The sequence below is a fragment of the Pseudomonas sp. MEJ086 genome, from assembly GCF_030209025.1.
GTDB classification, from domain to species: Bacteria; Pseudomonadota; Gammaproteobacteria; order Pseudomonadales; family Pseudomonadaceae; genus Aquipseudomonas; species Aquipseudomonas fulva_A.
Map to the genome: position 1 here is coordinate 112870 of NZ_JARVSV010000020.1, position 57315 is coordinate 170184.

General features: G+C 62.5%; 53 protein-coding genes and 2 pseudogenes (2 of these 55 cut by a window edge). 36 read left to right on the forward strand and 19 right to left on the reverse strand.

The window, feature by feature from the left end; genetic code table 11:
* Window positions 1-827: the 5' portion of a two-component system sensor histidine kinase NtrB gene (locus QRN22_RS13115; protein ID WP_042556849.1), read on the reverse strand. The gene continues 334 nt to the left of window position 1, outside the view; only the first 827 of its 1161 coding nucleotides appear in the window; it begins with the start codon at window positions 825-827; its stop codon lies off the left edge, out of view.
* A 152-nt stretch (window positions 828-979) separates the two neighbouring features.
* On the opposite strand from QRN22_RS13115, the gene QRN22_RS13120 reads away from it, so the two are divergent.
* From QRN22_RS13120 to QRN22_RS13130, 3 genes are all read left to right on the forward strand, one after another.
* Window positions 980-2620, forward strand: coding sequence for a VRR-NUC domain-containing protein (locus tag QRN22_RS13120; RefSeq protein WP_042556850.1), 1641 nt, complete (start codon window positions 980-982; stop codon window positions 2618-2620).
* Complete coding sequence (locus QRN22_RS13125) at window positions 2617-4986, forward strand: ATP-dependent DNA helicase (protein WP_042556851.1); 2370 nt, start codon at window positions 2617-2619, stop codon at window positions 4984-4986. The genes QRN22_RS13120 and QRN22_RS13125 overlap by 4 nt, the downstream gene beginning before the upstream one ends.
* 162 nt (window positions 4987-5148) lie before the next feature.
* Window positions 5149-5667: a hypothetical protein gene (locus QRN22_RS13130; protein WP_052493884.1), complete on the forward strand. Its 519-nt coding sequence runs from the start codon at window positions 5149-5151 to the stop codon at window positions 5665-5667.
* On the opposite strand, the gene QRN22_RS13135 is transcribed toward QRN22_RS13130, so the two are convergent.
* Window positions 5668-6798 (reverse strand): M14 family metallopeptidase, encoded by a 1131-nt coding sequence (locus tag QRN22_RS13135; RefSeq protein ID WP_042556852.1) that lies wholly within the window; start codon window positions 6796-6798, stop codon window positions 5668-5670.
* Window positions 6799-6937: 139 nt separating this feature from the next.
* Between QRN22_RS13135 and QRN22_RS13140 the strand changes: the two genes are divergently transcribed.
* Window positions 6938-7336 (forward strand): hypothetical protein, encoded by a 399-nt coding sequence (locus tag QRN22_RS13140; RefSeq protein WP_052493885.1) that lies wholly within the window; start codon window positions 6938-6940, stop codon window positions 7334-7336.
* 545 nt (window positions 7337-7881) lie between these two features.
* On the opposite strand, the gene ahpF is transcribed toward QRN22_RS13140, so the two are convergent.
* Window positions 7882-9435, reverse strand: coding sequence for an alkyl hydroperoxide reductase subunit F (gene ahpF / locus QRN22_RS13145; protein WP_042552239.1), 1554 nt, complete (start codon window positions 9433-9435; stop codon window positions 7882-7884).
* Window positions 9436-9680: 245 nt separating this feature from the next.
* Window positions 9681-10244: an alkyl hydroperoxide reductase subunit C gene (gene ahpC, locus QRN22_RS13150; RefSeq protein WP_042552238.1), complete on the reverse strand. Its 564-nt coding sequence runs from the start codon at window positions 10242-10244 to the stop codon at window positions 9681-9683.
* A 181-nt stretch (window positions 10245-10425) separates the two neighbouring features.
* Here ahpC and QRN22_RS13155 point away from each other — a divergent pair, with 181 nt between their 5' ends.
* Together QRN22_RS13155 and QRN22_RS13160 are read left to right on the forward strand one after the other, a co-directional pair.
* Window positions 10426-11226: a substrate-binding periplasmic protein gene (locus QRN22_RS13155; protein ID WP_231570109.1), complete on the forward strand. Its 801-nt coding sequence runs from the start codon at window positions 10426-10428 to the stop codon at window positions 11224-11226.
* A gap of 89 nt (window positions 11227-11315) precedes the next feature.
* Window positions 11316-12512 (forward strand): MFS transporter, encoded by a 1197-nt coding sequence (locus QRN22_RS13160; RefSeq protein WP_042552237.1) that lies wholly within the window; start codon window positions 11316-11318, stop codon window positions 12510-12512.
* Here QRN22_RS13160 and QRN22_RS13165 read toward each other — a convergent pair.
* The 3 genes from QRN22_RS13165 to QRN22_RS13175 form a co-directional block, all read right to left on the reverse strand.
* Window positions 12509-13807 (reverse strand): FAD-dependent oxidoreductase, encoded by a 1299-nt coding sequence (locus QRN22_RS13165; RefSeq protein WP_042552236.1) that lies wholly within the window; start codon window positions 13805-13807, stop codon window positions 12509-12511. The two genes, QRN22_RS13160 and QRN22_RS13165, sit on opposite strands and share 4 nt — an antisense overlap.
* Window positions 13808-13841: 34 nt before the next feature.
* Window positions 13842-14270, reverse strand: a complete 429-nt coding sequence (locus tag QRN22_RS13170; protein WP_042552235.1) for a 3-isopropylmalate dehydratase — start codon at window positions 14268-14270, stop codon at window positions 13842-13844.
* Between the two features lie 106 nt (window positions 14271-14376).
* Complete coding sequence (locus QRN22_RS13175; RefSeq protein ID WP_042552234.1) at window positions 14377-15177, reverse strand: AraC family transcriptional regulator; 801 nt, start codon at window positions 15175-15177, stop codon at window positions 14377-14379.
* Between the two features lie 99 nt (window positions 15178-15276).
* On the opposite strand from QRN22_RS13175, the gene QRN22_RS13180 reads away from it, so the two are divergent.
* On the forward strand, window positions 15277-16206 hold the full coding sequence (locus QRN22_RS13180) for a DMT family transporter (RefSeq protein WP_042552233.1): 930 nt from the start codon (window positions 15277-15279) through the stop codon (window positions 16204-16206).
* Between the two features lie 206 nt (window positions 16207-16412).
* Here the strand turns inward: QRN22_RS13180 and QRN22_RS13185 are convergent, their stop codons facing one another.
* Together QRN22_RS13185 and QRN22_RS13190 are read right to left on the reverse strand one after the other, a co-directional pair.
* The gene (locus tag QRN22_RS13185) at window positions 16413-16853 is read right to left on the reverse strand and encodes an HIT family protein (protein WP_042552232.1); all 441 of its coding nucleotides are present in this window, start codon (window positions 16851-16853) and stop codon (window positions 16413-16415) included.
* Window positions 16854-16926: 73 nt separating this feature from the next.
* Window positions 16927-18210 carry an MFS transporter gene (locus QRN22_RS13190; protein WP_042552231.1) on the reverse strand — a complete coding sequence of 428 codons (1284 nt, stop codon included), beginning with the start codon at window positions 18208-18210 and terminating at the stop codon, window positions 16927-16929.
* A 245-nt stretch (window positions 18211-18455) separates the two neighbouring features.
* Between QRN22_RS13190 and QRN22_RS13195 the strand changes: the two genes are divergently transcribed.
* The 11 genes and pseudogenes from QRN22_RS13195 (at window position 18456) to QRN22_RS26625 (ending at window position 29549) form a co-directional block, all read left to right on the forward strand.
* Entirely contained in the window at window positions 18456-19253 is a 798-nt protein-coding gene (locus QRN22_RS13195; protein ID WP_042552230.1) for an undecaprenyl-diphosphate phosphatase, read from the forward strand.
* A 188-nt stretch (window positions 19254-19441) separates the two neighbouring features.
* Window positions 19442-20449 (forward strand): AraC family transcriptional regulator, encoded by a 1008-nt coding sequence (locus QRN22_RS13200; protein WP_042552229.1) that lies wholly within the window; start codon window positions 19442-19444, stop codon window positions 20447-20449.
* 128 nt (window positions 20450-20577) lie between these two features.
* Complete coding sequence (locus QRN22_RS13205; RefSeq protein ID WP_042552228.1) at window positions 20578-21606, forward strand: histone deacetylase family protein; 1029 nt, start codon at window positions 20578-20580, stop codon at window positions 21604-21606.
* A gap of 40 nt (window positions 21607-21646) precedes the next feature.
* Entirely contained in the window at window positions 21647-22747 is a 1101-nt protein-coding gene (locus tag QRN22_RS13210) for a polyamine ABC transporter substrate-binding protein (RefSeq protein WP_042552227.1), read from the forward strand.
* Between the two features lie 381 nt (window positions 22748-23128).
* Window positions 23129-24034, forward strand: a complete 906-nt coding sequence (locus QRN22_RS13215) for a metal ABC transporter substrate-binding protein (protein WP_042552226.1) — start codon at window positions 23129-23131, stop codon at window positions 24032-24034.
* Complete coding sequence (locus QRN22_RS13220; protein ID WP_042552225.1) at window positions 24034-24918, forward strand: manganese/iron ABC transporter ATP-binding protein; 885 nt, start codon at window positions 24034-24036, stop codon at window positions 24916-24918. Before QRN22_RS13215 ends, QRN22_RS13220 begins: the two co-directional genes overlap by 1 nt.
* A complete protein-coding gene (locus QRN22_RS13225; RefSeq protein ID WP_197076949.1) occupies window positions 24918-25772 on the forward strand; it encodes a metal ABC transporter permease in 855 nt (284 codons plus the stop codon). Before QRN22_RS13220 ends, QRN22_RS13225 begins: the two co-directional genes overlap by 1 nt.
* Before the next feature lie 2 nt (window positions 25773-25774).
* The gene (locus QRN22_RS13230; protein WP_179537703.1) at window positions 25775-26605 is read left to right on the forward strand and encodes a metal ABC transporter permease; all 831 of its coding nucleotides are present in this window, start codon (window positions 25775-25777) and stop codon (window positions 26603-26605) included.
* Window positions 26606-26641: 36 nt separating this feature from the next.
* On the forward strand, window positions 26642-27409 hold the full coding sequence (locus QRN22_RS13235; RefSeq protein ID WP_156152646.1) for a hypothetical protein: 768 nt from the start codon (window positions 26642-26644) through the stop codon (window positions 27407-27409).
* Window positions 27297-28691: pseudogene (locus tag QRN22_RS26620) on the forward strand (cache domain-containing protein); the annotation flags it as partial. The gene QRN22_RS13235 and the pseudogene QRN22_RS26620, both read left to right, overlap by 113 nt.
* 90 nt (window positions 28692-28781) lie before the next feature.
* Window positions 28782-29549, forward strand: a complete 768-nt coding sequence (locus QRN22_RS26625) for a methyl-accepting chemotaxis protein (RefSeq protein WP_373565138.1) — start codon at window positions 28782-28784, stop codon at window positions 29547-29549.
* 72 nt (window positions 29550-29621) lie between these two features.
* Here the strand turns inward: QRN22_RS26625 and QRN22_RS13245 are convergent, their stop codons facing one another.
* Entirely contained in the window at window positions 29622-30020 is a 399-nt protein-coding gene (locus QRN22_RS13245; protein WP_042552221.1) for a DUF1090 domain-containing protein, read from the reverse strand.
* Between the two features lie 272 nt (window positions 30021-30292).
* On the opposite strand from QRN22_RS13245, the gene QRN22_RS13250 reads away from it, so the two are divergent.
* Window positions 30293-31399, forward strand: a complete 1107-nt coding sequence (locus QRN22_RS13250; protein WP_042552220.1) for a Gfo/Idh/MocA family protein — start codon at window positions 30293-30295, stop codon at window positions 31397-31399.
* A gap of 67 nt (window positions 31400-31466) precedes the next feature.
* Here the strand turns inward: QRN22_RS13250 and fabV are convergent, their stop codons facing one another.
* Window positions 31467-32675, reverse strand: coding sequence for an enoyl-ACP reductase FabV (gene fabV, locus QRN22_RS13255; protein WP_042552219.1), 1209 nt, complete (start codon window positions 32673-32675; stop codon window positions 31467-31469).
* A 287-nt stretch (window positions 32676-32962) separates the two neighbouring features.
* Between fabV and QRN22_RS13260 the strand changes: the two genes are divergently transcribed.
* The 4 genes from QRN22_RS13260 (at window position 32963) to QRN22_RS13275 (ending at window position 35920) form a co-directional block, all read left to right on the forward strand.
* Entirely contained in the window at window positions 32963-34408 is a 1446-nt protein-coding gene (locus tag QRN22_RS13260) for a SulP family inorganic anion transporter (protein WP_042552218.1), read from the forward strand.
* An 88-nt stretch (window positions 34409-34496) separates the two neighbouring features.
* Window positions 34497-34823: a hypothetical protein gene (locus QRN22_RS13265; RefSeq protein ID WP_042552217.1), complete on the forward strand. Its 327-nt coding sequence runs from the start codon at window positions 34497-34499 to the stop codon at window positions 34821-34823.
* 128 nt (window positions 34824-34951) lie between these two features.
* Window positions 34952-35206: a hypothetical protein gene (locus QRN22_RS13270; RefSeq protein WP_042552216.1), complete on the forward strand. Its 255-nt coding sequence runs from the start codon at window positions 34952-34954 to the stop codon at window positions 35204-35206.
* Window positions 35207-35263: 57 nt separating this feature from the next.
* On the forward strand, window positions 35264-35920 hold the full coding sequence (locus QRN22_RS13275) for a hypothetical protein (RefSeq protein ID WP_082045706.1): 657 nt from the start codon (window positions 35264-35266) through the stop codon (window positions 35918-35920).
* 519 nt (window positions 35921-36439) lie between these two features.
* Here the strand turns inward: QRN22_RS13275 and QRN22_RS13280 are convergent.
* Complete coding sequence (locus QRN22_RS13280) at window positions 36440-36820, reverse strand: winged helix-turn-helix transcriptional regulator (RefSeq protein WP_042552215.1); 381 nt, start codon at window positions 36818-36820, stop codon at window positions 36440-36442.
* An 85-nt stretch (window positions 36821-36905) separates the two neighbouring features.
* Between QRN22_RS13280 and QRN22_RS13285 the strand changes: the two genes are divergently transcribed.
* The 5 genes from QRN22_RS13285 to QRN22_RS13305 all read left to right on the forward strand — a co-directional run bounded on the left by QRN22_RS13285 (window position 36906) and on the right by QRN22_RS13305 (window position 40906).
* Window positions 36906-37967: an SDR family oxidoreductase gene (locus QRN22_RS13285; protein WP_042552214.1), complete on the forward strand. Its 1062-nt coding sequence runs from the start codon at window positions 36906-36908 to the stop codon at window positions 37965-37967.
* A 130-nt stretch (window positions 37968-38097) separates the two neighbouring features.
* Window positions 38098-38226: a hypothetical protein gene (locus tag QRN22_RS13290; RefSeq protein WP_269432925.1), complete on the forward strand. Its 129-nt coding sequence runs from the start codon at window positions 38098-38100 to the stop codon at window positions 38224-38226.
* Window positions 38227-38356: 130 nt separating this feature from the next.
* Window positions 38357-38485 (forward strand): hypothetical protein, encoded by a 129-nt coding sequence (locus QRN22_RS13295; RefSeq protein ID WP_269432924.1) that lies wholly within the window; start codon window positions 38357-38359, stop codon window positions 38483-38485.
* A gap of 212 nt (window positions 38486-38697) precedes the next feature.
* Window positions 38698-39156 (forward strand): GNAT family N-acetyltransferase, encoded by a 459-nt coding sequence (locus tag QRN22_RS13300; protein WP_042552213.1) that lies wholly within the window; start codon window positions 38698-38700, stop codon window positions 39154-39156.
* A gap of 283 nt (window positions 39157-39439) precedes the next feature.
* Window positions 39440-40906 carry an alanine/glycine:cation symporter family protein gene (locus QRN22_RS13305; RefSeq protein ID WP_042552212.1) on the forward strand — a complete coding sequence of 489 codons (1467 nt, stop codon included), beginning with the start codon at window positions 39440-39442 and terminating at the stop codon, window positions 40904-40906.
* A gap of 99 nt (window positions 40907-41005) precedes the next feature.
* Here the strand turns inward: QRN22_RS13305 and QRN22_RS13310 are convergent, their stop codons facing one another.
* Together QRN22_RS13310 and QRN22_RS13315 are read right to left on the reverse strand one after the other, a co-directional pair.
* A complete protein-coding gene (locus QRN22_RS13310) occupies window positions 41006-41632 on the reverse strand; it encodes a LysE family translocator (RefSeq protein ID WP_042552211.1) in 627 nt (208 codons plus the stop codon).
* A 94-nt stretch (window positions 41633-41726) separates the two neighbouring features.
* Window positions 41727-43535 (reverse strand): sensor domain-containing phosphodiesterase, encoded by a 1809-nt coding sequence (locus tag QRN22_RS13315; RefSeq protein ID WP_042552210.1) that lies wholly within the window; start codon window positions 43533-43535, stop codon window positions 41727-41729.
* A gap of 263 nt (window positions 43536-43798) precedes the next feature.
* Between QRN22_RS13315 and QRN22_RS13320 the strand changes: the two genes are divergently transcribed.
* The 6 genes and pseudogenes from QRN22_RS13320 (at window position 43799) to QRN22_RS13345 (ending at window position 49806) form a co-directional block, all read left to right on the forward strand.
* On the forward strand, window positions 43799-44584 hold the full coding sequence (locus QRN22_RS13320) for a substrate-binding periplasmic protein (protein ID WP_042552209.1): 786 nt from the start codon (window positions 43799-43801) through the stop codon (window positions 44582-44584).
* A 187-nt stretch (window positions 44585-44771) separates the two neighbouring features.
* Entirely contained in the window at window positions 44772-47315 is a 2544-nt protein-coding gene (locus QRN22_RS13325) for a PAS domain-containing protein (protein WP_042552208.1), read from the forward strand.
* 534 nt (window positions 47316-47849) lie between these two features.
* Window positions 47850-48011, forward strand: a pseudogene (locus QRN22_RS13330) (con-10 family general stress protein); the annotation flags it as partial.
* A 209-nt stretch (window positions 48012-48220) separates the two neighbouring features.
* Window positions 48221-48442 carry a hypothetical protein gene (locus QRN22_RS13335; protein WP_042552206.1) on the forward strand — a complete coding sequence of 74 codons (222 nt, stop codon included), beginning with the start codon at window positions 48221-48223 and terminating at the stop codon, window positions 48440-48442.
* 281 nt (window positions 48443-48723) lie between these two features.
* Window positions 48724-49125 (forward strand): DoxX family protein, encoded by a 402-nt coding sequence (locus QRN22_RS13340; protein WP_042552205.1) that lies wholly within the window; start codon window positions 48724-48726, stop codon window positions 49123-49125.
* A 294-nt stretch (window positions 49126-49419) separates the two neighbouring features.
* Entirely contained in the window at window positions 49420-49806 is a 387-nt protein-coding gene (locus tag QRN22_RS13345; protein WP_042552204.1) for an NUDIX hydrolase, read from the forward strand.
* A gap of 30 nt (window positions 49807-49836) precedes the next feature.
* On the opposite strand, the gene QRN22_RS13350 is transcribed toward QRN22_RS13345, so the two are convergent.
* From QRN22_RS13350 to QRN22_RS13370, 5 genes are all read right to left on the reverse strand, one after another.
* Window positions 49837-50763, reverse strand: coding sequence for a DMT family transporter (locus QRN22_RS13350; RefSeq protein ID WP_042552203.1), 927 nt, complete (start codon window positions 50761-50763; stop codon window positions 49837-49839).
* A gap of 6 nt (window positions 50764-50769) precedes the next feature.
* The gene (locus tag QRN22_RS13355) at window positions 50770-51585 is read right to left on the reverse strand and encodes an alpha/beta fold hydrolase (protein ID WP_042552202.1); all 816 of its coding nucleotides are present in this window, start codon (window positions 51583-51585) and stop codon (window positions 50770-50772) included.
* Between the two features lie 92 nt (window positions 51586-51677).
* Window positions 51678-52565, reverse strand: a complete 888-nt coding sequence (locus QRN22_RS13360) for a LysR family transcriptional regulator (RefSeq protein WP_042552201.1) — start codon at window positions 52563-52565, stop codon at window positions 51678-51680.
* 75 nt (window positions 52566-52640) lie between these two features.
* Window positions 52641-55103: a PAS domain-containing hybrid sensor histidine kinase/response regulator gene (locus tag QRN22_RS13365; RefSeq protein WP_156152645.1), complete on the reverse strand. Its 2463-nt coding sequence runs from the start codon at window positions 55101-55103 to the stop codon at window positions 52641-52643.
* Window positions 55104-55232: 129 nt separating this feature from the next.
* Complete coding sequence (locus tag QRN22_RS13370; RefSeq protein WP_042552200.1) at window positions 55233-56123, reverse strand: LysR family transcriptional regulator; 891 nt, start codon at window positions 56121-56123, stop codon at window positions 55233-55235.
* Window positions 56124-56231: 108 nt separating this feature from the next.
* Here QRN22_RS13370 and QRN22_RS13375 point away from each other — a divergent pair, with 108 nt between their 5' ends.
* Together QRN22_RS13375 and QRN22_RS13380 are read left to right on the forward strand one after the other, a co-directional pair.
* Window positions 56232-57152, forward strand: a complete 921-nt coding sequence (locus QRN22_RS13375; protein WP_042552199.1) for an NAD(P)-dependent oxidoreductase — start codon at window positions 56232-56234, stop codon at window positions 57150-57152.
* Between the two features lie 24 nt (window positions 57153-57176).
* On the forward strand, window positions 57177-57315 hold the beginning of the coding sequence (locus tag QRN22_RS13380) for a 2-keto-4-pentenoate hydratase (protein WP_042552198.1). 647 nt of this gene lie beyond the right edge of the window; only the first 139 of its 786 coding nucleotides appear in the window; the start codon lies at window positions 57177-57179; the stop codon falls past the right edge of the window.

Below are 57315 nucleotides of genomic sequence, written 5' to 3' on the forward strand. Positions count from 1 at the left end.
GCATTGAGAATCAGATTGAGCAGCGCCATCTCCAACTGGCTGGGGTCCAGCTCGACCTGATGTAATCCTGGCGCGAACTGCATTTCCAGGCTCATCGTCTTCGGCAATGCCTGACTGACGAAGGTGTGTGCCGTGTCGAGTAACTCATCGAGATCGACGAGACGGCTGGGCATCTGCTCGCAACGGGCGAAGGTCAACAGGTTGCGGGTCATCTGCGCGCCACGCTCGCCTGCATCCTGAATGCTCGCCAGCAGGCTGGCCAGTCGTTCCGGACTAGCGGCACGGCTAGCCAGCTTGGCAGCACTGAGAATGATGGTCAGCAGATTGTTGAAATCGTGCGCCATACCGCCACTCAGCTGGCCCAGAGCCTCCAGCTTCTGCGCCTGGAAGAGCTGTGCGCGCAGACCGTCGTAGCGCAAATCCGCCTCGTGGCGCTCAGTGATGTCTCGGGTAATCTTGGCCAGCCCGATGATTTCACCGCGCTCATCGCGAATCGCATCGATGGCCACCAGGGCCCAGAAGCGCGTGCCGTCCTTGCGAACTCGCCAGCCTTCATCCTGGGAGCGCCCATCCTGAAGTGCCCTTTCCATGAGCAGCCTGGGCTTGCCCGCCTGCCGGTCCTCTTCGGTATAGAACAGGGACAGATGCTGGCCGACGGCCTCTGCGGCATCGTAGCCCTTGATGCGAGCAGCACCAGCATTCCAGGAGACGATGCGGCCATGCGTATCGAGCATGAAGATCGCGTAATCGACCACTGCCTGAACCAGCATCTCGTAGTGACGCTCGGTCAAGGTGCTTGCGGAGAGAGGGGCTAACTGGCTGTTCATGATGCAGCGTTCACAGCGGCGATGGACGTGCAGTGTAGTCCGCCAGCGGTGGCAAGGGACAGCATGTTGTGCGACCCCGTTCATCTCCTGCGGATTGTCAAACGAGAAGCGGCCTGATATCTGTATATAAAACCAGTATCCAGCTTTAGCTCATGTCAGCGTCGAACGATCCACGTTTCTATTATCTGCACAACTTCCACAAGGCGCTGACCTGGATTGGTGAACGCCATGCCGACCTGCTGAGCGCGAACGAACGTGAGTTCCTGCTCGGCTTCGGTGCGCTCGACGAATCGGCACAGGCCCTGCTGGTGCGCATGATCATGCGCAAAGGCGTGCATTTTCGTGCCAGCAAGCTGAACTATCAGGAGATTGGCTGCTGCCGCCAGGCCGCCACACCGCTGATCGCCAATGGCTGGATAATCGATAATGCCGCGCTGCAGCTGGACCAATTGCTGGCGTTGCTGCGCAAGGACGAAATCGTTATCTGTTTCGCCGGCAACCTCAGTGATCGACGTGCCCGCAAAGAGCACCTGCTGGAACAGCTCAGTGAGCACTTCGATGAGGCACGGGCTTTCGATGCCTGGTGCCCGACTCTCGACGATGCCCTTTACAGCCTGACCATCGATGACCTGAGCGAGCGCCTGCGGTTGATGTTCTTCGGCAACCTGCGTCAGGAATGGTCGGAGTTCGTGCTCGCCGATCTGGGTATATTTCGCTACGAAAGCGTCGATTTTCCGCCCGACTCGCGAGCACTGCGCTGTCGCGAGGATGTCGACGACTACCTCCACCTGCAGCGCTGCCGGGAGGCGTTCGAAGCCGGTGACGCCACGGCGGACCTGCTCGAACGTGTAGACACCCGCCGCTACGACAACCCTTATATCGCCGAGCGGCGTGCCAAGTTGCTGTTTCGCATCGGTCAGCATCTGGAACGTTGTGCCGAGTTCGAACTGGCGTTGCAGGTATACGCCAGCAGCCGTTACGGCGCCGCGCGGCAGCGACAGATTCGCGTACTGGAACGCACCCTGCGTTACAGCGAAGCCTTCGAACTGGCAGGCCAGGCCATCGCAGCGCCCAACAGCGATGGCGAACTGCAACTAGCCGAGCGAGCCCTGGTGCGCCTGACCCGGCAATTGGGCATGCCTGCGCAGAAACGCGCCAAGGCGCCAGCACCGCCACGCCTGGATCTGCAACTGCCCAGGCTGCCGTCGCTGGCGGTGGAGCAGCTCGTGCAACTGCACCTGCAGCGCAGCGAGGCCCCCGTGCATTACGTCGAGAACACGCTGATCTGCAGCCTGTTCGGCCTGCTCTGCTGGCCCGCGGTATTCGCCGCCGTACCTGGCGCCTTCTTCCATCCGTTCCAGCACGGCCCGGCCGACCTGCTCACCGCCGACTTCTACCCACGCCGGCGAGAACTGTTCGCCGCGTGCCTGGAGCAACTCGACGATGACCGTTACCGCCACAGCATTCGTCGCACCTACCGCGACAAGTTCGGCATTCAGTCACCTTTCGTGCACTGGGGCGTGCTCAGCGAAGCATTGCTGGACCAGGCCCTCGACTGCCTGCCGGCAGCCCATTTGCGCGCCTGGTTTCGGCGCCTGCTCGGCGATATCCAGGCCAATCGCGCCGGTATGCCCGACCTGATCCAGTTCTGGCCCGAGGAAAAACGCTACCGCATGATCGAGGTGAAAGGCCCGGGTGATCGGCTTCAGGACAACCAGCGCCGCTGGCTGGCGTTCTGTGCCGAGCACGGCATGCCGGTGGACGTCTGCTACGTGCAGTGGGCCGACGCATGAGCTACCGCGTGGCGGTGCGCGCGCTCTGCGAGTTCACCGCCAAATGTGGCGACCTCGACCTGCGTTTCACGCCCTCACCCACTGCCCAGGAGGGCGTGGCCGGCCACGCCACGGTAGTCAGCCGACGTGGCGAGCACTACGAAGCGGAAGTCCCGCTGGCAGGTGAATTCCGCTCCCTGCAGGTACGCGGCCGGGCCGACGGGTTCGATCCGCACAGCAACCTGCTCGAAGAAATAAAGACCCACCGTGGCGACATCAGCCGCATTCCCGACAATCACCGCCAACTGCACTGGGCGCAGGCGCGGGTATACGGCTGGCTGCTCTGCCAGAGCCGTGATTTGGCGAAAATCGATCTCGCGGTGGTGTACTTCAACGTCCTCACGCAGAAGGAAAGCGTGTTCCGCGAAACCCGCACGGCTGACGAGCTGCAGGCGTTCTTCGCGCAACTGTGCAGCCGCTTCATCACCTGGGCCGAGCAGGAACAGGCTCATCGCCAGCTACGCGACAGCGCGCTGGCCGAACTGCGCTTCCCCCATGCCGAGTTTCGCCTGGGCCAGCGGCAACTGGCCGAAGCCGTTTACCGGGCGGCCCGCGATGGCCATTGCCTGATGGCCCAGGCCACTACCGGAATCGGCAAGACGCTCGGCACGCTGTTCCCGCAGCTGAAGGCATTCGCGGAAAACGGCCTGGACCGGCTGTTCTTTCTCACCGCGAAAACGCCGGGTCGCCAGCTGGCACTGCACGCGCTACACATCCTGCGCGGCGAGACCCTGCCACTACGCGTACTCGAACATGTCGCCAGGGACAAGGCCTGCGAGCACCCCGACAAAGCCTGTCACGGCGAATCCTGCCCGCTGGCCCGTGGTTTCTACGACCGCCTGCCCGCCGCGCGCCAGGCCGCGGTCGAGTGCACCTGGCTGGATCAGGCCGCAGTGCGCGACATCGCCCTCCAGCATCAGGTCTGCCCCTATTACCTGAGCCAGGAGCTGACCCGCTGGGCCGACGTGGTGGTATGCGACTACAACTATTATTTCGACCTCAGTGCCCTGCTCTACAGCCTGACCCTGATCAACGAGTGGCGCGTGACGCTACTGGTCGACGAAGCCCACAACCTGATCGAACGGGCCCGGCGTATGTACAGCGCCGAGCTCGATCAGGGGCGCTTCGAAGCCATGCGCAGCAACGCGCCCAAGGGCCTGAGTGCCGTACTGACACGCATCAGCCGCCACTGGAAGCAGTTGCACAAGGAACTGTCCGAGGACTACCAGACCTATCCGCAACCACCGGACCTGCTGCTTCTTTCCCTGCAGAAGGCGGTCAGCGCGCTTACCGATCACCTGACCGACCAACCCACCGGCAATGATGGCGAACTGCTGCAGTTCTACCTCGACGCCATGGCCTTCTGCCGCCTGGCGGAAGCCTTCGGCCCCCACTCGCTGTTCGACATCAGTCGCAAGGCGGATCCTCGCGGGCGCAGCCATTCGGTGCTGTGCCTGCGCAATATCGTGCCGGCGCCCTTTCTCGCCCCGCGCTTCGAGAACAGCCACAGCACCACGCTGTTTTCCGCCACCCTGAGCCCGGCCGGCTACTACGCGGATCTGCTCGGCCTCCCGGAAGCGACACCCTGGCTGGATGTCGAGTCGCCGTTCCAGGCCGCGCAGTTGCAGGTCCAGGCGGTGAGCAACCTGTCGACCCGCTATCAGCACCGCGAGCGGTCATTGGCACCCATCGTCGCCCTGATGGCGCGGCAGTTCGCCGAACGCCCAGGCAATTATCTGGCCTTCTTCAGCAGCTATGCCTACCTGCAGCAAGTACTGGAACTGTTCGACCACGAGCACCCGCAGATCACCCGCTGGGTACAGGCCCGGCAGATGGACGAAACCGAACGCCAGCAGTTTCTCGAGCGCTTCCGGCCGGGTGGCCAGGGGATCGGCTTCGCGGTGCTGGGCGGGGTTTTCGGCGAAGGCATCGACCTGCCCGGGGACCGTTTGATCGGCGCCTTCATCGCCACTCTGGGGCTGCCGCAGATCAACCCGATCAACGAACAGATCAAGCAGCGCATGGCCGAGATGTTCGGCAGTGGCTACGACTACACCTACCTGTTTCCCGGCCTGCAGAAAGTGGTACAGGCCGCTGGCCGGGTCATCCGCACCCCACAGGACAGTGGTGTTGTGCATTTGATGGACGACCGCTTCACCCTGCCCGAAGTACGTGCCCTGCTACCAGGCTGGTGGCAGGTGCAACGCAGCCGTGTACCTCAGGTCCTGGGTGCGCAGGTCAGCCGTCAGTTGCAGGGGCGCAGCGCTCCCGCAGCACTGCCAGCGCCGCCGCCACCACAGCAAGGCCTGTTCGACCTGCCGAGCTGAGCGCCTCGCCATGGGCGGCAGCGGCTTGCCGTGAGCGGCAAGGGAATGCCCAGGGCACCCCGACGTGAAAAATAATTCCTTTGACAATCAATCGACTGGCAGTAACCGAGCGGCTGGCACAGGCCTTGCTGAAGTGATGATTCACAGCCAAGGAGGTCCGCCATGAGCAGCATCGGTTCGCTCACCCATTACGGAACGACAAGCCCCCTGCAGCGCAGCCGTGTCGACGCGCTGGATTTCAAACAAAGCCGTGAGGCTGCATCGCTCGCCAAGCACGAGAAGGCGCAGGAAGCCAGTGCGCCGCCCAGGGGATTCAAGGGCGATCAGACGGACTCCAGCCAGCAGGCCTACGACGAAGCCTTCGCGCGGATGATGGTCAATCTGTACAGCTCGGCTCAGGACTCGCAACAGGTGTCCGACAGCACAGGTGGCGACAGCTCGACCGGGAAACCGACCGCCGACAGTGCCCTCGCCCAGTTCATGGCCTACATGGACATGTCGCCTGCCGAGAAGATGCGCGACAAGATCCTCAAGGAAATCGGCATGAGCGAGGAAGAGCTCGAGAACCTGCCACCTGAGCAACGTGCTGCGGCCGAGAAGGAAATCGCCGAAAAGATGCAGACCCTGCAGGAGTTGCAGGCCGCGCAGGATGAGCAAGGCACCCTGCACGAGCATGCCTGATCAGCGCAGCCGATCGACCATCTCCGCCACCACGTCGAGCATCTCACCGGCCAGTTTCATCGAACGCTCGCCGTTCCAGCCCGTCAGCGGATCCGGCGTATCGTCGTGATCCTTGAAGGGCATCTCCAGGGTGAACGACAGGCAGTCGAACTCCTGGCCGACCGAGTTGCAGGCCAGTGCCGTATTGGCCTGGCCCGGTGCGCTGCGCGGGTATCCGAAGCGCGTCTGGAACTCGGCACCGCGCTCGACCAGACGGCTGCGGAACTCACTCTCCAGCGCTTCCAGTCGCGCGGAGAACCCGGGATTGCCTTCGCAGCCGGCAGTGAACACATGGGGGATTTCTTCGTCTCCGTGGATATCGAGAAACAGATCCACGCCCACCTCACGCATGGCCTGCTGCACGAAGAACACCTCCGGGCTGCGCTCGAGGCTGGCCGACTGCCAGGCACGATTGAGGTCCTGCCCCGCAGCGTTGGTGCGTAGATGGCCACGGAAGGCACCGTCCGGGTTCATGTTCGGCACCAGATAGAGATCGGCCTGCTGCAGAAGAGCATCCAGAATGACGTCGCTGCTGTCCTGCAGACGGCGGACGATGCCCTCCATGAACCACTCGGCCATGTGCTCGCCCGGATGCTGCTGGGCGATGATCCACACCTTGCGGCTCGCTTGCGGGTGGCGATGCACGCGCAGCAGCTCGATATCCCGCCCCTCGATGCTGCGCCCGCAGCCATGCAGCTCGACACCCGGCAAGGCCAGCGCCTGAGCGATCAGGTCACTGTGCCGCTCACGGCTGTAGGGCTCGAAGTAGGCGAACCAGATGTGTTCATGCTCGGGCTCCAGGCCGAAATGCAGAGCGCCATCCTCGAAGCGGCTAGGTACCCGGAACCAGGTGCGCTGATCGTAGGAGGCTACCGCGTTGTAGCCCGTCCAGGCATGGCTATAGGCCGACTGCCCGGCGTTGGTGATGCTGAAATCATGGCGCGCGCCTGGTGTCAGGCCCTCGACCTGGAAATGAAACCACTGGAAATGGTGGCTGTTGAGATCCGGGCGCATGGTCAGCAGCACCTTGTGCGGGTCGCTGGCGTCCTGCACGAGGATGTTGCCGCTGTCGAAATCCGAGCTGATCTTCATGGTTGTTCTCAATGCTGCTTCACGGTCGTACCAGCATCGCAGTTTCCACGCTCGGGGGAAATCGCACGTGGGTGATTGCAGGCCACCGTGGTGCGGCTCACACTGCACACCTCGATTCTTTCTGCTATTCGGAGCCAGCGTGTCCCTAATCGATGATCAACACCGCCAGCGCGTGCTGGATGCCGCCGAGTCACAGGACTGCACGGTCTATCGCCCGGATGAGGACGATAGCGACACTGAAGAACAGGACATGGGCGATGCCAAGGTCCTGTTCACCGGCCCGTTCGAGCCGCCTCAGGAATGGGACGCTGCCGAGCGTGACGACTATTTCGATGGCAGCGACCCGGCGCTGTTCTTCACCGCGCTGGTGGCCTGCGAAGCCAAGCCGGGCTCGAAGGCCTTCTTCATTCCACAGGCCGGCGATTACCTGGCAATCATGTCCGCTGGCGGCAAGGTGGACATGTACTTCGTCTGCGAGCGGCTCGACGACGAGCAGGGCCCCAGCTTCGTGCTGATTCGCGATGAAGAGACCGACTGAGCGATTCGATCCGGCGGCAGCACTGCATCGCTCGGCCGAATCGCCCGCAAGCGGGCTCCTACGGATAAGCCTCCTACCCTTGTCATGCCTGCCAGCGCCCCGTAGGGGCCGGCTTGCCGGCGATACTCGGTGAGTAGCTCACCTATTGCCCACAAGCGGTTTGCTGCACTACCGGGGTGCTCGCAAGACAGGGGCCTCGTTGACATGAAACCGCCTACGGATGCGGCACCCGCCACAGTCATGCCTGCCAGCGCCCCGTAGGAGCCGGCTTGCCGGCGATACTCGGTGAGTAGCTCACCTATTGCCCACAAGCGGTTTGCTGCACTACCGGGGTGCTCGCAAGACCGGGGCCTCGTTGACATGAAACCGCCTACGGATGCGGCACCCGCCACAGTCATGCCTGCCAGCGCCCCGTAGGAGCCGGCTTGCCGGCGATCGCTTCGGCAGAGGGCTGCCATTCTTGGTTGATTGCCAAGATCCCCGGAAAGCAGAAATGAAAAAGGCGGGCCATCAGGGCCCGCCTTTTGTACGTCTGACTCAGCGCATCAGCTACGGATCAGGTGATCGAAAGCGCTCAGCGAAGCTTTCGCGCCCTCGCCCACGGCGATGACGATCTGCTTGTACGGCACGGTGGTCACGTCACCTGCGGCGAAGATGCCGGGCAGCGAGGTTTCGCCGCGAGCGTCGACGATGATTTCGCCACGGTCCGACAGCTCCACCGAGCCCTTCAGCCACTCGGAGTTAGGCAGCAGACCGATCTGCACGAAGATGCCTTCCAGTGCTACCGAGACGAACTCGTCGGAGTTGCGATCCTTGTAGACCAGGCCGGTGACCTTCTGACCATCGCCTTTCACTTCGCTGGTCAGGGCGCTGGTGATCACCTTGACGTTGGGCAGGCTGTACAGTTTCTTCTGCAGTACGGCGTCAGCACGCAGCTTGCTGTCATATTCCAGCAGCGTGACTTCGGAGACGATACCAGCCAGGTCGATGGCCGCTTCCACACCGGAGTTGCCACCGCCGACCACCGCCACGCGCTTGCCCTTGAACAGCGGGCCATCGCAATGCGGGCAGTAAGCCACGCCCTTGTTGCGGTACTCCTTCTCGCCCGGCACGTTCATCTCTCTCCAGCGCGCGCCGGTGGACAGAATCACGGTCTTGGCTTTCAGGCTCGCACCGCTCTCGAACTTCACTTCGTGCAGACCGCCGGCGCTGGAGGCCGGAATCAGCGCGCTGGCACGCTGCAGGTTCATGATGTCGACTTCATACTGCTTGACGTGCTCTTCCAGGGCGCGGGCCAGTTTCGGGCCTTCGGTTTCCTGTACCGAGATGAAGTTCTCGATGGCCATGGTGTCGAGCACCTGACCGCCGAAGCGCTCGGCAGCAACGCCGGTGCGGATGCCTTTACGAGCGGCGTAGATGGCTGCCGCGGCACCGGCCGGACCACCACCGATGACCAGCACGTCGAAGGCTTCCTTGCCGTTCAGCTTGGCAGCGTCACGGGCGGAGGCGCCGGTATCGATCTTGGCGAGGATCTGCTCGGCATCCATACGGCCCTGGCCGAAGAGTTCGCCGTTCAGGTAGATGCTCGGTACCGACATGATCTGACGGGACTCGACCTCGTCCTGGAACAGCGCGCCGTCGATGGCGACGTGGCGGATGTTCGGGTTGAGCACGGCCATCAGGTTCAGCGCCTGGACCACGTCCGGGCAGTTCTGGCAGGACAGCGAGAAGTAGGTCTCGAAGTTGAATTCACCTTCGAGGCTGGCGATCTGCTCGATCACGTCGGCAGCCAGCTTCGACGGGTGGCCACCGACTTGCAGCAGGGCCAGCACCAGCGAAGTGAATTCGTGGCCCATCGGCAGGCCGGCGAAACGCAGGCTGATATTGCCATTCGGGCGATTCAGGGCGAACGACGGCACGCGGGCGTCGGTGCCATCGGTCTTCAGGGTGATCTTGTCGGTCAGGCTGACGATGTCGTCGAGCAAGCCTTTGAGCTCCTGAGATTTGTCGCTGTCATCGAGGGACGCGACGATCTCGAACGGCAGGCTGACCTTTTCCAGGTAGGCCTTCAACTGGGTTTTAAGCGTGGCGTCCAACATAAACGAGTCCTCAATGACAAAATTCGGGCAATAAAACGCCCGGACGGGTTACGCCCGGGCGTTCGGGCGCGCTTCCAAAATCAGTTGTTGATTTGATCAGCGCGTAAACGGATTGGGAAACGTAGCGAGCGGTGTTGAGGCAAGGCGAGATCAGGCTCGGGCGAGCAGTTTACGAGCTGTAAATGACGAGCCCGAGCCTGATTTCAACGCAGCATCAGCGACGCGCAGTGGTTTCCCGGCCGTTTTTAGATCTTGCCGACCAGGTCCAGGGAAGGAGCCAGAGTCTGAGCACCTTCTTTCCACTTGGCGGGGCAGACTTCGCCCGGGTGAGCAGCGGTGTACTGGGCGGCTTGCAGCTTGCGCAGGGTCTCGGCCACGTCACGAGCGATCTCGTTGGAGTGGATTTCGACGGTCTTGATCTGGCCTTCCGGGTTGATCACGAAGGTACCGCGCAGTGCCAGACCTTCTTCAGCGATGTGTACGCCGAACGCGTTGGTCAGCTGGTGAGTCGGGTCACCGATCAGCGGGAAGCGAGCCTTGCCAACGGCAGGCGAAGTTTCGTGCCATACCTTGTGCGAGAAGTGGGTGTCGGTGGTGACGATGTACACCTCGGCACCAGCCTTCTGGAAGGCTTCGTAGTTGTTGGCGGCGTCTTCGATTTCGGTCGGGCAGTTGAAGGTGAAGGCTGCCGGCATGAAGATCAGTACCGACCACTTGCCCTTCAGGCTCTCTTCGGTGACTTCGATGAATTTGCCGTTGTGAAATGCATTGACCTTGAACGGCTGGACTTGAGTGTTAATCAAAGACATCAGTGACTCCTTGGAGGGTTGAAAAATTTACAGGAGGGATAGTAGCCCCATATGGACCAAAGAGCCCATTGATTGAAACCATCAATCCAATAAGCTCAGTCAATCGACCCATATAAAAAGCCTTTTAAAACAATAATCTGAAGTTTTCGTCTACCGCAACCGATGATGGAGTCTCAACAGCATGCACCAGCAGCGCACCGGCTCCAGACGGCCTACGCTTTCCGACAACGCCCAATCCTCTCTGGTTCGTGCCATGTGCCCTCGTCTGTGTGCTGCAGTGCTTGCCCTGCTCAGCCTCTGCTGCAGCGCGCAGGAGCGCCCGCTACGCTTCTCGATCACCGAAAGCGGTGTCATGCCTCTGGTCGAGATCCGCAACGGCGAAGCAGTCGGCGGAATCCTCTACGATCTGCCCATGCGGCTGGCGGAAAAAGTCGGCCGCCGTGCCGAGCTGCTGGTATTGCCGCGCCTGCGTGTGCAACGCGCGCTGTTGCACAACGAAATAGACGTGCGCTGCTACGTGAACCCTGCGTGGCTGAGCGAAACCTATCCGCAGTACGTGTGGAGCATTCCCTTCATGGTGCAGCGTGATCTGCTGGTAGGTCGTACCCCCGAGACGGTCACCCCGGAAAAACTGCCCAAACAGTCCATCGGTACGGTGCTGGGGTTCTATTACCCGACCCTGCATCCACTGTTCATGAGCGGCCAACTGCTGCGCGACGACGGCCGCACACAAGGTCTGGTGCTGACCAAGCTCGCAGCCGGACGTTACGATTATGCGATCAGCAACGAACTGGCCCTGCATTGGTACAACCGCCATGTCGACCAGGCCGAGAAGCTCCACCAGGTGCACGAGTTGGCCAGTGACCTGGCCGCTTGCCTGGTCCGCGATGCCCCCGACGTACCCACCATGCAATTGCTGCGCGCCATGGTGCAGATGAAAGAGGACGGCGAGTTCGATGCCATCCTGCAGCGCTACCGCTGAAAGAGGTCGCGGAACAAAGCGGTTCTCTCGACGGCCCATTGCGTGAATAATGCCCCGCCTGATTCGCCGCACGTTATCGAGGTAAACACATGAGTGGCCCAGCCCACGACGCCACGCGCCTGAGCGCGGGGGCGATCCTGCTGATCGAACTGGCCCTGGCGCTTGGCGGTTTTGCCATCGGCACCAGTGAGTTCTCGATCATGGGCTTGATGCCCAATGTCGCCGAGGACCTGGGCGTCAGCGAGCCGCAGGTCGGTCACGTGATCAGCAGCTACGCGCTCGGCGTGGTGGTCGGTGCGCCGATCCTGGCGCTGCTCGGCGCACGCCTGCTGCGCAAGACGCTGCTGCTGTTGCTGATGGGCGTCTTCGCAGTCGGCAACCTCGCCAGTGCCCTGGCGCCCGACTACGCTTCGCTGCTGGTCTTTCGCTTCTTCGCCGGCCTGCCCCACGGTGCGTATTTCGGCGTCGCCATGTTGGTCGCCGCGTCCATGGCACCACCGCACAAGCGCGCCAAGGCGGTAAGCCGGGTGCTGATGGGCCTGAGCGTGGCCATTCTGGTCGGCAACCCACTGGCCACCTGGCTGGGCCAGAGCGTCAGCTGGCGCTATGCGTTCGCACTGGTCAGCGTGATCGCCCTGCTGACCGTGGCGATGGTCGCGATCTTCCTGCCGGTGGACCGCAACGAGGTGCGCAGCAGCCCGATCAACGAGCTGCGCGCCTTCAATCGCGCGCCCATCTGGCTGGCGCTGGGCATCGGTTCGATCGGCTTCGCCGGAATGTTCTGCGTGTTCAGCTACATGGCGCCGACGCTGCTGGAAGTCACCCAGGTCAACCCGGGAATGATTCCGGTCGCCATGGCGATATTCGGTGTCGGCTGCATCCTCGGCAACATGGCGGGCGGCTGGCTGTTCGACCGCCTGCAATTCAAGTCGGTGGCCTGGATTCTGCTGTGGAGTGCGCTGGTGCTGTTGCTTCTGCCCGCGGCTACCCATTCGATCTGGACGATACTGCCGGCGATCCTCGCCCTGGGCACCATCGCCGCCCTGTCACCGGCCCTGCAGACCCACCTGATGGACGTCGCCACCGGCGCCCAGACCCTGGCCGCCGCCTCCAACCACGCGGCATTCAACATCGCCAACGCACTGGGCCCGTGGCTCGGCGGCCTGGCGATCAGCGCCGGTTTCGGCTGGACATCGACGGGTTACATCGGCGCGATGACCGCGGTGGGCGGCCTGCTGATTTTCGTCTGGGCGTGGAAGGTACAACAGGCGCGGGGCGCCGCCTAACCGGAAGATGTCGGGGCGACTGGCTGCGCCGCTGACGTGCGCCAGGCGTACAACTCGGCGCCGCCCTTGCCGGACAACAACCATCCGGTACGCGCCCCGACCAGCGTGGAAACGGCATGCTGGCGCCCCATCGGCAGGTGCCGCGCCATGAACAGCGCAGTATCGCGCACGACCGCCAGCCAGGCACTGTCCGACTGGAACAAGGGCGTCAGCAAGCGGCTGGCCTGGCGGTAATAACGAAGATGAGCGCGGCGCAGATCCGCGTAGGCGGCGAAGCGCTCGGGAAAATTCGCCGCCTGCTTCCGGTCCACTGGCCCCAGTGCGCTGGCCAGCGCAACGGCATCGACCAGCGCCATGTTCGCCCCCTGCCCCAGTTGCGGGCTCATGGCGTGGGCACAGTCACCGATTGCCAGCACCCGACCGTCATGCCACCGGGACATGCGCACATCGGCATAGGTGGCGAACATCAAGCGCTGCGCCGAGTCGATCGATTGCAGAAAGGCTTCGGCCGGTTCACCGGCGAGCTGGCGTACCGAATCCTTCCAGGCAGGCAGGCCGGACTGCTGCCACGTACCATGGGTCGCGACAGGCAGACTCCAGAACAGGCTGCTCAGGCGCGTATTGCGGTCGGTGTGGGTAGCGCCGGTCGGCATGATGCCGAACATCTGCGAACAGCCTCGGTACCACTGGCGCAAATCGGTTGAATCGGCGCCATCCGGCGTCGGCACGATGCTCCATAGCGCACCCCAGGGATAGGGCTTGACCCACTGACGGACCTGCATCTGCGCCCGCAACTGCGAGCGGGTACCGTCGGCCAGAATCAACGCCGCGTGGTCGCCGAGTGCGACCTCACCGCCCTGATCATCGGCAGCGATCAGGCTCACATGAGTGGGCGACTGCTGGAAACGGCTGATCGAAACACCCGTGCAGATATTCACGCCAGCCGCGCGCGCCGCGTTGACCAGCGCAGTCATCAGTACACCACGATGGATGCCGAGGCCGAAGGAATCGGCTTGCCAGTGCTGATAGCGGGTGTCGAGAATCACTCTTCCCGCACAGGCGGAGGTGCCGTACAGGCGGCTTACCGGCGCGCCGAGCGCTGCGCATTCATCGAACAGGCCGAGGCTGCGCAAAGCGGCCAACCCGGAAGGCTGCAGGAGAATGCCCGTACCGACCGGCTGCAGGTCGGCGACACGCTCGAAAACGCTGACAGCCCAGCCCTGACGGGCCAGCAGAATGGCACTGGCCAGCCCCGCGGTACCAGCCCCGACGATGGCAACGGGTAAATCTTTCACGGGCACGTCCTGTGCGGGGTTGTTGAGGCGGATTCTACCTCGGCTCGCTGAGCTGGATGTCGAAGCCGCCACGATTCTGGCTGATGATTCGCAAATCTTCGCTGCCGCCCGCTTCGACCTTCACCGCTACCTCACGATTGAGGCGACCCTTGCCACACAAGGTTTCGTCCTGCTTGTCGGCGGTGATGCCGAGAATACGGTTGCCTGCCGGTACCTGGAAACGTGCTTCCTCGCCCACCGCGATGCGCGCGGCGATCTTGCGGTCGACCAGCACGGCGACATAGCAGCCACCGCCCATCAGCCCCAGGTCACGGGTAACCACGACCTCCCCTCCACCGTTGACCGGCGTCTGGTACGCCAGCAGACGCTCGGCCGGCACGGCCGTGACCTTATCGGGATCGGCCTGGTACGAAGAGCAACCAACCAGAGCCAGCAGCGGCAGTACGGCGAAGATCGAACGCATGGGTTCCCTCCATGGGAATCTCGGTTAAGTGTCGAGTATGACCAGCACACTGCCATGACAGTGCCATAAATCCCGACACGACTCACCGGGATATTTGCGCCACCGTCTATTGCTGTCGCGGCAGGTTGCCCTTGCGGTATTCATCGGGCGACACGCCCATCAGCCGGCGGAACATGCCGATGAACGCCGACGCACTGCTGTAACCCAGATCCAGCGCGATACTTTCCACGGTACGTCCGCGCTCCAACTGCGCCAGCGCCGCGACCACGCGCAGGCGCTGCCGCCATTGCGCGAAGGACATGCCCAGGTCGCGCTGGCAGCGGCGCATCAGGGTGCGCTCCGTGGTATTGGCCTGACTGGCCAATTGCGCCAGCGAGCGAGTGTCCGCTGGGTTGGCCGTCAGCTGCCGCAACACCGGCTCCAGCAGCGCATCGCTGGAACTGGGCAAGTAGCTGCCGACCTTGGGAGCCCGGGCCAACTTGTCGAGCAGCAACTGCAACTGCCGCTCGTTCTCGGCCTGCCGCGCGGCGTCGGGAGGCGATTCGCGCAGGTCGTCGAGCAAGGCACGCACCAGGGGAGTCAGGCTCAGCGCGCAGGGTTCGGCGGGCAGCTCAGCACAATGTTCCGGGGCGACATACATCGAGCAGTGGCAGGCCTCGTGCCGATTGAAGCCGATGTGCTCCAGGTCCGGCGGCAGCCAGATGCCATATTGCGGCGGCGCCAGATAGTGACGCCCGGCGACTTCGATTTCCATGACACCGCTGAAGGCGTAGACGAACTCACCCCAGGCGTGGCGATGACGCGGATAGGTCGCATGCGCCGGCACGCTGGCGGTTCGGAAGAACAGCGGGGCCGGCAAGGCGTCGCTGAACGGGGGGATCTGCAGTCGCGGGGCGTCGATCTTCATCGCTCTGGCGGGTAACCGCTATGCGCTGTCGGGTTTGAACTATATCAGTAGAAATCGCCAGCACCATAATGGTGACCTACTCCACTGGCAGGCTCCGTTATGGACACGCGCAAGAACATCGACGGGCTGGCCGGGGCAATGATGGTCGTGCTGTGCATGATCTGGGGGCTGCAGCAGGTCGTGCTGAAGGCAGCGGCCGATGACGTCGCGCCCATGCTGATGCTCGCTCTGCGCTCGGGGGTGGCCGCCGTGCTGGTGGCATTGCTGATGCTCTGGCGCCGCGACGGCCTGTCGTTGCGCGAAGGCAACTGGCAGCCCGGCCTGATGGTGGGGTGTCTGTTCGCCCTGGAATTCATGCTGGTCGGTGAAGGGCTGCGCCATACCAGTGCCTCGCACATGGTGATCTTTCTCTACACGGCACCTATCTTCGCCGCGCTGGGGCTGCACTGGCGGCTGCCTGCCGAACGCCTGAAACCCCTGCAGTGGCTGGGCATCGGTGTGGCCTTCGTCGGCATCGTGGTGTCTTTCGCAGGGGGCTCGCCGGATCTCGAGACGCGGGATGTCAGCAAGCAGATGTTCGGCGATATCCTCGGCCTGCTTGGCGCCGTGGCCTGGGGCGCGACCACCGTGGTGGTGCGCTGCTCGCGCCTGTCCAGCGCACCGGTCACGCAGACGCTGCTCTATCAGTTGCTCGGTGGCTTCCTGCTGCTGATGCTGGCCTGCGCGCTGACCGGCCAACTGCACTTCAACCCCACGCCGGTGGCTCTGGGCGGCCTGGCGTTCCAGGCGCTGCTGGTGTCGTTCGCAAGCTTTCTGGCCTGGTTCTGGCTGCTGCGCAACTACCTCGCCTCGCGCCTCGGCGTGCTGTCGTTCATGACGCCGATGTTCGGCATCGTGTTCGGCGTATGGCTGCTCGACGAACCGCTGGAAATCAACTTCGTCGCCGGCGCCCTGCTGGTGCTGTGCGGCATCCTGATGGTCAGCGGTTACGAATGGTTGAGCCAGTGGCTGAAGCGACGGCGTTCATAGGAAGGCGTCGAGCAACGCGATGCCCATCGACGCTCGCCACATCGCCCGGTCCATCTACGGTTGGCGGAGCATTGGTGGGCTGAAGCCCACCCTACGGGCTGGCGGGGCGTTGAGCGAAGCGCCGCCCTCCCGCCGAATCGGAGAAGTGGTGGGCTGAAGCCCACCCTACAACGCGCGCACCATCCGCAGGGTGGGCGCCGCGGCGATCAAGCGCTCTGGAAGCGCTTCACCAGCCTGGCTTGCAGTTTCTCCAGCTCGGCCGGATCGGCCTTGCCGCTGCCATGGTTCTGCAAGCCCTGCTCGCTGAAGCGCGGAATCACGTGTACGTGGATGTGATAGACCGTCTGCCCTGCCGGCGCGCCGTTGAACTGGGTGACCTGCACGCCATCGGGCTCGAGCTCATCGACCAGCACCCGGGCGACCTTCTGCACGGCCAGGGTCAGCCTGGTCAGGTTGTCGGCGTCGATCTCGAGGATATTGCGAGCCTCGGCCCGCTTGGGGATCACCAGCGTGTGCCCGAAGGACTGCGGAAACAGGTCGAGGAACACCAGCACATCGTCGTTTTCGTACAGCTTGTAGCAGGGCATCTCGCCGCGAATGATCTTGGCGAAGATGTTCTGCGAATCGTAATCGCCGTAAAGGCTCATGGGCTTCTCCATCGCGTTGTGAACGTGCACGCACCATACCGGCTCGGCCGGCTGGTGCGAAACAATCGAATGCTCAGCGGCCCTTGCGCAGCAGCCCTAACCCGACCACCACGCCGACACCGCACAGGGCGATCAGGTAATAGGCCGGGCCGAGCGGGCTCCACTTCACCAGCAACGAAACGGCCACCGGAGTCAGGCCACCGAATACCGCATAGGACATGTTGTAGGAGAACGACAGGCCGCTGAAGCGCACTGGCGCCGGGAAAGCATGCACCATCACGAACGGCACCGCGCCGATGGTGCCGACGAACAGGCCGACCAACGCATACAGCGGGAACAGCCAGTGCGGGTTGGCGTGCAGGCCGCTGTAGAACAGCCATACGCTGACCGCCAGCGCACTGCAGCCAACTACCAGCACCCGGCCGGCACCGATGCGGTCGCACAGGGCGCCGCTGATGATGCAACCGATGCTGAGCATGACGATGGCCAGGCTGTTGGCCTTCAGCGAAGTGACCGCATCGAAGCCGTAGAGGGTCTGCAGAAAGGTCGGCGTCATCAGGATCGCCACCACGATGCCGGCCGACAGCAGCCAGGTCAGCAGCGCGGAAATCACCACGCTGCCGCGATGGTCGCGCACCACGGTTTTCAGCGGCAGTTCCTCGGCCAGGGCCTTGCGTTGCTGCATCTCGGTGAACACCGGCGTCTCGTGCAACCACTGGCGCAGGTACATGGCGAACAGACCGAACACACCGCCGATCAGGAACGGCACGCGCCAGGCCCAGTCGAGCACTTCCTCGGCGGTGAAGACGCTGTTGATCAGCGTGGCCATCAGCGAGCCGAGCAGGATGCCGGTGGTCAGGCCGCAGGTCAGCGTACCGCAGGCATAACCGATGTGGCGCGCCGGCACGTGCTCGGACACGAACACCCAGGCACCGGGCACTTCACCGCCAATCGCCGCGCCCTGGATCATGCGCATGAGCAGCAACAGCAGGGGCGCGAAGATACCGATCTGTGCGTAGGTCGGCAGCAGACCCATGATCAGCGTAGGCACCGCCATCATCAGGATGCTCAGGGTGAACATGCGCTTGCGTCCGATCAGGTCGCCGAAATGCGCCATGATGATGCCGCCCAGGGGGCGTGCCAGATAGCCAGCGGCGAAGATGCCGAAAGTCTGCAGCATGCGCAGCCAGTCGGGCATGTCCGGCGGGAAGAACAGCTTGCCGACCACGGTGGCGAAGAATACGTAGATGATGAAGTCGTAGAACTCCAGCGCGCCGCCCAGGGCAGACAGGGACAGGGTCTTGTAATCGCTACGGGTCAGGGGCCGGCCAGGTGCCGGCGATGCTGCGCGGTGCATGGGGAGCAATCTCGTGGGGGTCTTCGGGAGGCCTCGACCGGGAGCATCCGAGCGAGGGGGCACACACGATAGCAAATCCGCGGCGTCACGGCAGTGCCACAGGCTGGCCAGCACTGGTCCGGAGACGACCGGCATGGCTAGAATGCAGGCGAATCTCAAGGAATCGAGCTGCAGCGCGGAGAAAAACAGGTCTCACCGGGTCATACCCGCAGTCCGCGTTCGCTCACTCCCTCATAAGGAAACCCATGGACTGGCTCCACCTGCTCATCCTGTCGCTCATCCAGGGCATTACCGAATTCATTCCCGTCTCCTCCTCCGCGCACCTGATTCTGCCCTCGCAGTTGCTGGGCTGGCCCGATCAGGGCCAGGCCTTCGACGTTGCCGTGCACGTCGGCACCCTGATGGCCGTGGTGCTCGCTTTTCGCCAGCAGATCGCGGCAATCGTCAGCGGCTGGCTGGGTCACGTTCTGTACCGCCGCGCCAGCCCGGAAAGCCGCATGGGCTGGATGATCATCCTGGCGACCATCCCGGCCGCACTGGCCGGGCTGATCTTCGAATCGGTGATCGAGCAATACACCCGTTCGATGCTGGTGATCGGCACCACCACCATCGTCTTCGGCCTGGTGCTCTGGTGGGCCGACGTGAAAGGCAGCCGTGATGCCGACATGAGCCGCATGACGTGGCGCCACGCCCTGCTGATCGGCCTGGCACAGATGCTCGCGCTGATTCCTGGCACCTCGCGCTCGGGCATCACCATGACCGCCGCACTGATGCTCGGCTTCGACCGCAAGAGCGCCGCTGGCTTCTCCTTCCTGTTGTCGATCCCGCTGATTCTCGCCGCCGGCAGTTTGAAGACCCTGCACTTGATCGAAGAAGGCAACGGCGCGCACTGGGGCGACATGGCCTGGGGCATCGGCCTGTCGTTCGTGTCGGCGTTTCTGTGCATCAAGCTGTTCCTCGCCGCTCTGGATCGCATCGGCATGCTGCCGTTCGTGATCTACCGCCTGATCCTCGGCACCTTCCTGCTGTTCGTGGCGCTGTAGCCCGGTCGAGCGCAGCGACACCGCCCTGGGTATCGCTGCGCTCCACACCAGGCTACGGGCTGCCTCGGCGTTACCTTCTCCTACATCTGTCGAGCGCAGTTTCCGGTGAAACGCCTGAACAGGCTCAGGAGCGCGCAAGGCACGCTTATTGCCTGATCTTAGGGTCTGCCCCGAGAAGGCGAGTCCCCATGCTGCACGCCCATCTGACCACCCTGCATGCCGTCGTCCTGGCCCTCGATACCCTTTGCCAGAATGGCGATTGCAACGCTCACGAACTCCTGGCTGGCAGCGGCATCGACGCGGCGGATCTGCAGCGTCCGGAGATGCGCATCAGCATCGCCCAGGAACGCCAGGTGTTTCGCAATGCCACCGCCCGGCGTCAGGATCTCGGCCTGCTGCTCGGCAGGCGCATGCATGTATCGTCCTATGGCCTGCTGGGTTTCAGCCTGCTCTCGGCATCGACGCTGGGCGATGCGCTGGAGGTCGCCTTCAGCTTTCCCGCCTTGCTCGGCACCCTCTTCGACCTGCGTCTGCGCCGCGATGGCTCGCAGGCCTGGATCGAGGCCAGCCACTATCGCGACACGGCGGAACTGGAGACCTTCAACACCGAGTTCTGTCTGGCCTCGCTGAAGTTGATCTGCGAGGACCTGCTCGGTCGCACCCTGCCCCTCGACGCGGCCCGTTTCAGCCATCGAGCGCCGCGCTACCAGCGTCAGTACAGCCGCGACTTCGCTTGTGCAGTGCGCTTCAATGCCACCGACAACGCCATCGTTTTCGATAGCCAGTGGCTGGATCGACGCCTGCCCCTGGCAGACCCGGTGACTCACCGCGACACCCTGGAACGCTGCCGCCACCTGAACCGCGAGTTCATCTCCCACCTGGCGCTGATTTCCCGCGTACGCCAGTTGCTCGCCAGCCAGTTGCCGACGGCGCCTGGCCTGGATGGCCTGGCGCGCCAGCTGCGTTGCTCGTCGCGCACCCTGCGCAGGCAGTTGCAAGAAGTCGGCACCAGCTATCAGACCCTGCTCGATGAGCTGCGCTTCGAGCAGGCACGCCACCTGCTGGACCAGGAGCGGCTGCCCATCGCACGGATCGCCGAGGCACTCGGCTACAGCGAAACCGCCAGTTTCCGCCACGCCTTCCAGCGCTGGAGCGGCGTATCGCCAAGCCGCTATCGGCGCCCGGTCAGCGCCTAGACCTGCACCGATACGGATCGCTGCTGCGCCATTTCGTGGCCACATCTATCCCCTTTTGGCCATTGCGCTCATTTCGCCAGCGCCAGACTCGGGCCAAGAATGCAGCTGTCCAAGTCGGAGACTCAGCCATGCGTACGATCTACAGCGATGACCATCACCTGCATCATGGCCGCTGCGAAATCATCGACGGGGAGCTCAAGCCCTGCTTCGAAATGCCGTCGCGAGCCGACCATGTGCTCGCCCGCGTGCGCCAGCAGCAACTGGGTGAAGTCATCACCCCCAGCGATTTCGGCCGAGCACCGATCGAACGCATTCATCACCGCGACTACCTGAGCTTTTTCGAAGGCGCCTGGGCACGCTGGGCCGCCATGGGGCGTGACGGTGACCTGATGCCCTTCACCTGGCCGGCCCGCACCCTGCGCAGCGTGGTGCCGGACAACCTGCATGGTCAGCTCGGTTATTACAGTTTCGACGGCGGCGCACCGATCACCGCCGGCACCTGGCAGGCCGCCTGGAGTGCCGCCCAGGTCGCCCTTACCGGGCAGAAGCTGATCAGCGATGGCGCCACTGGCGCCTTCGCCCTCTGTCGCCCACCGGGCCACCACGCGGCCGCTGACCTGATGGGTGGCTACTGCTACCTTAACAATGCCGCCATCGCCGCTCAGGCCTTCCTGGATCAGGGCTGCAAGCGGGTCGCCATTCTCGACGTGGACTACCACCACGGCAATGGCACGCAGTCGATCTTCTACGACCGCAGCGATGTGCTGTTCGTCTCGATCCATGGTCATCCGGCTTTCGAATTCCCGTTCTTCCTCGGTTACCAGGACGAGCACGGCGAAGGCGCCGGTGAAGGCTTCAACCTCAATCTGCCGCTGGCTTCCGGCAGCGGATGGGAGCAATGGAGCGCCGCACTGGAGAGTGCCTGCGCACGTATCGACGATTACGCAGCGGACGTGATCGTGGTGTCCCTGGGCGTGGACACGTTCAAGGAAGACCCGATTTCCCAGTTCAAGCTCGACAGCCCCGACTACCTGCGCATGGGCGAACGCATCGCCCGCCTCGGCAAGCCCACCCTGTTCGTGATGGAGGGCGGCTATGCCGTGGAGGAGATCGGCGTCAACGCGGTGAACGTACTGGAAGGTTTCGAAGGCGCCTGAGCCTACTGCCGACACCCCTGAATAACCGGAGCACATAACGATGAAAAATCTCCACCGTTTGTTCGGCGCCACCCTCTGCGGCGCGGCGCTGCTGGTCGGCAATGCCATGGCCGAGACTCGAGAACTGCGGGTCTACAACTGGGCCGACTACATCCTGCCGCAGACCCTCAAGGACTTCGAGCAGAAAAGCGGCGTCAAGCTGACCTGGGACACCTTCGAAACCAACGAAGCACTGGAAGCCAAACTGCTCACCGGCAACTCGGGCTACGACCTGGTGGTGCCATCGAACATGTTCCTCGACACCCAGATCAAGGCGGGGGTATTCCAGAAGCTCGACAAGAGCAAGCTGCCCAACTGGAAGAACCTCGACCCCGCACTGCTCAAGCTGCTGGAGACCAACGACCCCGGCAACCAGTACGGTGTGCCGTACATGTACGGCACCGTGCTGATCGGCTTCAACCCGGACAAGGTCAAGGCTGCCCTTGGCGCCGACGCCCCGGTGGACAGCTGGGATCTGGTGTTCAAACCCGAGAACATGGAGAAGCTCAAGCAATGCGGCGTCGCCATGCTCGACGCGCCCAACGAGATCCTGCCGCTGGCGCTGCACTACCTGGGTTTGCCGCCGAACAGCACCAACCCGGCTGACTACGACAAGGCCACCGAGCTGATGATGAGCATCCGCCCGTACGTAACCTATTTCCACTCGGCCAAGTACATGACCGACATCGCCAACGGCGACATCTGCGTGGCCATCGGCTATTCGGGCAGCTTCTACCAGTTCGCCAACCGCGCCAAGGAAGCAGGCAACGGCGTGAAGGTCGAATGGCGCCTGCCGAAGGAAGGCGCACCGATCTGGTTCGACACCTTCGCCATTCCGGTCAGCGCCAAGAACGTCGAGGAAGCTCATGAGTTCCTCAACAACCTGCTCGACCCGAAAGTGATCGCACCGATCAGCGATTTCCTCGGTTACCCGAACCCCAACAAGGCAGGCATGCTGCTGGTGGACAAGGCGATCAGCGACAACGCCGACCTGACCCCGACCGCCGAGGGGCAGAAAACCCTCTACAGCGTCGAACCCCTGCCGCAGAAAGTCGAGCGGGTACGCACCCGTGCCTGGACCAAGATCAAGAGCGGCAGCTGAGCCGCCAAGCCGAGCGCGATCGGACGAGGGGCTTGCATCGGCCCTGAGCCGCAGGGTGAGTGATACCCCATCCTGCGACTGACCACCCGCACAAGCCCGCACAGGTTGCGGGCTTGTGCATTTTCGCCCATGCCACGGTCGCCGCGATCACATTGGCGGAACCTGCCAGCGCTGCAACGGCTCACATGCATGCGCTCCAGCAGCTACGCTGAGCACAGCCGTCGTTCGCTGCCATAACGCAACATCGAACGGCATGCATCGAAAACAAATCTCTAATGCCAATAGTTTTCATTAGCGACGATTTATCGCTAGAGTGGCAGCCCTGTCCGGGGGTAATGACCATCCCGGTGATTTGACCGGTCAAGCCATATGAGGATGAAGATGTTCAATCGGATCCGCTCGCGCACCTGTGCCTCCCTGCTCGCCGCCCTCCTTCTGACCCTGCTGCCGCAACTGGCCTCCGCCGAGGGCAAGTTCAAGGTCGTCACCACCTTCACCGTCCTCGCCGACATGGCCCGCGAAGTCGCTGGCGACGCCGCCGTGGTCGAATCGATCACCAAGCCGGGTGCCGAGATCCACAATTACCAGCCGACGCCGGGCGATATCCTCAAGGCCCGCGACGCTCAGTTGATCCTGCGTAACGGCATGAACCTGGAGCTGTGGTTCGAACGTTTTCTGCAGCGCCTGCAGGGCGTGCCCTCCGCGACGCTGAGCGATGGCGTCGAGCCGATCAGCATCGCCGAAGGTCCATACGGCGGCAAACCCAATCCCCACGCCTGGATGTCGCCGGACTCGGCGATGATCTACATCGACAATATCCGTGACGCACTGGTCGAGCACGACGCCGCCAATGCCGAAACCTACAAGGCCAACGCCGAAGCCTACAAGGCACGCATTCAGGCCACCGTAACGCCGATCCGCGAGCGCCTGCAGGCGATCCCGGAGAACCGCCGCTGGCTGGTTTCCAGCGAGGGCGCATTCAGCTACCTGGCCCGCGATTTCGGCCTCAAGGAGCTGTACCTGTGGCCAATCAACGCCGATCAGCAGGGCACCCCGCAACAGGTGCGCAAGGTGATCGATGCAGTGCGCGCCAACAAGATTCCCGCCGTGTTCAGCGAAAGCACCATCTCCGCTTCGCCAGCCCAGCAGGTCGCCCGGGAAACCGGCGCCAAGTACGGCGGCGTGCTGTACGTCGATTCGCTCAGCGAACCGAGCGGCCCGGTACCGACCTACCTCGACCTGCTGCGCGTCACCTCGCAGACCATCGCTGACGGGCTGGCCGAATAATGCCCAACGCCCTGCACGAAGAGGACAGCCTCGACGGCATTCGTGTCGATGACATCAGCGTGACCTACCGCAACGGCCACACCGCCTTGCGCAATGCCAGCTTCGGCAGCCCGGGCGGTAGCATCACCGCCCTGGTGGGCGTCAACGGCAGCGGCAAGTCGACGCTGTTCAAGGCCATCATGGGCTTCGTGACCCTTGCCCATGGCAGCATCAGCGTGCTCGGCATGCCGGTGCGCGATGCCCTGAAACGCAACCTGATCGCCTACGTGCCGCAGAGTGAAGACGTCGACTGGAATTTTCCGGTACTGGTCGAAGACGTGGTGATGATGGGCCGCTTTGGTCACATGGGCATGCTGCGTCGTCCCAAGGCCGCCGACCGCCAGGCGGTTGAAACGGCCCTGGCACGGGTCGGCATGGGCGACCTGCGCAAACGGCAGATCGGCGAGCTGTCCGGTGGACAGAAGAAACGCGTGTTCCTCGCGCGCGCCCTGGCCCAGGATTCGCGGGTCATCCTGCTCGACGAACCCTTCACCGGGGTCGACGTGAAGACCGAGGACGCCATCGTGCGGCTGCTCGGCGAACTGCGCGACGAGGGCCGGGTGATGCTCGTCTCCACCCACAATCTGGGCAGTGTGCCGGAGTTCTGCGACCGCACCGTGCTGCTGGCGCGTACCGTGCTGGCCTACGGGCCGACCCAGCTGGTGTTCACCCGCGAGAATCTCGAGCGCACCTTCGGCGGCGTGCTGCGTCACTTCGAACTGCCGGGCGAAGGCCGTGATGACAAGTCGCCGCTGATCGGCATCATCACCGACGACGAGCGCCCGCTGGTGCTCTACGACGGCAAATCGACCATCCGCGGCCGCGTCGACGAAAAGGACCAATAGTGCACACCCTGCTCGAACCCTTTTCCTACGGCTACATGGTCAATGCCATGTGGGTCTCGACCCTGGTCGGCGTGGTCTGCGCGCTGCTCTCGGTGTACCTGATGCTCAAGGGCTGGTCGCTGATCGGCGACGCCCTGGCGCATTCCATCGTCCCCGGCGTCGCCGGGGCCTACATGCTCGGCCTGCCCTTCGCCCTCGGTGCCTTCGGTGCCGGCACGCTGGCGGCGGGCGCCATGCTGTTCCTCAATCAGCGCAGCAAGCTCAAGGAAGACGTGATCATCGGTTTGATCTTTTCGTCGTTCTTCGGCCTCGGGCTGTTCATGGTGTCGCTGTCCCCCACCTCGGTGAACATCCAGACCATCGTGCTCGGCAACATTCTCGCCATCACACCGGGCGACACCCTGCAGTTGCTGTTGATCGCCGGCATCACCATGGCCGTGCTGGCACTGCGCTGGAAGGACTTGATGGTGGTGTTCTTCGACGAGCACCATGCCCGCTCCATCGGCCTCAGCCCGACGCGGCTGAAGGCGATCTTCTTCATCCTGCTGTCCGCCTGCACCGTGGCGGCCATGCAGACCGTCGGCGCCTTTCTGGTCATCGCCATGGTCGTCACCCCGGGCGCCACCGCCTACCTGCTCAGCGACCGTTTCGAGCGGCTGCTGCTGATCGCCGGCTGCATCGGCGGCCTGAGCTGCTTCATCGGCGCCTATGCCAGCTACTTTCTCGATGGCGCCACCGGGGCGATCATCATCGTGCTGCAGACCTGCGTGTTCCTGGTGGCTTTCGTCTTCGCGCCCAAGCACGGCCTGCTCGCCGCCCGCCGCCGGGCCGCCCAGGCACGGCTGGAGATGTGACCATGGAGATACTCCTGCAACCGCTGCAAATCGACTTCATGCAGTACGCCCTGCTGATCGCCGTGCTGGTGGCCATCCCCGCTGCGCTGCTGTCGTGCTTTCTGGTGCTCAAGGGCTGGGCACTGATGGGCGACGCCACCGCCCACGCGGTGTTTCCCGGTGTGGTCATCGCCTATATCGTCGGCCTGCCCTACTCGCTCGGCGCCTTCGTCGCCGGCATGCTGTGCGCGGTCGCCTCGGGCTATCTCAAGGAAAACAGCCGGATCAAGCAGGACACCCTGATGGGCGTGGTGTTCTCCGGCATGTTCGGCTTCGGCCTGCTGCTGTACACGCAGATTCACAGCGACGTGCACCTGGACCATATCCTGTTTGGCGACATGCTCGGCATCGGCTGGGCCGACCTGCTGGAAAGCGGCCTGATCGCCCTGGCCGTCACCGCATTCATCGGTCTGAAATGGCGCGACCTGCTGCTGCACGCCTTCGACCCGGTGCAGGCGCGCACTGTCGGTTTACCGGTGCGCCTGCTGCACTATGGGCTGCTGGCGGTGATGTCGCTGACCATCGTCGGCGCCCTCAAGGCCATCGGCATCGTGCTCACCGTGGCGCTGCTGATCGCCCCTGGCGCCATCGCCTTCCTGCTCACCCGCACCATGGGCGCCATGCTCTTCACCGCCGTGGGCATCGCCGTGGGGGCGGCACTGAGCGGCGTGTACCTGAGCTTCTTCATCGACAGCGCTCCCGGGCCGACCATCGTGGTACTGCTCAGCGCCTTGTTCGTGGTGGTGTTCATCCATGCGAGCAGGCGCGAGCACAGGCGCAGCGCACAGCTGTAGAATCCGCGTCACCTTCGATTTCAGACAAGGAATGTCATGCTCAAGCAGTCCCTGGCACTACTCGCCGGCAGCTTCCTGCTGGTGGCCTGCAGCACCCAGGCACCCACACCCGCCACTAAAACGCCAGACGAACTCGCGAAGGAGTATTTCGTCTTGGCGTCCATGAACGCGGTGCGCACCGTCGGTATCGAGGCGAACCCGGAGTGGCAGGTCGGAAGTTTCGAGATGGTCTACGTCCTGGACCGCCAGAATCAGTTGCTCGATTGCAAGGCGCGCCCCGCCAGCAACGCGAAGAACTCCGGTGGCTTTGCCTACAATCCACAATTGGCTGAGCGGATGAACAGCCTGTGCTGGCAGACCGTTCTGCCGCCCATTCCTGCGCACATGTTCGATGAAGGTGCGAGCACCGAGATAGTTGCCCCCCTCCAGTTCCCCCTGCGCCAGGTGGATGCGGCTCGCCAGGCCAGGAGCACCGCCGTCAATCAGCGAAGCGCATACTTCTGGAGACACCTGTTCGCCGATCAGCCGATCGACAGCATCGGCAAGGCACGCTTGATCGGCATGCTGGATGAACACCGCAACGTGCTTGGCTGCGAGGTGATCATCGAACCTCACCGGCTGAGGCGTCGTGATTTCAAGCAGGACAACAGCCTGCTCGATCATCTGGGGCATGCCTGTGCGACATTGCGCGATGTCCCTCTGGTACCCGGGCAGAAGCCCAACGCTCAGGGTCAGCACGTGTTCATCGTCAATCTCGACTACTCACCGTGGCGGCACAAGGCAGGCGACTCGCACGAGCAGTGACGCCGGCCGTTCGCAAATCCTCCCCCCTCCCTTCATTCCAGGCGAAGAAAAAGTCTTGCCTGGAATACCAAATACCACTCAAGTTAATCCGCCCCCAGCCGATTCAGTGTTCACAGGCCGGCACAAGGCCCGATGCTTTCTCGTTTACTGCCTCTCGCTTCAAAAACAACATCTCTCGCTCGAGCAGGAACAACCCGTGAACATCAAACAGAAACTCACCTGGGCCTTCGCGGCCATCGCCTGTGTGCCCGTCGTGCTGGTCGCGGTCGTGGTGGTGATCAACCTGCGCGCGCAGGCGCAGGACGACTTCCTCGACAGTAGCAGCCGGGAGATCCGTCAGATCGAGAACGCCATGAATCAGTTCCTCGATGCCATCGCGCAGAACGTCGAGTACCTGGCCAAGCATCCCGACATACGCAACGCCGGCGAGTTGAAGGACTACTCCGGTGCCGATGCCGCGCGGATACCGCTGAACGAGAACAATCAGGCGTTTCTGAAGATGTTCGGCGAGTTCGCCGCCAGCCACCCGAGCACCGCCTATCTGTCGATCGGCAAGCCCGACGGCGGCTACGCGTCCTGGCCCGACGACGCCAAGTTGAGCAACTACGACCCGCGCGTACGCCCCTGGTACAAGACCGCCATGGCCTCGCCAGGCAAAACCGTACGCACCTCCGCCTATTACTGGGCACCGGACGACGTGGTGCTGATGGGCACCGTGCGCACCATAGAAAATGACCTGGGCCAACCGGCCGGCGTGCTCGGCCTGGACGTTTCCCTCAAGCAGCTCACCGAACTGGTCAAGCAGATCAAGCTCGGCGAGAGCGGCTACCTGATGCTGCTGGAAAGCAACGGCAACGTGCTGGTCGACCCGCGCGATCCTGCCCATGGTTTCAAGCTGATCAGCGACTTGGGCGACGGCTACAAGGAACTGGCCGGCGTGGAAAACGGGTTGGTGGAGATAGAGTTGGACGGCGTGCCTTACATGGCCAACGTCTGGTCATCGAAAGCCCTCGGCTGGCGCTTCATCGGCCTGATCGAACGCAGCGAGGTGATGGCCAAGGCCACCAGCCTGACCTGGCAGATCGGTGTGATCGCCGCGGTACTGGCCGTACTGTTCGCCATCGTTGGCGCCAGCTTCGCCGGTCTGATCGTCAAACCGATCCGCAGCGTGGCCGGTGGCCTGGAAGGCATTGCCCAGGGCGAAGGCGACCTGACCCGCAACCTCGACGTGCGCGGCAATGACGAAACCGCTCTGCTGGCACGCTGGTTCAACCAGTTCCTCGGCGCCATCCGCACCCTGGTGCAACGCATCGGCAGCGCTTCGGCGGATCTGCAAACCGCCTCGGATGCCAGCACCCGCGTGGCCCGCGACATGAACGACGCCGCCGGCCGTCAGCGCGAGGCCGTGGAGCTGGTGTCCACCGCCTTCAACGAGATGGTCGCCACCGCCAACGAAGTGGCCCGCTCCTGCAGCCATGCCGCCTCCTCGGCCGACTCCGGCCAGCGTCAGGTGCACGATGGTCAGTTGCAGATCGACGAAGCCACCGGCAGCGTCTCGCGGCTGAGCGAGAACCTGCAGAAGTCGGCTCAGGCCATGCAGGTGCTGGAGCAGGACAGCAAGAACATCAATGCCATCCTCGACACCATCCGTTCGATCGCCGAGCAGACCAACCTGCTGGCCCTCAACGCCGCCATCGAGGCCGCGCGTGCCGGTGAACAGGGCCGCGGCTTCGCCGTGGTCGCCGACGAAGTACGCGCACTGGCCAAACGCACCGCGGACTCGACGGGCGAGATCGACAGCCTGCTGGGTGGCCTGGCCAAACGTACCCAGGACGTGACCAAGCAGATGCAGAGCAGCCTGAGCATGTCGCAGCAGAGCGTCGAACGGATTCAGCAGGCTCGCGACAGCTTCGAACAGATCCGCAGCTCGGTGGACGAGATTCGCGATCAGAACAATCAGATCGCCACGGCGGCCGAAGAACAGCACCACGTGGCCGAAGACATCAACCGGCACATCGCGCAGATCCAGACCGACGCACAACTGGTCGAGGAACTGGCCCATTCGGCACGCAGCGACTCGCAGCGCCTGGAGGCACTGTCCGGCGAACTGAATGGACTGGTGGGGCGTTTCAGAACCTGATGGCAGGCGCCGGGCAACCCGGCGCCGCATGGTGAAACAGGGAGGACGGCGGCTCGGCCAGCCTCCCTTTTTTCATTCAGCCTGCTGCTTGGGGGCCGGGCTCAGCTCGGTCTCGGCCTGCTGCAATTCCCCGCGGGCTTCCTCCAGTTTGGCCTGACGCTTGGCGATCTTGCTGGCGTCGCCGCTCAGCTCGGCCTCGCGCAGATCCGCCTCACGCTCGCGCACCTCGTCCCGCGCTTCGCCGACCTTGCCTTCCAGCTCGCGCAGCAACGCCTTGTCGGTGCAATTGGCACGGACGTTTTCCAATGCCGTGTTCAGCCCTTTGACCTTGCCGTCATGGCCAGCGGTCTTGGCAGCCTGGATCTGTTGCTGGATGTCCGCCACCTTCGCCTCGCAACGTGGATTGGACGCGGTGTCGGCCAGTGCCGGCAGGGCAGCGACGAGCAACAGGCTGGAAATCAGGGCTTTCATTGCAACTCTCCATAAACAACGTAACGGGTGCGCCTTGGATGGCGCCAATACTGACCACAGAATAGTCGGATGATTTCCCGTGTCGTTCAAGCGACGCCGGTGCACCAAGACCGGCAGGCGCTTTTACTGAACTTCACGTGCCGATGCCTGCCGACTCTAGGGTCTGTTGACGTTTGCGCATGAGCACGCCCGAGCCCCTCGGCGCGCCCTGCAACGTCAACAGCCCCAATAAACCGAACAATCCGGTTCGGTGTTGCACAGGAGTCGATGACATGCCCGATGCTCAAGGCAAGGTTCGTTATGCAGTGGTCGCAGGTGGCTGGATTTCTCAGGGCGCATTCATGCCTGGCGTCGGCCAGACCGACAATTCGGTGATCACCGCGCTGGTGACCGGCGACCCGATCAAGGCCGATGAACTGGCCGCGATGTACGACATCAAGAGCTACAGCTACGACGAATTCCCCGCGCTGCTCGCCTCGGGCGAGATCGATGCCATCTACCTGGCCACGCCGAATTTCCGTCACCGCGAGTTCGCCGAGCCCGCCCTGGAAGCCGGTATCCACGTGCTGCTGGAAAAGCCCATGGCAACCAGCGAAGAAGACTGCAAGGCCATCACCGCCGCTGCCGAGCGCTCCGGCGCCAAGCTGATGATCGCCTACCGCCTGCATTTCGAACCCGGCACCGTGGAGATGATCCACCGGATCCGTTCGGGCGATATCGGTGACCCGCGGCTGTTCACCGCCACCTTCACGCAGACCGTCGACCCGGCCAACCACCGTATGCAGAGCGGCTACTGGGCAGGCCCGGTGACCGATATGGGCCCGTACCCGATCAACGCGGTACGCAACCTGTTCGACGACGAGCCCCTGGAAGTGCGTGCCGTGGCCGTCCAGACACCCGGCCGCGAGATCAACACACCGGACACCGTGAGCGTCACCCTGCGCTTCGCAGACGAGCGCCTGGCGGTGTTCACCGTCAGCTACAGCCTGCCCGGCAGCCAGCGCCTGCAAGTGATCGGCAGCGAAGGCGAGTTCGAAGCCTCGCCCTGCTTCGGCTTCGGTGAGGGCGTAGGGATCAGCTACCGTGCCATCATCGGTGACGAGACCAAGGAGCACAGCCATCCGGTGGTCGATCAGTTCGGCGGCCAGACCCAGTACTTCTCCGACTGCATCCTGCAGAACCGCGAGCCGGAGCCCGATGGTGACGAAGGCTGGCGCGACGTGCGCATCCTCGCTGCTATCGAACGCGCTCTGCAGACTGGCCAGCCGCAGCGCCTGGAATCGCTACCCAAGCGCCCAGGCATCAGCGTCGAACAGGCACGTCGCCTGCCCTTGGCGAAAGTGCCTCGCTATGTGAACACCGACGAACCGGTGGGCTGAGCGGCCCAGGCCGCAATGCAAAAAGGGACGCCGAGGCGTCCCTTTTTCACAGCCGCGGAAAGAGCGGTTACAGCTGAACCACGTCGAACTCGACGTCGGTAGCCACGTCAGCGTCGTAGTCCACGTCGCTGCGCTCGAAACCGAACAGGTTGAGGAACTGCTTCTTGTAAAGGGCATAGTCGGTCAGTTCGAACAGGTTCTCGGTAGTCACCTGTGGCCACATGGCCTTGCAGGCGTCCTGTACGTCGTCACGCAGCTCCCAATCGTCCAGGCGCAGGCGGGCTTTTTCATCGACCTCAGCCGGGGCGCCGTCGGTGCGGAACAGGCGGTCACGGAACAGGCGGTCGAGCTGGTTCTGGGTGCCTTCGTGGATGCCTTTTTCCTGCATGATCTTAAATACCATCGACAGGTACAGCGGCATCACCGGGATGGCCGAGCTGGCCTGGGTGACTACCGACTTGAGCACGGCCACGTTGGCGCCGCCCTTGACTTCACCGGCCAGTTTCTGGTCCAGGCGCAGGGCGGTCTCGTCCAGATCCTGCTTTGCCTTGCCCAGGGCACCGTGCCAGTAGATAGGCCAGGTGATTTCGGTGCCGATGTAGCTGAAGGCCACTGTACGCGCGCCTTCGGCCAACACGCCGGCGCCAGCCAGGGCGTCGACCCACAGCTGCCAGTCCTGGCCGCCCATGACGGTGACGGTATCGGCGATTTCCTGCTCGCTGGCCGGCTCGATGGCGGCCTCGATGATCACGTCCTTGTTGGTGTCGATGGCGGTCGACTTGTACGGCTGGCCGATGGGCTTGAGCGCCGAACGGATCACTTCACCGCTTTGCGGGAGCTTGCGCACCGGCGAAGCCAGGGAGTAGATCACCAGATCGATCTTGCCGCCCATTTCGTTCTTGATCAGCTCGATGACCTTGGCGCGGGCTTCGTCGGAGAAGGCGTCGCCATTGATCGACTTGCTGTACAGGCCTTCGGCCTTGGCGAACTTGTCGAACGCAGCCGAGTTGTACCAGCCTGCGGTACCGGCCTTGGTTTCAGTGCCCGGCTTCTCGAAGAACACGCCCAGGGTGTCGGCGCCAAAGCCGAAAGCGGCCGTGATGCGCGCGGCCAGGCCGTAACCACTGGAGGCGCCGATAACCAGCACCTTCTTCGGACCGTCGTTACGCACGCCCAGTTTGCGCGTGGCCTCGATCTGCTCGGCCACGTTGCGCTCGCAACCCAGCGGGTGGGTGGTGGTACAGATGAAGCCACGAACTTTAGGGTGAATAATCAACGTGTTTACCTCGTCATCGTTTTTGGGCAGGCGACAGTGTAATGTCGATTGGTCGCCGGAGAAAAAGGAGATTAGACCTATTGGTCGCTCCAAATGCCAGCCAGGCCACATTTCGTCGGCTGGTTGTTTTGTCGCAGGGCCCCGGCGACATGGCCATCCAGATCCCCGGCACTGGCCTTCGCCTCGACGATTCCTTACCATCGGCAACCTTTCAACGCCAAGGCCGCACAGGCCGTGCCACGCTCGGCCCCACGCCGGGCCGTCCGTCTTGCTCGATCAGGTAACCCATGAAAATCGCTCGTCTGCGCGCCGATGTCCTGGCCGGTCTCACGTCATCGTTCGCGCTGGTGCCGGAGTGCATCGCCTTCGCCCTGGTGGCTCAGGTCAACCCGCTGATGGGCCTGTATGGCGCCTTCTTTATCTGCCTGATCACCGCCCTGTTCGGTGGCCGCCCCGGGATGATTTCCGGTGCTGCGGGCTCCATGGCGGTGGTCATCGTCGCCCTGGTGGTGCAGCACGGCGTGCAATACCTGCTCGCCACGGTACTGCTCGGCGGGTTGATCATGCTGGCCTTCGGCGCGCTGCGCCTGGGCAAGCTGGTGCGCATGGTGCCGCACCCGGTGATGCTCGGTTTCGTCAACGGCCTGGCCATCGTGATCGCCACCGCGCAACTGGAGCACTTCCAGCATGACGGCCACTGGATAGCCGGCAACGAGCTGTACCTGATGCTCGGTCTGGTGGCGCTGACCATGGCCATCGTCTACATCCTGCCGCGTCTGACCCGCGCCATACCGCCAGCCCTGGCGGCGATCCTCAGCGTCGGCCTGCTCACCTACTTCCTGCAGTTGCCCACCCATACCCTTGGCGACATGGCGCAGATCGCCGGTGGATTGCCCGTGCCGGCATTGCCACAGATTCCCTGGAGCCTGGAGACCCTGTGGATCATCCTCCCCTACGCCGTGCTGATGGCCATGGTCGGCCTGCTGGAAACCCTGCTGACCCTCAACCTCACCGATGAGATCACCGAAAGCCGCGGCCACCCGGATCGCGAGTGCGTGGCCCTGGGCGCGGCCAACATCGCCTCCGGCCTGTGCGGCGGCATGGGCGGTTGCGCGATGATCGGCCAGACCATGATCAACCTCAGCTCCGGCGGCCGCGGTCGGCTCTCGGGCATCGTCGCCGGGGTGATGATCCTGCTTTACGTGCTGTTCCTCTCACCGCTGATAGAACTGATTCCCCTGGCCGCACTGGTCGGCGTGATGTTCGTGGTCGCCCAGCAGACCTTCGCCTGGGCCTCGCTGCGAGTGCTTGGCAAGGTGCCGCTGAACGACGTGCTGGTGATCATCGCGGTGACCGTCATCACCGTGCTCACCGACCTGGCCACCGCCGTGCTCTGCGGTATCGTCATCGCCGCGCTGAACTTCGCCTGGCATCACGCCCGCGAGCTCTACGCCGACAGCCATATCGAAGCCGACGGCAGCAAGCTCTACCTGCCCCACGGCACCCTGTTCTTCGCCTCCACCGCGCCGTTCCTCAACCTGTTCGACGCCGCCAACGACCCCGCCGAGGTGACCCTCGACTGCCGCCACCTGAGCTTCGTCGACTACTCAGCCATCGCCGCCCTGATGACCCTGCGCGAGCGCTACAGCAAGGCCGGCAAGCACCTGCGCGTGGTGCACCTTTCGGAACGCTGCAAGCAACTGCTCAAGCGCGCGGGCATGCAGCCGGCGTGACGGCCGGACCGCATGTCCGGTACGCCAGGCATTCATAGCTTCAAATCATCACAGGGAAGGCAGACGTATGAAGAAATTGATTGCAGGGATGATCGCCGCCAGCGTTGCCGGCTGTGCTTCGTACTACCAACCGGCTCAGCCTGCACGGGTAATGTGGGAACCCACCAGGCAAGCCAAAACCGATGTCGATACGGCGCTCAAGCAGTGCGACTTCATCGATCAGATGAGTGCAGGTGTGCAAAAGATCCAGGAACAGGCCAAGTGCATGCGCGACCTGGGCTTCGAACCGGATTTTTCCAGCTACAGCTCATACAACTGCTATGGCAACGCCCCTGCCGGCTGCATCATTTACTGGCCGCAAGGTATGGTTCGACCGCAGCCCGTGAAAGCCAAGACAGCACCCACTGGAAACTGATCGTTGAGTGACTAAGCATTGGCCGCAGAGCGTCCAGATCAGGCACCAACGCTCGAGCGTGGGCGCCACCAGAATGGTTGGACGTGCCGGGCTCATCTTTGACGTACAGTTTGCTGGTAGGAGTCGACATGACCAAAACACCTGACGGCCCATTGTGCCTGGTTTTCATTCCCGCGTTAGTGACCGTTCTCCACGCGGCAGAAAAGCAAAAAGGTGCTCCGCTCACCGAGCAGGAAGTAATTGATATCCGCAACAATGCGACCTGCGTAAAACTCCCTTTCAGCGCCGCGCTAGATAGCGAGCAAAAAAGAGGCTATCCAGATATCGTCGCAGAGAATTGCTGGGAGGCATGGCAGTCGATGCGCACCCAGCTGTTCAGCTAAGGGCCTGTAAATACTATCAGCTCAACTCGCCCTATTAACCAAGACTTAGGCAAAGACATGAGCTACATTGACTCCATTAAGCATGAACTGGTCGGCTATATTAATGGCCTACCAATCTACCACCCGCTTGAGACCATTAAAGATGGTGCCTGGGGCGAATACGAATTTTCATGCTCACCCGAGAACTTAGTTATTGGCGGTGGTTCCGGCGAGCATCCGGCTTTGGTAGTTCATCACTTGGGCTCACTGGTCGCGAGGTACCTTCTACTATGCATTGAAAAGAACGTGGAGCACTTCAGTGATCGTATCCCAACGCCACCAGAGGAAACGGTAGATCGTCTGAGTGATATCGCCTTTGGCACCGGAGAGACTCTAGAGTTTTGCAATTGGTCAATGACACATATCCGAGACTTTGTAGACCTAGCAAAATCCCCACTGCACCAAACACCTTTACATGAGACACAAGATCCGGAAGAGTGGATAAAAGAGTCCATAGGAGAATTCGTATATTTCTCCCTTCCCGAGCTCAACCCACTTCATGCTGAAATGATTAGTTTACCAGGCATCAACGACGGGTTTCTTGGCTACTGGATGAAGAACGTGACGTGTCCACCGCCAAACTATATAAAAAGTAAAAAAGAGTCCATAAGAGGCGATGGATTCAAAGAGCATGGTTTTTTTCGGTGGGACTACAATTATCCACCAGAAACATAAGAGCCGCGCCACTCCCGAACTGGGGCAGCACATTATAGCTTTTATCCACTGAGCCCTATGGCGGACATTGATGAGGTTTTAGCAGCGGTGTAGGCCAGGGAAAGCGATGCCTTGCGCGAGGCACTGTCCAAAACAGATGTTACAGCACAAGTTCTGATGCCACTTTTACTAGAAGATTGGCTCGACCTACACGAGAGTACTGTTTTTGATCTTGGGCTTACCAGAGAGCCAAGTGCTGTAGAGGTCATCATCAAGGCAGCAAATGTACCGTTCCTACATTTGGAGGCTCTGTGATGTCAAGTGAGTGGACGAGGATTGCCACGATAGCTGCTCCTTTGCGGAGCGTGGGAGCTAGCAAAATTTGATCGTTCCCACGGGAGCGTAGGCGCCATCAGAATCACAGCCCCGTAGGAGCGTCGCCCTCGGCGCGAAACGATGGTGGGCACAGCCCGTTATCGGCGTTGCCACTACGATTCGCCCCGAGGTCGGGGCTCCTACAACTCGACCATTCCCTCGAAGTCAGCGCCTGCGCGATGACTGCCTGGGTTGCAGCGCATCGAGAGCCGGTGCGTTCTGTCGGGCCCAGTCGTAGATCAGTTCGATGGGCTCGACCAGCCGCTGGCCCAGTTCGGTGAGCGAGTAATCGACAGCCGGCGGCACGCTGTCGTACACCTGCCGGTTCACCAGCCCGCTGGTTTCCAGTTCACGCAGCGTCTGCACCAGCATTTTCTTCGAGATGCCGGGCAGACTGCGGTGCAGCACACCCGCACGGGCGCTGCCGCCGTGGCGGGCGTGCAAGGTGTGCAGGATCATGCTCGTCCACTTGGTGGAAAACAGTTCCAGCACACGCCGCGGCGCGCAGTCCTCGCGCCATTGTTCTTCGGGAGATCCGGTTTGCATCGGGGTGGTTACCTTTTGGTGCCGTCTTGGTTTGAGTCGTCAGCATCGCTATGGTGCCAAGGCTCTATCTTCGAAGGAATCTCTAATGACACATCACGCACTGGTCGTTGGCGCTAGCGGCATCGTTGGCAGCGCCACCTCCCGCCTGCTGGCCGATCAGGGTTGGCAGGTCACCGGTCTGGCCCGTAACCCCAAGGCCGCCGAGAACATCACCCCGCTGGCCGCCGACCTGCTCGACCCGGCCTCGCTGGCAAGCGCCCTCGAGGGGCTCAAGCCGAGCCATGTCTACCTGACCACCTGGGCACGCCAGGCCACCGAAGCGGAGAACATCCGCGTCAACTCGGCGATGATCCGCAACGTGCTCGACGCCCTGCGTGCAGCCGGCAGCGTCAAGCATGTCGCGCTGGTCACCGGGCTCAAGCACTACCTCGGCCCATTCGAAGCGTACGGCAAGGGCAGCCTGCCGCAGACGCCGTTCCGCGAGGAACAGGGCCGCCTTGATGTGGAGAATTTCTACTACGCCCAGGAAGATGAAGTGTTCGCCGCCGCCAAGCGCGATGGCTTCACCTGGAGCGTGCACCGCCCGCACACCATCACCGGTGTGGCAGTCGGCAACGCCATGAACATGGCGACCACCCTCGCCGTCTACGCCTCGGTCTGCCGTGAAACCGGTCGCCCGTTCCGCTTCCCCGGCTCGGCCGTGCAGTGGAACAGCCTGACCGACATGACCGACGCCCGCCAGCTGGCCAGGCAACTGCACTGGGCCTCGACCACCCCGGCAGCCGCCAACCAGGCCTTCAACATCGTCAACGGTGACGTGTTCCGCTGGAGCTGGATGTGGCAGCGCATCGCCGAGTGGTTCGGCATCGAAGCCGCCGCTTTCGAAGGCAAGCCTGCACCGCTGGAAGAACAGATGGCCGGTGATGCCGAGATCTGGCACACGCTTGCCGCCAAGCACGGCCTCGCCGAAGCGAAAATCGAGCGACTGATCTCGCCCTGGCACACCGACGCCGACCTTGGCCGGCCGATCGAAGTGGTCACCGACATGTCGAAAAGCCGCAAGCTGGGCTTCCTCGACTACCAGGCCAGCGACGACGCCTTCTTCGCCGTATTCGAGCACCTGCGCGACGCCAAGCTGATTCCTTAAGAACCTGTTGATTATCTTTGGGCTCTACCTGCGATAGTTCCCACGCTCTGCGTGGGAACTCAGTCTGTGGCGCTCCGCGCCACGATTTGCGAGCTCAGAGAACGATGCATGGACGCAGAGCGTCCCACCCATGCATTACCACGCAGAGCGTGGGAACGATCAAAAAAGCCGTAAGCTGGGCTTCCTCGATTATCAGGCCAGCGACGATGCCTTCTTCGCCGTATTCGAGCACCTGCGCGACGCCAAGCTGATTCCTTAAGAACCTGTTGATGGTCTTTGGGCTCTACCTGCGATAGTTCCCACGCTCTGCGTGGGAACTCAGTCTGTGGCGCTCCGCGCCACGATTTGCGAGCTCAGAGAACGATGCATGGACGCAGAGCGTCCCACCAATGCATTACCACGCAGAGCGTGGGAACGATCAAAAAAGCCGTAAGCTGGGCTTCCTCGATTATCAGGCCAGCGACGATGCCTCCTTCGCTGTATTCGAGCACCTGCGCGAAGCCAAGCTGATTCCCTGAGCCTGGATCTGCCGTCAGTTTGGGAGCCATCGACTGCACGAGGTAGCACTCGTCACGATGCAACCAACCTACCCAGTAGAGTGCGTACTACGCCGATACGACGCTATCATCCTGCCGATACCCGGACCACGGACGAACCAGCGCGGCAGACGGCCTGTCATGCCGTATTTCCCGAAGTCTCCCAAGCCACTATCAGCAGGCTGATCCAGAACATGATGCGCATACAGCAAGCGACCCCAAACGACGTACCGGCCCTGCTCCCCCTGGTGGCCAGCTACTGGGAGTTCGAGGGCATTACCGGCTTCGATCAGACCCGCGTCGCCATCCAGCTCACTCGCCTGCTATCCACCCCGGAGTTGGGGGCTGGCTGGATTGCACGGGTGGACGGTGCCGCAGTGGGTTATCTGCTCGCCGTTCAGGTATTCAGCCTCGAATACCTCGGGCTCACCGCAGAGATCGACGAATTCTTCGTGCTGTCATCACAGCGCGGAAGCGGAGTCGGGGCAGAGCTGCTGACCGTCGCCGAGTCCGAGTTCGCACGCCGGGGCTACACCAATATCGCGCTACAACTGTCACGGGATAACGAGCCCGCACGCAGGTTCTACCGCAGCCGAGGCTACGCCGACAGAGCGGGTTACGAGCTGCTCGACAAGGTGCTGGTTGCTCAGTAAAGCTCGATTGCAGGCAGAGGCCGCTTCGCCCCACTTTCGTAGGGTGGACAACGCGAAGCTTGTCCACCACCTCACCGCATAAAGCGCTCTCCACAGCGGATACGCCCCTCTCTCGCCGCTTCGTTTACCTGAACCATCGCGCCCTTCCCGGCCCTAAGCAGTACCGCTGCGGGTAAGGGAAAGGGGCTTATCGGCCTGCCGTCAGCGGCATCGGGTTTGGGAATTTGGGCGTATTGGCCTATCCTCGCGCCCTTTCGAATAAGACGACCAAAGGAAGACGCCTGTGTCTGCGTTGCTCGATGCCTTCTCCGGCCTGCTCTGGACTTACCTTGCCATTCCCATGCTGCTGCTCAGCGGCGTCTATCTGACTTACGTGTGTCGTGGCGTGCAGCTGCGGATGATCCCCGAGATGTTTCGGGTCATTCTCGAGCGTAACCACGGCGACAAGGAGGCGATCTCCTCCTTCAAGGCTTTCACCATTTCAGCCGCGTCGCGGGTCGGCACCGGCAATATCGCCGGGGTGGCCACGGCGATCGCCCTTGGTGGGCCGGGTGCGGTGTTCTGGATGTGGATGGTAGCCCTGGTAGGCGGCGCGACATCGTTCGTGGAGTCGACCCTGGGGCAGTTATACAAGTCGGACAAGCAGTACCGCTACCACGGTGGCCCGGCCTACTACATCCAGCGCGCGCTGGGCTGGCGCTGGCTGGCGGTGGTGTTTGCGGTGATGATCAGCATCACGTATGGGCTGGTGTTCAACTCGGTGCAGGCCAACTCCATCGTCGATGCCATGCAGACGTCGTTCGGCGGCGAAGGCGGCAGTCAGACGCTGGCCTGGGGCGTCGGTATCGCGCTCACGCTGCTCACCGGGGTGATCATCTTCGGCGGCGTGCAGACCATTTCCAAGGTCTCGGTGACCGTGGTGCCGGTGATGGCGGTGATGTACCTGGGCATCGGCCTGGTGGTGATCGTCCTCAACATCGGCGACGTGCCGGCCGTATTCGCCGATATCGTCGCCCACGCCTTCGGCTGGCGCGAGATTGCCGGTGGCGGCATCGGCGCGGCGATCATGATGGGCGTGCGCCGTGGCCTGTTCTCCAACGAAGCGGGCATGGGCTCGGTGCCCAATGCCAGCGCCACGGCATCGGTCTCGCACCCGGTCAAGCAGGGCCTGGTGCAGACCCTGGGCGTGTACTTCGACACCCTGGTCATCTGCACCATGACGGCGCTGATCATCCTCCTGGCCGATCCGGGCCATGCCTACGGTGATGCCGCCCTGGGTGCCAGCCTGACGCAATGGGCGCTGGCCGAGCAGCTCGGCAGCTGGGCGATTCATTACCTGACCTTCGCCATTCTGCTGTTCGCCTTCACCTCGGTGATCGGCAATTACTATTACGGCGAGTCGAACATCCAGTACATATTCGGCAGCAAGCTGTGCCTGAACCTGTTTCGCGTGCTGGTGATGGCCTTCGTACTGATCGGTTCGGTGGCGAAGGTGTCGGTGGTCTGGGCGATGGCCGATGTGTTCATGCCGTTGCTGGCACTGACCAACCTGGTCGCCATCGTACCGCTGGCCGGCATCGCTGCCCGTCTGCTCAGCCACTACAACGCACAGCGCCGCAAAGGTGTGGAGCCGGTGTTCCACCGCGACGACATGCCGGACCTGAAGAACGTCGAGTGCTGGGACGGCAGCGATCACATCAGTTGCGCCGAAACCTACAGCCAGCCTGCGGATAAAGCGCTGAAAAATTAGATGTTGCACCAAGCAGGCTGATCATTTGGCCTGGCAATAAAGAACGCCGACCTGAAAGGGTCGGCGTTCTGCTTTCCAGCCCACGTGAACGCGCGCTTGCTACGCCCGAACCGAGAGCAGGCGAACCCCAAGCCCGATAAACAGCGCCCCGCTCAAACGCTTGATCGCTGCGACCCAATACGCAGCACCGAGGCGTTTGCTGAAGCGAAACGCGGTGTAGCAGTAAACCGAATGCACGCTGACCACGACCGCGGCGATGGTCAGGTACATGACTGCGAATTGCACCGGCACGGAACGATCCGCCTGCAGAAACTGCGGCAGGAAGGCACAGAGAAAGATCATCGATTTGGGGTTGCTGACCCACACCAGAAACGCCTCGCCGGCGATGCGCCATTTCGCTACGGGGCTGTAGTGCGCGACCGTCAGCGCATGGGTGCCCGCACTGCGGCTGAGCAGTTGGCGTGCCCCCAGGTAGATCAGGTAGCCGGCACCGACGATCTTCAGGGCCAGAAACGCCGTGGGCATGGCAACCAGTAGCGCACCGACGCCCAGGGCAACGCCGGTAGTGACCAGCAATTGGGCCGTCAGGTTGCCGACCAGCGTCGCCCCCATGGCCGCCGGCCCATGGCGCAGCGCATTGCGCACCACCAGCAGCACGTTCGGCCCAGGCGTCAGCGTGGTGGCCAGATAGGCCAGGAAGAAGGTGAACCAGAGGTGCAGTGCCATGGCGGGAGCTCGTTATTGGGCGGCGCCTCTCGATGCTATCAGCTTGCACACCTGAAAACCCCACTCCCCTTGGGGGCAATCAAGGCCTCGCGCTTCAAATCACGATTCCCTGCTCGCTGACACGAACACCCGCTTTCGCATTCAGCCAGGCAACCAACGCCGGCGCTTCCAATGGGCGAGAGATAAAGTAGCCCTGGGCCTCCTGGCAACCCCACTCACGCAGGATCTGCAGCGTTTGCTCGGTTTCGATGCCTTCCGCGACCACCCGCTGATCCAGTTCCGTGGCCAGGCTGATCAGTGCGCGAACGATGTTCCAGTCCTTCTGACCGGGGCGCAGGTCATCCATGAACGAACGATCGAGCTTCACCGTGTCGGCCGGGATATCGCGCAGGTAGGACCAGTTGCTGTAGCCGCTGCCGAAGTCGTCGATGGCGATGTCCACACCAATCGCCTTGAGACGTTCGAGCTGCGAAATCACTACCGAGAGATCCCCGACCAGCGCGCTCTCGGTGAATTCCACTTCCAGGCAGGAACCGTTCAGTTCGTGGCGGGCCAGCAGACGGATAATCTCGTCGGCCAGGTGATCGTTATTGAGATCAGCAGCGGAGACATTGATGGCGACCTTGAGATCGAGACCGCTCTGGCGCCAGGTGATGATCTGCGTGATCGCCTGGTTGATGACCCAGAAACTGACAGCGTGGATCAGCACGGTCTTCTCGGCCAAGGGAATGAATTCGGCAGGGCCGATCTCGCCCAGCGTCGGATGCGTCCAGCGCAGCAACGCTTCGACGGACATGCAGGCGCCGCTATGCAGGTCGACACGCGGCTGGTACACCAGGCGCAGTTGGTCGTCGGCGCGCACCGCGTCGGCCAGGTCATTGAGCAAACGGGTACTGCGTTGCTGGGCGACATCCATCTGGTGGTCGTAGTAGGCCCAGCCACGGCCCGAAGTGCGCGCCTCGTCAGCCGCACAGACGATCAGACGCATCCAGTCAGCCGGCAGCTCGTCTGCACTGAGGCGCAGCACGCCCACGCCGATCTGCGGCAGCACCGGTAGGCCCTGGCAGTGAATGGGTTTGCTGAACGCGTCAACCAGTTGCCGGAACACGGCCTCGGCCTGCTCCTGCTGGCTGGCCGGCACGCTACAGGCAAAACGCAGCGCGCTGATCTTGTAGAGCTCCCAGCCGTGGGGCAGCAAGGCACGCAGGGTGTCCCTGACCGCCAGGGTGAAGTCGGTGAGGAAGCGGAAGCCCAGGGATTTGAGCATGTCGTTCAACTGCGCTGGCGAAACCAGCTCGATGGCCAGGGCCAACGGGCTATCGCCCTTGCTCAGCGCATCGGAGATGTCTTCATCCAGCTTGGCGTGGTTGAACAGCCCGGTGGCGCCATCGGTGAAAGCGGCTATACGCAATTCATTGAGACGACTCATGGCCAGGCGCCCCATTTGCTGCAGCATGGCCATGTCGCCCGCCGACATCGGCTGCCGCGGCTCGGTGTCGATCACGCACAGGTTGCCAAGGATGATGCCGTTATCCAGGGCCAGGGGTACGCCAGCGTAATAGCGAATGCCAGGATCGCCGGTGACCAGCGGATTGCAGCGAAAACGTGGGTCGAGCGTGGCGTCGCACACCTCGACGCTCTCACCGATCGCCACGCTGTAGGCGCAGAACGAATCGCTGCGCGGCGTTTCCTGCAGCTCGGTACCCACACGGGCGCGGAACCACTGACGCTTGCGGTCGAGAATGGTGATCAGCGAGATGGGCGTCTTGAAGTACATCGCCGCCATCTTCACCACTTCGTCGAGAAATGGGTCGGCGCTCTGTTCGAGGAGGCACGGATGCTCATCGAGCAGTGCCTGCCGGCTCAACTCATTCAACGGAAGGGGTGGGTTGGGCGCCAACATCGTTCTTTCTCTCACTTGTCGCTAAAAACGGGGCCGGGTTCCACGTGACACAGATGACACGGCAGATGATAACGAAATGACATCACCACGAGCAGAGAGTTGCCTCAAAGTTTCTGACCGTTTGGCGGTTAGGAACCATACGCATTGAGCCAACAAGGCATGATCCCTGCAGAATCACCGCATATCGCCGGCCAGTCGACATCAATCCGCCATGCTGCTGGTTTAAACTGGCGCCCTATCAACAGGGATGTCATGAGGTTTCCATGAGACGTTGCCGCGTGCTGCACAGCTACGCTCTGCTGATCGCGCTATGGTGCAGCGCGAGCTCGGCGCAAACCCTGCTGGGTGGCGGCGCACAGTGGCACCCTTACAGCTTTGAAGATGCCGATGGACAGGCCACCGGCATTGCCGTGGACATCGTTCGCAAGGTCATGAAGCAGAGCGGCTTGCAGGTCGAATTCGTGTTCTACCCCGCCAACCGTCTCAATCTGCTGCTCGACGAAGGCCACCTGGATCTCAATTACGCCGACTCACCACAGTGGAATTCGGCGAATGCCAGCGAACGCTTCGTGTATTCGCAGCCCTATCTGCACGTTCGCGAATACCTGTACTTCCTAAAAGACCACCCGGCGCGGCAATTGTCACTCGGTGAATTGCAGGGCCTGCGCATTGGCATCGTGCGGGGCTACACCTACCAGACTCTGGATGCTCCACTCAGAGACAAACGGCTGATGAAAGTGGAAACCTCACGCGAGCCTGCGTTGCTGGATCTGCTGATGCTTGGCCGGGTGGACGCCATTGCAGTGGTAGACGATGTATTCACCGACCTGCTCTCCGCGCGCCATCTCGAGCCTGGACGCTTCGCCCGCGGTGCCAAACTCAGCGAAGCACCCCTGGTGATCAAACTGCAAAGGCAGCACGCCGATCGACTACCTGAGCTCAATACCGCTCTGGAGGGGCTGGTCCGCAGCGGCGAAGTCGAACGCATTCGCCGCAGTTACCTGGTCAACCAGACCGCAAAACCCGCCAAGAAAAGCGCAGACCGATAGTGCCGTGACGCCGAGCGAGGCGCACCTCTCCAGCTCCCCGCAGACGAGCGCCAGGCGGCACTGACACGCCGGGGCGGCATGACGTCACAAACGTCAAAAACCAGTGGAACGTAAATAGCGCTTCACACCTCTTAAAGGCGAGGCCTGAAGCGCCTCGCCCCTCAATTACAGTGCTCGCCTTGATGATATGGATCAGTTGACCAAGACCGCACCCCGAGACAGCGCAATCGAGCGCTTCGACTTCCTGGCCAGCGGCGGGAAAATCGGCGAATTGCTGCAAAGCGGCAATGGCATGAACTCGCCACTCGGCTCTCCTGCCCAGTGGTCGCCGAGCCTCAAGACGCTCATGGCCACCGTACTTCCGGTAAAGGCGCAGATCGCATTGCTGTGGGGGCCCGACTACATCGCCCTGTACAACGATGCCTATGCCCCCACCATTGGCGACAAGCACCCGCGCGCACTGGGCCGGCCGGCCGTGGAAAGCTGGACAGAGCTGTGGGATGACCTCGAGCCTTTGCTGCACGGGGTGCGCGAAACCGGCGAAACCTTCGCAGCCAAGGACCGCCCCTTCTACATCGAGCGCCACGGCCGTGGCGAAACCGTCTATTTCGACGTGTCCTACTCGGCGGTGCGCGAGGCGGATGGTTCGGTCGGTGGCGTGCTGTGTATCGTCAGTGAGACCACCGAGCGCGTGCAGTTCGAGCGCCGCCAGACGTTTCTGCTCGAACTCGGGCAGGCGTTGCCGTCGATCAACGATCCCGACAGCGTGGAAGCACTCGTCCTGCGCAGGCTCACCGACGAACTGAAGGCTTCGCGGGTATCCTTCGCGCAAAATCAGGGTGATGGCACGACGTTCGCCGTCAAACAGCGCTACCCCACCCAGCACGATGGTGCCTCCGGCGGCGAGCATTACGAAGCATCGGAAATCGATCTTCTACGCTCGGGCCAGCCCCTGCTGCGCCCAGGCGATGAAAATCAGCAAGCTGCGCTGCACGTTCCAGTGGTGCTTCATCACGCGCTCGAAGCCGTACTGGTGATCGAGCACGAGTACGGCCACGGATGCACCGATCACGAAGCGCAACTGGCCGAAGAAACCGCAAAACTGGCCTGGGCCTGGATTACCCGCGCCCAGGCCGAAGCTGCATTGCGCGCCAGCTCGGCACAATTGTCGGCCATGTTCGACCAGGCCAGCGCGGGCATTGCCGTGTGCGACGACGCCTGGGCACTGGTTCGGGTCAATGACCGTTACTGCGAAATCGTCGGCCGCAGCCGCGAAGAATTGCTCGGCCAGGGTCTGTACGACCTCGGCCAGCCAGGTGAAACCTCACGCGTCGCGTCTGCCTGCGAGCGCAGCCTGCGGCGCGGGCAGCAGTTCGAGAGCACCCGTCCGCACAATCGTCCCGACGGCACGACCGTGTGGACACAGAACCACATCACACCGCTGCTGGACGAGCAGCGTCACGTCACCGGGACCATCTGCGTCTGTGTGGATATCAGTGAGCGCATGCGAGCCGAAGCGGAGCTGCGCGCCTTGAACGAGGGCCTGGAAGACCATGTAGCCGATATGGTTGCGCAACGTGAAGCGGCCATCGCACAGCTCCACGAAGCGCACAAGATGGAACTGGTCGGCCAGCTTACCGGCGGCTTCGCTCACGACTTCAACAACCTGCTGACGCCCATCATGGCGTCCCTGGAGCTGATTCGTCGTCGGGTGCCGGACGAGCGCGCCAGCAAACTGGTGGATGGCGCCCTGCAGGCAGCCGATCGTGCGCGCATTCTGGTGGAGCGGCTGCTTACCTTCGCGCGCCGACAAACGCTCAAGCCCCAGGCGGTCAGCCTAGCAACGGTGATCGGCGAAATGCGCGACCTGATCCAACGCTCGCTCGGACCGACTACCGAGGTGTGCATCGATATTCCTGCCGAGATGCCGACCGTCTTCATCGACCCGCATCAACTGGAACTGGCCATTCTCAACCTGACGGTCAATGCCCGCGACGCCATGCTCGACGGCGGCCGGCTGAAAATAACCGCCGAGCTCGACGCACTGGCCGACGGCACCGTGGAGAGCCTGAGTGCCGGCCAGTACGTGCATTTGCGGGTGGAAGACAGCGGCAGCGGGATGGACGAGGAAACCCTGCGCCGCTGCATCGAGCCCTTCTACTCCACCAAGGATGTCGGCAAGGGCACAGGCCTTGGCCTGCCCATGGTACAGGGCCTGCTCGTACAGTCAGGAGGCGGATTCGATATCGTCTCGCAGGTGGGCCAGGGCACGCGCGTGAGCCTGTGGTTGCCAATCGCCGATACACCGGCCACCCGCGACACCAGTTCGACCGAGGAAGACGCGCCAAGGGCGCCACGCCCCACCCACGTTCTGCTGGTGGATGACGAGAACCTGGTGCGCGACACCACCAGCCTGCACCTGCATGATCTCGGCTACGAGGTGACGGAGACCTGTTCGGCTGCCGCAGCGCTGAAACTGATCGAGGGCGGGTTGAAACCTGACGTGCTGGTGACCGATCACGTCATGGCGAACAAGACAGGCGCACAGCTCGCTCAGGAACTGAGACAGAGCATGCCTGACCTGCCTGTGTTGATCATCACCGGTTACGCCAGCCTGACTCCGACGCAGATCAGCGACTTCGAGGTGCTGGCCAAACCCTTCCGCCGTCGCGACATCGCCATCCGCCTGGCGCAGCTCGTCAATGCCAAAGGTGCCTCCCCCCCTGATTGATCGAACCTGACCGAAAACGGTATCGGCGCTTGCTGGCTTTGCGGACGGCCCATGCGCTGCAACCGCTGGACGGGCCTGCCCTTTCGCAACCTGACGCAAGGGCAGTGGGAGCGAGCGACTATTGGCACCCTGCCTGTCGTTTACTTACACCCGGGCGCATCCGAAACAGTGCACGACCACGCAAATAAGTTGGCGCTGTTTTTTTGTCCATCGAATAAAAAAGCTGTAAAAAACCAGACAAGAGTCTCAATACCGGCGTCAAAAAATCGAACTTTTCTACACCCGTATTTTTCCTCCATGAAAACAGTCTTCCCCGCGTGAAGAGGCACACTTCAAAGCCCCCTCCAGCGGGTTTAGTCAGTGCGGTAGAGCACTTAGCCGACTGCAAGAAGTCAATACTTCAGCACGACTATACCGTCCGTCTTATATAAAAGATTTCGCTAGAACGAAGCGCTGGAAAGTTGCTTAGTACACGGGAGGGCGAACCCCTCGTACACCCACTCATCAGGAGATACAAAAATGGCTAACAGCAATCCTGGAAACTTTGCCAATGACCGCGCCAAAGCGTCAGAGGCAGGCCGTAAGGGCGGTCAGCAAAGTGGCGGCAACTTTGCCAATGATCGTGAGAAGGCAGCGGAAGCAGGCCGCAAAGGTGGCCAGAACAGCCATGGCGGCGGTGGTAAACGCTCCTCCTAGTTGAGGGCGGCAACGGCCCACCACATGCGGGCCTAGCCTCTGGAGCCGATTCGCCCCAGGCCAACCCAAAGCCTGCCATTCTGGCTTGACCGGCCATGGTGTCAGCTGCCGTATCGCCACGCGCACTACCGAGTCAACGTGCAAGTTTCATATACAGGCCACTCGGCCTGAACAATCCCTATCGCTCCCGTAACCGAAGAATAAACAAAATGATCAAGACACTCTGCTTGGACGCAATCTACGCACTTTACAACTTCTTCAACCCGATCGTTGAACAACGACCAACTGAATCACCCTTCCTGCTGACAATCGAGCTCACCAATCCACTGACAATGGAATCGCTCACCATCACCGGCACCCCCTGCTTTGAAAACAAAGATGCTCTGGAAATCCACGAAGTCGATACATCACTCGAAATACGCGCCATGTAAGCCGCCTCTCTATTTTCCAGCTTCATGGTTTCAAGCAAACCATGAAGCGTTGAAAGCCTGCCGTTCCGCATAAACAACAGCGTTGTTCTGGATATCATCGCTCATGAAAAACAATACCTACTTATTCGTACGTAAAATGGTTTCATATAACGCATCGACAGAGCCACCAGACAACCGGTCAATCGCAAGGAAGGCGAGTCCGTAGAGAAAGCGCACAGCCATACAAGACGCCGACCACTGCGCAGCTCAGAGTGACAGCTCCTTTTGCGTGGAGGTTCGCGATGCTCCCTACTCCGATCAAGGTACCCAGCGATTGGGCTCTGCTCTTTCTGCGGGTCTCTGGCAGCCTGCTATTGCTGGCAGTACACGGCCTGCCGAAGCTGACGAACATGCAGGCAGAACTCGGCTCGATCGAAGACCCGCTGGGCCTCGGACCGGTCATCACCCTTGCCCTGGCGCTATTCGCCGAGGTCGTGTGCCCGCTGCTGATCATCTTCGGTCCCTTCACCCGACTCGCCAGCCTGCCGATCCTCGCGGTGCTGCTGGTCTCCCTGGCACTGGTACATCCCCAATGGAGCCTGGCCGAGGGCCAGTTCGCCTGGCTGCTGGCAATCGTCTTCACCACACTGGCGATCGGTGGTCCGGGTCGCTTTGCCCTGGGCAGGCACCTGCCCTTCCAGTGACGCGGCGTCCTGCCCGCGGTCTTCACTGCTGGGCTGGCCGTGCGGCCGCCTCGCTGCTCTTGTTGCTCTTACTGCTCACCGCAATGGCTGCAGCGCACAATTCTCGACACTGGCAGGCACCGAGCGTGATGCACTCGACGCGCCTGTGACGACATTTCTGAAATCATCGTCGCAGCTGTCTGCCATGCGGTTATCCCACGCATGCAATTAAGTAGAGTAGGCTGCATAAACAGTCCGAACTTTCTGGCGTTTCGACGCCCTGTATGAACACCGCACACGAAGTCTGGAATACCCATGATCAAATCCGCCAAACATCGCGCTACCGTCATCTGCCAGCAACACGGCAAGGTTCTGCTGGTGCGCAAGGCCGAAGAAAAATGGACACTGCCGGGCGGCAAGATCGAAGCGAACGAGCGGCCGGCGGAAGCGGCGCTTCGCGAGCTGTTCGAAGAAACCGGGCTGGATAGCCAGGCGCTGGAGTTCCTCGCCCTGCACGAGTTCGACAGCCGCCCCCACCATGTCTTCCGCGTAACGGTGCCAGAAGCACTGGACGCCAGGCCGCAGAACGAGATCGCCGACTGCCGCTGGTTCTCATCGGTCGACCTGGACAAGGACGTCAAGAAACCCTCGCGCAAACTGCTCGAACTGTATTTCGCCGAAGGCCGCCCGCAGCAGGCTTGATCACCTGCGTTCAGCAAGCGCTGCCGGCGATTACCTGGCGGCCTGAGACGACTTGAGCTGGGACACGCCGAACAGCACCAGGGCCAAACCCGCTAGCTGGTAGAGCGAAATCGTCTCGCTCAACACCGCCCAGGACACCAGCACCGTCAGCAAAGGCCCCAGATTGCCGATCGCCGCGGTCTGCGTCGCACCGAGGCGCTGAATGGCCAGCGCCATCCAGTAGATTGGCAGGACCGTCGATAGCAGCGCCATCAGCGCCGCATAGCCCCATATCGCCACCGGCAGTTCGGCCAGCGCGGCCGCGTCGGAACTGATGCTGAAATGCACCAGCACCATCACCGCCGAGGTGCTGCCAGCCAGCGCGGCCAGGCGCATGGAACCCAGACGACCGACCATCAGGCCAGCGCCCAGGTAATACAGTGCGTAGGTCACGGCACTGGCGAACACCCAGGCCACGCCCTTGATGACCTCCACACTGAAGCCAACCGTGCCAATATCATGGATGAACGCAACGCCCAGCCCTGCATAACAGATGGCCGATGCCAGCAACGTGCGGCGGGTCGGGCGCTCCCGCAGGGCGATCATCTGGAACAGCAGAACGAGCGTCGGGTAGGTGAAGAGAATCAACCGTTCGAGCCCGGCACTGATGTACTCCAGGCCATAGAAGTCGAACAGGCTGGACAGGTAGTAGCCGACCAGCCCCAGCCACAGGACCCGCAGCGTGTCCTGAACCGTGAGTGCGCTACGCCCTTCCCGGCGGCTCAACCAGCCGAGCAGCAAGAACAGCGGCAGTGAAAGGCCCATGCGCATGGCCAACAGGCCGAGCGCATCGACGCTGCCTGCCGCGTAGGACAATTTCACGAAGATCGCCTTGAGGCTGAACCCCGCTGCTGCCAGGACGGCGAACAGGCTGCCGTTGGCCAGGCTGCGGGAATAGAAGCTGTACAGTGGGTTCATCGTCGCTCAATCGGCAGCAAGGCCTTGCAGATGGGCAATCCGCGCCCACATCACCTGCGGGTTGGAGTACATCGGGAAGTGCCCGCAATCGGGGATCTGCGCCAGCACCACGCCGTGGCGCTGGATATGCGCCAGGTACGACAACGAGGCGTTCTGGTCGCCGTACATGAACATCTTCGGCAGCGGCAAGCCAAGGAATTTATCCATCAGTTGCCCCTGATCAGACAGCTCGACCATCGATTCGAAGATCCCCCGCACCGCCCCGGCCCGTACCTTGTGGCGCAGGCTGGCGGCATACAGCGCGCTGGCGTAAGCCGGGGCACGGCGGGTGCGTTCGATGAAGTCGGTGAAGAAACCTTCGGCATCCTCGTGCGGGTAATCGTGAATCTGCCGGCTGAGAAAGCAGTCTTCCGGCGCGATGTTGCCCTCGATATCGACGAAGCTCAGCACCCGCTGTGGATACCGATGCGCCAGCATCAACCCCGTCAGCCCACCCATGGAATGCCCCACCAGATGGAAACGCTCGATAGCGAAATGCTCGAGCATCGCCACAGCGCTCTGCACCAGCAAGGGAATCGACAGTCGCGACAGGTCCGAGCAGGTACTTTCACCGCAACCCGGTGCATCGTAAGCGAGCAGCGCGTGCCCATTGAAACGCGGCTGAAGCACGATATCGGCGTAGTCCTCCTTGGTGGAGCCGAAGCCGTGCAGAAAGACGATGGGCGCTTTTTCACCGCTGCGGTGAAGAGCAGCGACACCCAGGTCGACGCCGTCGATGCTCAAGGGCACCTGGGCCTGAGTGAGGGGATGGAACGTGGACAAGAGAGGACTCCGCTGATGGACGCAGGCGCCACTGTGTCTCGGCGTCAGCCATCTGTAAATTCCGAAGCCGGTAAGCCAGCCATAGCCGCAACCTATGGCTGGATTTGCTCCAGCAAGGCATCCACCAGAGGGTTGCTGCGCACCCGACTCCACACCACCGCGGTGGTGACCACGCTGAGCTTGGGCGTCAGCGGCTTCAGCACCACGTTGTCGGGCACCAGCTTGCGGGTCGATGCGGGAACCAGCGCCAGCCCCTGACCACAACTGACGAAGGCGATCTGCGACGCCACCGAACGCACCTCGTGCAACACCCGAGGGTTGAGGCCATTGGCCTTGCAGGCGCCGATCAGGTGATCGAAGTAGCTGGGGCTGACCTGCCGGGACGACATCACCAGCGGCTCGTCCGCCAGACTGGCGAAGCTCAGCCGCTGTCGTCCGGCAAGCGGATGATCACGAGGCACGGCAACCGCCAGGCGTTCTTCGGTCAGCGGCAGACAACGGATAGAGGCGCCCAGATTGCCCTCCAGGCGCGCGAAGGCCAGATCGATATCACCGGCTTCGAGGGCGGGGATGGCTTCGGCACTGTCGATTTCCCTGACGGCCACGGTGATCTGTGGATGATCGAGCTTGAAGCGCTCGATCAATGGCGGCAGCACGTCGGTCATCGCCGCGGTGATGGCGCCGATGGTCAGCACCCCAGCCTGGCCGGATACCGCTTCGAGCACCGCCAGTTCGAGGCGTTCGAGCTGATCGGCGAACTTGCGTACGGCCGGCAGAATGGCTGCACCGGCCGGCGTCAGCGTGACACCCCGGCGCGAGCGCTCGAACAGCTTGACCTTCAGTGCGTGTTCGAGCGTCTGGATCTGCTCGGTCAAGGGCGGCTGGGACATGCCCAGGCGCTTGGCGGCGTGGCTGAAGCTCTGCTCCTCGGCGACCGCCTGGAACAGCCAGAGGTGCCTGATCAGGCGAAAGTTGATCATTGCCCTTCCATAGCTAAAACGTATAGGTATCTGGTTATCGACCAATATACCTATGGAAGGAACGTGCAGGTAGCCTCAGCCCAACCTGTCGCCCGCGATCATCTCGTGGATGCGGTTGGCCACCGCCTCCATGGTGAAGGGCTTGGTCAGCAGGCGCATGCCGGGGGCCAGGTGGCCGTTGCCGATCACCGAGTTCTCCGCATAGCCGGTGATGAACAGCACCTTGAGCTCCGGCCGCTCGACGCGCGCCAGGTCAGCCAGTTGCCGACCGTTCATGCCACCGGGCAGGCCGACATCCGTCACCAGCAGATCGATGCGCACATCGGATTGCAGAATCTTCAGGCCCGCAGCACCGTCGCCGGCTTCGAGCGTGGTGTAGCCCAGCTCCTCGAGCACCTCGATGACCAGCATGCGGATGGCCGGCTCGTCATCGACCACCATGACGGTTTCCCGCGAGTCGGTGCGCGGGCTGCTCGACTGGCTGGTAGGCTCGGTCTCTTCTTCGTCGCTGTCGTAGTAACGCGGCAGATACAGGCACATGGTGGTGCCCTGGCCGACTTCGGAATAGATGCACACCTGCCCGCCGGATTGGCGTACGAAACCGTACACCATCGACAGCCCGAGGCCGGTGCCCTCGCCCATCGGCTTGGTGGTGAAGAATGGCTCGAAGGCGCGTTCGATCACGTCTTCGCTCATGCCGGTACCGGTATCGGTGACGCACAGCGACAGGTACTGGCCCGGCGGCACGTTGCGCCCACGGGAGGCGTACTCGTCGATCCACTTGTTGCCGGTTTCGATGGTCAGGCGGCCGCCATTGGGCATGGCATCACGGGCGTTGAGACACAGGTTGAGCAACGCGTTTTCCAACTGCGGCCCGTCGATGAAGCTCGACCACAGGCCCGCGGCCAGCGCCACTTCGGTGGTGATGTGCGGCCCCACGCTGCGCCGTATCAGTTCCTCCATGCCGACCACCAGACGATTGACGTTGGTCGGTTTGGGGTCGAGTGTCTGCCGGCGCGAGAAAGCCAGCAGCCGGTGGGTCAGCGCCGAGGCGCGCCGTGAGGCACTCTGCGCGGCGCTGACGTAGCGCTCGACATCGCTCAGGCGGCCCTGGCTGAGGCGCATCTGCAGCAATTCCAGGGAACCACTGATACTGGTCAGCAGGTTGTTGAAGTCGTGGGCGATGCCGCCGGTCAACTGCCCGACCGCCTCCATCTTCTGCGACTGGCGCAGTGCATCTTCCACCACGCTCAGGCGCTCTTGCTCGCGCAGGCGCTCGGTGATGTCGTAGACGAACTGGTAGGCGCCGATCTGGCGGCCATCGCTGTCGTTCAAACGGCTGAAATGCATTTCGTAATGGCGGGTACCTTCTGCGGCCTCGACGGGCACCACCACATCGAACTCTTCACCGGCCAGCGCACGCTCCCAGGGCGCGAGCACGGCAGCCAGGTTCTCGGGCTGATCGGCGAGGTTGTCCTTCATGCTGTCGCCGATCTGCGGGCAAACGCCGAAGACCTGCTCGAACTCGCGCATGCCCGAGCCGTTGATGGCGATCCAGCGGTAATCGAAGCCCATGATGAAGATCAGTGCATCGGCGCCATCCACCACCCCGGCCAGCACCCGACGCGCCTCGTTGGCATCGCGCACACGCAGCTCCAGGGTTTCGTTGAGCTGGCGCAGCGAGGCCTCGGCCTGCTTGCGCTGGGTGATGTCCTGAAACAGCACCGCAACCTGCTTGCGACTGGCGGGCCCGACACGAAAGGCACTGATTTCCAGGTGGCGGCCCGTGGCGATCAGCTCCTGCTCGAAGCGAATCGACTCGCCGGTGTGCAGCACATGGCCGTAGCGTGCGACCCAGCTGTCCGCCTCTTCGCCGACCATCTCGCGCAATTTCTGGCCGACCACGTTGCGGATACCCGCGTGTTCGGCATAGGCCGGGTTGGCCTCGATATGGATGTAATCGCTGAGCGGCCCATGGGGACCATCGAAGAACTCGATGACGCAGAAGCCTTCATCCATGGTGTTGAACAGAAATTCATAGCGCTCGCGCTCCTGAGCGAACGCGTTCTCGACACGACGCTGCTCGGCGATGTCGATTTCCTGGACGAAGATGCCATCGACCTGCCCATGGACATCGAACTGCGGCAGGTAGAGGAAGTCCAGTTGATAGCCGTCTTTACCGGGCATCTGGAAATTCCGTGCCCGCACCGGGCGACCGCGCCGGTAGGCCTCCTCCATCAGTTCGATGAAACGTCGCTCGATGCGCCCGGCGAGCACCTCACGTACCGGCCTGCCGGTCACATCGCCCAGGCCCAGCACCCGCTGATAAGCCGGGTTGATGTGTTCGAAGCGCAGCTGCTCGCCTCGCAGCACGGCCATCGCCGCAGGCGCCTGCTCGAAGATCTTCTGAAACTGCATCTCGCGGTCCGCAGCCTGGCCCTCGCCTCGCGATGCAGCCAACCTGGCTTTCAGTTGAGCGTTTTCGTCTTCTAGTGCTTGCAGCCGCTGCCGAAGCGCTTCGGCGTCATCAGATATCACGATAGGAACCGAGCAGGCAGGGAAATGGGAGCAGAGCGAAGCGCCATTGAATCCTGTCTCGCTACTTTTTGCCACTCCTGCAAGCGGTTTCCCCGGCAGACGCAACGGCGCCACCTGTCGGCCATCCGCTCAGCCTGCCGCACGGCCGAAAAAGCCTGCATGCTGGGCGAACTCGACGAAGCGCCGGTTGGCCAGCGACAGGTATTCGTTGGCTCGCCAGCACAACCTGAAACTCATGCCCAGCGGCGGCTCGAAGGGCACACCGACGATACCGGGTTCGCCCTGCTGCACCGAGCGCAACAGGGTGGAAATGCCCAGCCCATCCAGGGTCGCCCGGGTCACCAAGGACACGAAGTTGCTTTGCAGGGCGATGCGGTAGGTGACCCCGCCCTCGGCGCAAAAGGCATCGAGCAGGTGGCGCTGCAGGAAGCTCTGGTCGAACACCACCATATCCGCGTCCTGCAGACGCCCTGCCGGTAGTCGTGCCTCACCGGCCAGGGGATGCTGCTGGTTCATGCACAGCACCATTTCGTCAGTGCCGAGCAGCACCGATTCCCAGGCGCTGCTCACCCGCCGAGATTCGAGCAGGGCGAGGTCGATCTGCCGCGCTTCGAGCAGCCGGCCGATCTCGTCGGCACTGCCTTCGAACACGCTCATGACGATGCCCGGATACGCCTGACGAAAGGCGCTGAGCAGCTCCGGCATGTAATGGATGCCGAACATCGGCGGCACCCCGAGACGTATCTCGCCGCGCTGCAGATCGGCCATGTCGCCCAACTCCTGGCGCGCCATATCCAGTTCGAGCAGCGCCTTGGCGACACGCTCCAGAAACACCTGGCCTTCGGCAGTGACGGTGATCTGTCGGGCGGCGCGGTTGAAGAGCATCACGCCCAGCTCCTCTTCGAGGCGCGTCACGGCCATGCTCAGCGCTGGTTGGGCGATATGCATCGCCTCGGCCGCTCGGGTGAAGCTGCCCAGCCGGGCGATTTCCACACAGCACTTCAACGCTCTCAGGTTCACGGCAAAACTCATAACGATTTGTGATACCAAGCATCATAACAATATATTTCCGTTACAAAACGGAGATACCTAGCATGGCCTGCATTCCAACCGGCAGGAGCCGCTACCATGCAAATCGCCTTTATCGGACTCGGTCAGATGGGTCAGCCGATGGCCATCAACCTGCTGCATGACCACCCCGGGCTGCTGGTTCATTCGGCAAGCAGCCGTGCTTATTCAGCCCTGCGTGACCTTGGCGCCGAGGCAACCGATGATCTTCGCCGCCTGGCCGCCAGTGACATCGTGTTCCTGTGTCTGCCGGATGCCTCAACAATCCTCGACCTGCTGTTTGGTGACCAAGGTATTGCCCAGTGGATGCACCCCGGCAGCACGATCATCGACACCAGCACGGTCGACTACCGACAGACCGTCGACATCGCCACACAACTGGAGGCGCGCAACATTCGCTTCATGGATGCACCGGTGTCCGGCATGCCGTCACGGGCCGCCGACGGCACACTGACGATCATGTGCGGGGCCAGCGCAGCGCTGTTTGCAGAAATGCAGCCGTACCTGCAAAGCATGGCCACCACCATCCTGCACATGGGGCAAGCCGGTAACGGCCAACTGACCAAACTGATCAACCAGCTGCTCTACGACATCAATTGCGCGGCGCTGGCGGAAGTTCTGCCGATGGCGGTCAAGCTCGGCCTGGATGCGGAGAAGGTCAGCGCCGTGGTCAACAACGGTACCGGGCGCAGCCATGCGTCCAGCTATTTTCTGCCGCACATACTCGCTGGCCGCTTCGACAGCGCCTACCCGCTCGATCACGCCTACAAGGACCTCACCAGTGCAGCACGCCTGAGCGCCGATCTGGGCATTCCCCTGCCGCTGCTCTCGGCCGCCACGGCGATCTACCAGACGGCCTTGCTGCAAGGCCATGGCAGCGACGACAAGGGCGCCATGATCAAGGTCTACGAGCGGCTGCTGGGCGTGGAGTTTCGCGCCGCGCCGCCAGCCAGCCTGCCAGCGCCTGTCCATCCCCACTGATCCGTTCATTCACCAGGAACCACCATGCAAACCGATGCGTTCGACCCTGCGGCTACCGCCGCGCTGCTGCTGACAACCTGGCGCGCCGCAACGCTGCTCGACAGCCTGCCCGTCGCGCTACGCCCGCATACCCTGCAACAGGGTTACGCCGCGCAGGACTGCC

Bases quoted from the DNA above. Each gene is read 5' to 3' on its own strand.
- QRN22_RS13325 (WP_042552208.1), top strand. From the start codon at position 44,772: ATGGATCAGTTGACCAAGACCGCACCCCGAGACAGCGCAATCGAGCGC.
- QRN22_RS13170 (WP_042552235.1), bottom strand. From the start codon at position 14,270: ATGCGTTCGATCTTCGCCGTACTGCCGCTGCTGGCTCTGGTTGGTTGC.
- QRN22_RS13320 (WP_042552209.1), top strand. From the start codon at position 43,799: ATGAGACGTTGCCGCGTGCTGCACAGCTACGCTCTGCTGATCGCGCTA.
- QRN22_RS26625 (WP_373565138.1), top strand. From the start codon at position 28,782: ATGAACGACGCCGCCGGCCGTCAGCGCGAGGCCGTGGAGCTGGTGTCC.
- QRN22_RS13195 (WP_042552230.1), top strand. From the start codon at position 18,456: ATGGACTGGCTCCACCTGCTCATCCTGTCGCTCATCCAGGGCATTACC.
- QRN22_RS13180 (WP_042552233.1), top strand. From the start codon at position 15,277: ATGGACACGCGCAAGAACATCGACGGGCTGGCCGGGGCAATGATGGTC.
- QRN22_RS13155 (WP_231570109.1), top strand. From the start codon at position 10,426: ATGCACCAGCAGCGCACCGGCTCCAGACGGCCTACGCTTTCCGACAAC.
- QRN22_RS13265 (WP_042552217.1), top strand. From the start codon at position 34,497: ATGATCGCCGCCAGCGTTGCCGGCTGTGCTTCGTACTACCAACCGGCT.
- QRN22_RS13285 (WP_042552214.1), top strand. From the start codon at position 36,906: ATGACACATCACGCACTGGTCGTTGGCGCTAGCGGCATCGTTGGCAGC.
- QRN22_RS13125 (WP_042556851.1), top strand. From the start codon at position 2,617: ATGAGCTACCGCGTGGCGGTGCGCGCGCTCTGCGAGTTCACCGCCAAA.
- QRN22_RS13340 (WP_042552205.1), top strand. From the start codon at position 48,724: ATGCTCCCTACTCCGATCAAGGTACCCAGCGATTGGGCTCTGCTCTTT.
- QRN22_RS13280 (WP_042552215.1), bottom strand. From the start codon at position 36,820: ATGCAAACCGGATCTCCCGAAGAACAATGGCGCGAGGACTGCGCGCCG.
- QRN22_RS13310 (WP_042552211.1), bottom strand. From the start codon at position 41,632: ATGGCACTGCACCTCTGGTTCACCTTCTTCCTGGCCTATCTGGCCACC.
- QRN22_RS13375 (WP_042552199.1), top strand. From the start codon at position 56,232: ATGCAAATCGCCTTTATCGGACTCGGTCAGATGGGTCAGCCGATGGCC.
- QRN22_RS13300 (WP_042552213.1), top strand. From the start codon at position 38,698: ATGATGCGCATACAGCAAGCGACCCCAAACGACGTACCGGCCCTGCTC.
- QRN22_RS13315 (WP_042552210.1), bottom strand. From the start codon at position 43,535: ATGTTGGCGCCCAACCCACCCCTTCCGTTGAATGAGTTGAGCCGGCAG.
- QRN22_RS13175 (WP_042552234.1), bottom strand. From the start codon at position 15,177: ATGAAGATCGACGCCCCGCGACTGCAGATCCCCCCGTTCAGCGACGCC.
- QRN22_RS13210 (WP_042552227.1), top strand. From the start codon at position 21,647: ATGAAAAATCTCCACCGTTTGTTCGGCGCCACCCTCTGCGGCGCGGCG.
- QRN22_RS13200 (WP_042552229.1), top strand. From the start codon at position 19,442: ATGCTGCACGCCCATCTGACCACCCTGCATGCCGTCGTCCTGGCCCTC.
- QRN22_RS13205 (WP_042552228.1), top strand. From the start codon at position 20,578: ATGCGTACGATCTACAGCGATGACCATCACCTGCATCATGGCCGCTGC.
- QRN22_RS13260 (WP_042552218.1), top strand. From the start codon at position 32,963: ATGAAAATCGCTCGTCTGCGCGCCGATGTCCTGGCCGGTCTCACGTCA.
- QRN22_RS13295 (WP_269432924.1), top strand. From the start codon at position 38,357: ATGCATTACCACGCAGAGCGTGGGAACGATCAAAAAAGCCGTAAGCTG.
- QRN22_RS13290 (WP_269432925.1), top strand. From the start codon at position 38,098: ATGCATTACCACGCAGAGCGTGGGAACGATCAAAAAAGCCGTAAGCTG.
- QRN22_RS13345 (WP_042552204.1), top strand. From the start codon at position 49,420: ATGATCAAATCCGCCAAACATCGCGCTACCGTCATCTGCCAGCAACAC.
- QRN22_RS13335 (WP_042552206.1), top strand. From the start codon at position 48,221: ATGATCAAGACACTCTGCTTGGACGCAATCTACGCACTTTACAACTTC.
- QRN22_RS13130 (WP_052493884.1), top strand. From the start codon at position 5,149: ATGAGCAGCATCGGTTCGCTCACCCATTACGGAACGACAAGCCCCCTG.
- QRN22_RS13360 (WP_042552201.1), bottom strand. From the start codon at position 52,565: ATGATCAACTTTCGCCTGATCAGGCACCTCTGGCTGTTCCAGGCGGTC.
- ahpC (WP_042552238.1), bottom strand. From the start codon at position 10,244: ATGTCTTTGATTAACACTCAAGTCCAGCCGTTCAAGGTCAATGCATTT.
- QRN22_RS13350 (WP_042552203.1), bottom strand. From the start codon at position 50,763: ATGAACCCACTGTACAGCTTCTATTCCCGCAGCCTGGCCAACGGCAGC.
- QRN22_RS13250 (WP_042552220.1), top strand. From the start codon at position 30,293: ATGCCCGATGCTCAAGGCAAGGTTCGTTATGCAGTGGTCGCAGGTGGC.
- QRN22_RS13215 (WP_042552226.1), top strand. From the start codon at position 23,129: ATGTTCAATCGGATCCGCTCGCGCACCTGTGCCTCCCTGCTCGCCGCC.
- QRN22_RS13160 (WP_042552237.1), top strand. From the start codon at position 11,316: ATGAGTGGCCCAGCCCACGACGCCACGCGCCTGAGCGCGGGGGCGATC.
- QRN22_RS13270 (WP_042552216.1), top strand. From the start codon at position 34,952: ATGACCAAAACACCTGACGGCCCATTGTGCCTGGTTTTCATTCCCGCG.
- QRN22_RS13220 (WP_042552225.1), top strand. From the start codon at position 24,034: ATGCCCAACGCCCTGCACGAAGAGGACAGCCTCGACGGCATTCGTGTC.
- QRN22_RS13245 (WP_042552221.1), bottom strand. From the start codon at position 30,020: ATGAAAGCCCTGATTTCCAGCCTGTTGCTCGTCGCTGCCCTGCCGGCA.
- ahpF (WP_042552239.1), bottom strand. From the start codon at position 9,435: ATGTTGGACGCCACGCTTAAAACCCAGTTGAAGGCCTACCTGGAAAAG.
- QRN22_RS13185 (WP_042552232.1), bottom strand. From the start codon at position 16,853: ATGAGCCTTTACGGCGATTACGATTCGCAGAACATCTTCGCCAAGATC.
- QRN22_RS13120 (WP_042556850.1), top strand. From the start codon at position 980: ATGTCAGCGTCGAACGATCCACGTTTCTATTATCTGCACAACTTCCAC.
- QRN22_RS13235 (WP_156152646.1), top strand. From the start codon at position 26,642: ATGCTCAAGCAGTCCCTGGCACTACTCGCCGGCAGCTTCCTGCTGGTG.
- QRN22_RS13135 (WP_042556852.1), bottom strand. From the start codon at position 6,798: ATGAAGATCAGCTCGGATTTCGACAGCGGCAACATCCTCGTGCAGGAC.
- QRN22_RS13190 (WP_042552231.1), bottom strand. From the start codon at position 18,210: ATGCACCGCGCAGCATCGCCGGCACCTGGCCGGCCCCTGACCCGTAGC.
- QRN22_RS13275 (WP_082045706.1), top strand. From the start codon at position 35,264: ATGAGCTACATTGACTCCATTAAGCATGAACTGGTCGGCTATATTAAT.
- QRN22_RS13230 (WP_179537703.1), top strand. From the start codon at position 25,775: ATGGAGATACTCCTGCAACCGCTGCAAATCGACTTCATGCAGTACGCC.